The 57,671-nt window shown below is 31.8% G+C and carries 36 protein-coding genes (1 of these 36 cut by a window edge); 9 read left to right on the top strand and 27 right to left on the bottom strand.

Annotated features, from left to right (window positions below; all coding sequences use genetic code 11):
- Positions 1-104 precede the first annotated feature (104 nt).
- Both IU405_RS13840 and IU405_RS13835 read right to left on the bottom strand, forming a co-directional pair.
- On the bottom strand, positions 105-1,400 hold the full coding sequence (locus IU405_RS13840) for an MFS transporter (protein ID WP_197439204.1): 1,296 nt from the start codon (positions 1,398-1,400) through the stop codon (positions 105-107).
- Between the two features lie 80 nt (positions 1,401-1,480).
- Positions 1,481-2,302 carry a M48 family metallopeptidase gene (locus IU405_RS13835; RefSeq protein ID WP_197439203.1) on the bottom strand — a complete coding sequence of 274 codons (822 nt, stop codon included), beginning with the start codon at positions 2,300-2,302 and terminating at the stop codon, positions 1,481-1,483.
- Positions 2,303-2,518: 216 nt separating this feature from the next.
- On the opposite strand from IU405_RS13835, the gene msrB reads away from it, so the two are divergent.
- The 5 genes from msrB to folD all read left to right on the top strand — a co-directional run bounded on the left by msrB (position 2,519) and on the right by folD (position 7,354).
- The gene (msrB, locus tag IU405_RS13830) at positions 2,519-3,004 is read left to right on the top strand and encodes a peptide-methionine (R)-S-oxide reductase MsrB (RefSeq protein ID WP_197439202.1); all 486 of its coding nucleotides are present in this window, start codon (positions 2,519-2,521) and stop codon (positions 3,002-3,004) included.
- A 40-nt stretch (positions 3,005-3,044) separates the two neighbouring features.
- Complete coding sequence (locus IU405_RS13825) at positions 3,045-3,569, top strand: DinB family protein (RefSeq protein ID WP_197439201.1); 525 nt, start codon at positions 3,045-3,047, stop codon at positions 3,567-3,569.
- 115 nt (positions 3,570-3,684) lie between these two features.
- Positions 3,685-5,013, top strand: coding sequence for a signal recognition particle protein (gene ffh / locus IU405_RS13820; protein ID WP_197439200.1), 1,329 nt, complete (start codon positions 3,685-3,687; stop codon positions 5,011-5,013).
- A gap of 140 nt (positions 5,014-5,153) precedes the next feature.
- A complete protein-coding gene (locus IU405_RS13815) occupies positions 5,154-6,482 on the top strand; it encodes a hypothetical protein (protein WP_197439199.1) in 1,329 nt (442 codons plus the stop codon).
- Positions 6,479-7,354: a bifunctional methylenetetrahydrofolate dehydrogenase/methenyltetrahydrofolate cyclohydrolase FolD gene (folD, locus tag IU405_RS13810; RefSeq protein ID WP_197439198.1), complete on the top strand. Its 876-nt coding sequence runs from the start codon at positions 6,479-6,481 to the stop codon at positions 7,352-7,354. Before IU405_RS13815 ends, folD begins: the two co-directional genes overlap by 4 nt.
- A gap of 17 nt (positions 7,355-7,371) precedes the next feature.
- Here the strand turns inward: folD and IU405_RS13805 are convergent, their stop codons facing one another.
- The 3 genes from IU405_RS13805 to IU405_RS13795 all read right to left on the bottom strand — a co-directional run bounded on the left by IU405_RS13805 (position 7,372) and on the right by IU405_RS13795 (position 10,182).
- Complete coding sequence (locus tag IU405_RS13805) at positions 7,372-7,740, bottom strand: cupin domain-containing protein (RefSeq protein ID WP_197439197.1); 369 nt, start codon at positions 7,738-7,740, stop codon at positions 7,372-7,374.
- 278 nt (positions 7,741-8,018) lie between these two features.
- Positions 8,019-8,585, bottom strand: coding sequence for a hypothetical protein (locus IU405_RS13800; protein ID WP_197439196.1), 567 nt, complete (start codon positions 8,583-8,585; stop codon positions 8,019-8,021).
- 46 nt (positions 8,586-8,631) lie between these two features.
- Complete coding sequence (locus IU405_RS13795; protein WP_197439195.1) at positions 8,632-10,182, bottom strand: helicase HerA-like domain-containing protein; 1,551 nt, start codon at positions 10,180-10,182, stop codon at positions 8,632-8,634.
- 479 nt (positions 10,183-10,661) lie between these two features.
- On the opposite strand from IU405_RS13795, the gene IU405_RS13790 reads away from it, so the two are divergent.
- From IU405_RS13790 to IU405_RS13775, 4 genes are all read left to right on the top strand, one after another.
- On the top strand, positions 10,662-13,793 hold the full coding sequence (locus tag IU405_RS13790) for a WD40/YVTN/BNR-like repeat-containing protein (protein WP_197439194.1): 3,132 nt from the start codon (positions 10,662-10,664) through the stop codon (positions 13,791-13,793).
- Between the two features lie 100 nt (positions 13,794-13,893).
- Entirely contained in the window at positions 13,894-14,478 is a 585-nt protein-coding gene (locus IU405_RS13785) for a DUF2490 domain-containing protein (protein ID WP_197439193.1), read from the top strand.
- Complete coding sequence (locus IU405_RS13780) at positions 14,475-15,782, top strand: DUF819 domain-containing protein (RefSeq protein ID WP_197439192.1); 1,308 nt, start codon at positions 14,475-14,477, stop codon at positions 15,780-15,782. Before IU405_RS13785 ends, IU405_RS13780 begins: the two co-directional genes overlap by 4 nt.
- Positions 15,783-15,824: 42 nt before the next feature.
- On the top strand, positions 15,825-16,526 hold the full coding sequence (locus IU405_RS13775) for a DUF4369 domain-containing protein (RefSeq protein WP_197439191.1): 702 nt from the start codon (positions 15,825-15,827) through the stop codon (positions 16,524-16,526).
- A 67-nt stretch (positions 16,527-16,593) separates the two neighbouring features.
- On the opposite strand, the gene IU405_RS13770 is transcribed toward IU405_RS13775, so the two are convergent.
- The 22 genes from IU405_RS13770 to IU405_RS13665 all read right to left on the bottom strand — a co-directional run.
- The gene (locus IU405_RS13770; protein ID WP_197439190.1) at positions 16,594-17,901 is read right to left on the bottom strand and encodes a T9SS type A sorting domain-containing protein; all 1,308 of its coding nucleotides are present in this window, start codon (positions 17,899-17,901) and stop codon (positions 16,594-16,596) included.
- Positions 17,902-18,149: 248 nt separating this feature from the next.
- The gene (locus IU405_RS13765; RefSeq protein WP_197439189.1) at positions 18,150-19,073 is read right to left on the bottom strand and encodes a glycosyl hydrolase family 17 protein; all 924 of its coding nucleotides are present in this window, start codon (positions 19,071-19,073) and stop codon (positions 18,150-18,152) included.
- 24 nt (positions 19,074-19,097) lie between these two features.
- Entirely contained in the window at positions 19,098-20,606 is a 1,509-nt protein-coding gene (locus IU405_RS13760; RefSeq protein ID WP_197439188.1) for an MFS transporter, read from the bottom strand.
- Positions 20,607-20,629: 23 nt separating this feature from the next.
- Positions 20,630-22,093 carry a glycoside hydrolase family 30 protein gene (locus IU405_RS13755; RefSeq protein ID WP_231749748.1) on the bottom strand — a complete coding sequence of 488 codons (1,464 nt, stop codon included), beginning with the start codon at positions 22,091-22,093 and terminating at the stop codon, positions 20,630-20,632.
- Positions 22,094-22,142: 49 nt separating this feature from the next.
- Positions 22,143-23,426 carry a glycosyl hydrolase family 17 gene (locus IU405_RS13750; RefSeq protein ID WP_197439186.1) on the bottom strand — a complete coding sequence of 428 codons (1,284 nt, stop codon included), beginning with the start codon at positions 23,424-23,426 and terminating at the stop codon, positions 22,143-22,145.
- A 53-nt stretch (positions 23,427-23,479) separates the two neighbouring features.
- Entirely contained in the window at positions 23,480-25,213 is a 1,734-nt protein-coding gene (locus IU405_RS13745) for a glycoside hydrolase family 3 protein (RefSeq protein ID WP_197439185.1), read from the bottom strand.
- Positions 25,214-25,286: 73 nt separating this feature from the next.
- On the bottom strand, positions 25,287-28,736 hold the full coding sequence (locus tag IU405_RS13740; RefSeq protein ID WP_197439184.1) for a hypothetical protein: 3,450 nt from the start codon (positions 28,734-28,736) through the stop codon (positions 25,287-25,289).
- A gap of 131 nt (positions 28,737-28,867) precedes the next feature.
- Entirely contained in the window at positions 28,868-29,704 is an 837-nt protein-coding gene (locus IU405_RS13735) for a family 16 glycosylhydrolase (RefSeq protein WP_197439183.1), read from the bottom strand.
- A 26-nt stretch (positions 29,705-29,730) separates the two neighbouring features.
- Complete coding sequence (locus tag IU405_RS13730) at positions 29,731-31,140, bottom strand: Ig-like domain-containing protein (RefSeq protein WP_197439182.1); 1,410 nt, start codon at positions 31,138-31,140, stop codon at positions 29,731-29,733.
- A 12-nt stretch (positions 31,141-31,152) separates the two neighbouring features.
- The gene (locus IU405_RS13725; protein WP_197439181.1) at positions 31,153-34,332 is read right to left on the bottom strand and encodes a glycoside hydrolase family 2 TIM barrel-domain containing protein; all 3,180 of its coding nucleotides are present in this window, start codon (positions 34,330-34,332) and stop codon (positions 31,153-31,155) included.
- A 412-nt stretch (positions 34,333-34,744) separates the two neighbouring features.
- Positions 34,745-35,659 (bottom strand): glucan endo-1,3-beta-D-glucosidase, encoded by a 915-nt coding sequence (locus tag IU405_RS13720; protein ID WP_197439180.1) that lies wholly within the window; start codon positions 35,657-35,659, stop codon positions 34,745-34,747.
- A gap of 33 nt (positions 35,660-35,692) precedes the next feature.
- Entirely contained in the window at positions 35,693-37,681 is a 1,989-nt protein-coding gene (locus IU405_RS13715) for a carbohydrate binding domain-containing protein (RefSeq protein WP_197439179.1), read from the bottom strand.
- A 13-nt stretch (positions 37,682-37,694) separates the two neighbouring features.
- Positions 37,695-39,173: a RagB/SusD family nutrient uptake outer membrane protein gene (locus tag IU405_RS13710; protein ID WP_197439178.1), complete on the bottom strand. Its 1,479-nt coding sequence runs from the start codon at positions 39,171-39,173 to the stop codon at positions 37,695-37,697.
- 10 nt (positions 39,174-39,183) lie between these two features.
- Positions 39,184-42,228, bottom strand: coding sequence for a SusC/RagA family TonB-linked outer membrane protein (locus IU405_RS13705; RefSeq protein ID WP_197439177.1), 3,045 nt, complete (start codon positions 42,226-42,228; stop codon positions 39,184-39,186).
- Between the two features lie 210 nt (positions 42,229-42,438).
- The gene (locus tag IU405_RS13700; protein ID WP_197439176.1) at positions 42,439-45,240 is read right to left on the bottom strand and encodes a triple tyrosine motif-containing protein; all 2,802 of its coding nucleotides are present in this window, start codon (positions 45,238-45,240) and stop codon (positions 42,439-42,441) included.
- A 475-nt stretch (positions 45,241-45,715) separates the two neighbouring features.
- Positions 45,716-47,773, bottom strand: coding sequence for a glycoside hydrolase family 97 protein (locus tag IU405_RS13695; RefSeq protein WP_197439175.1), 2,058 nt, complete (start codon positions 47,771-47,773; stop codon positions 45,716-45,718).
- A 3-nt stretch (positions 47,774-47,776) separates the two neighbouring features.
- Positions 47,777-49,426: an alpha-amylase family glycosyl hydrolase gene (locus tag IU405_RS13690; protein ID WP_197439174.1), complete on the bottom strand. Its 1,650-nt coding sequence runs from the start codon at positions 49,424-49,426 to the stop codon at positions 47,777-47,779.
- Between the two features lie 8 nt (positions 49,427-49,434).
- Positions 49,435-50,808 (bottom strand): alpha-amylase family glycosyl hydrolase, encoded by a 1,374-nt coding sequence (locus IU405_RS13685; RefSeq protein ID WP_197439173.1) that lies wholly within the window; start codon positions 50,806-50,808, stop codon positions 49,435-49,437.
- Positions 50,809-50,817: 9 nt separating this feature from the next.
- Positions 50,818-52,692, bottom strand: a complete 1,875-nt coding sequence (locus IU405_RS13680; RefSeq protein ID WP_197439172.1) for an alpha-amylase family protein — start codon at positions 52,690-52,692, stop codon at positions 50,818-50,820.
- Positions 52,693-52,700: 8 nt separating this feature from the next.
- On the bottom strand, positions 52,701-55,076 hold the full coding sequence (locus IU405_RS13675) for a TIM-barrel domain-containing protein (protein WP_197439171.1): 2,376 nt from the start codon (positions 55,074-55,076) through the stop codon (positions 52,701-52,703).
- Between the two features lie 52 nt (positions 55,077-55,128).
- Positions 55,129-56,082: an alpha/beta hydrolase gene (locus IU405_RS13670; RefSeq protein ID WP_197439170.1), complete on the bottom strand. Its 954-nt coding sequence runs from the start codon at positions 56,080-56,082 to the stop codon at positions 55,129-55,131.
- Between the two features lie 2 nt (positions 56,083-56,084).
- Positions 56,085-57,671 carry the 3' portion of a glycoside hydrolase family 13 protein gene (locus IU405_RS13665; RefSeq protein ID WP_197439169.1) on the bottom strand. The gene runs 342 nt beyond the window's last position, so only the last 1,587 of its 1,929 coding nucleotides appear in the window; its start codon lies beyond the right edge, outside the window; its stop codon occupies positions 56,085-56,087.

Here is a 57,671-nt window from a genome sequence, read left to right as displayed (position 1 = left end):
GCAAAAAAATCTATTTTACTATCCAATAAAATAATTTCAGCCAAAAGGTTCCATTTAATAAGTGAAGTAATCAAAATATTGAATTCGGAATTTTGAATTTTAAACTACTGAACATATTTTGTCTTTTTCATTGTACTCAACACAATAAAAGAAGCTAGGAAAAATAATGCCAAGCACAATACACTCCATTGCATAGAATCTGTAATTGCGAATAATAATCCATACACTAAAGTTCCTAAAACAATAGCGATTTTTTCAGTAACATCATAAAAACTAAAATACGTTGCATGGTCTTGAGTTTCTGGCAATAATTTAGAATATGTTGACCTTGCTAATGATTGAATAGCGCCCAAAACCAATCCCAAAACAGCACCTAAAGAATAGAAATAAATCGCCACATTTGGCAATCCTTTGTGTAATAAAAAAGCACAAAAACACACAATCATCCAAATAAAAATAGTGATTTTCAACGCTAAAATATTTCCTTTTTTCTCAGAAATTTTGGAGAAAATATAAGCTCCAGCAATGGCTACAATTTGAATTAATAACACTGTTATGATCAAATCAATGGCTTTTAATCCCAATTCTGTTGAACCAAAAATAGTCGCTAATAATATAATTGTTTGAACTCCAACACTTAATAAAAAAAACGAAATTAAAAAACGTTTTAACGTTGGAGATTTCATCATTTCTTTGGCAACGATTTTCAATTCCCTAAACCCTTTCCAGATATAATCTTTTTCAGGTTTTTTATGAAATACGTTGCTTGGCAATTTGCGAAATGTGATTTGCGCAAAACCCAACCACCACAAACCTACCATCACAAAAGAAATTCTTGAAGCTGTTCCTGAAGTTAATCCAAATGTTTCTGGCATTTGAATCAATATTAAATTGATAATTAATAAAATAACAGAACCAATATATCCAAAAATAAACCCTTTTGCACTGGCACTGTCTTGCTGTTCTGGATGCGCAATTTCGGGTAAATACGCATTGTAAAAAACCAAACTTGCCCAAAAACCAATACTCGCAAAAATGGTAAAAACAATTCCAACCCATACTGTTTCAACGCTGTCAAAAAAATACAAACTCATCACTGAAATACTTCCTAAAGCACAGAAAAATCGCATGAATTTTTTCTTACTTCCAGTATAATCAGCAATTCCAGATAAAATTGGAGACATAAAAGCAACCACTAAAAATGAAAAAGAAAGTGCATAACTATACAACGTATCAGGATGTTCCCATTCCATCCAAAGGAAAGTTACAATTTCATCTTTGGTAATTGCACTATAATATAAAGGAAAAACCGCAGTTGCAATCACCAAAGAATACACAGAATTTGCCCAATCATAAAATGCCCAACTATTGATTAATTTTTTATCTCCTTTTTGTAACATGAAAGTATTTTATTTAAAATTAAAAACCATTCAAAAATCAACTTTTGAATGGTTCACAATATACTAAATCTTATGATATGTTATTTTTTTAAATTCGCAGTTTGTGTATTGAATTTTTCTGCCAATTTTGTTGCTTCTGGAAGGTAATTTCTCAGGCTTTCAATTCTACTCTCGTTTGATGGATGTGTACTTAAAAACTCAGGTCCTTGCTTTCCTCCTGATAATTTACTCATTCTCACCCAAACCTCAGCAGCTTCTTTGCCATCGTAACCAGCCATAATCATAAAAACCAATCCTAATTTATCAGCCTCATCTTCATGTGTTCTACTAAAAGCCAACATACCCACTTGTGAGCCAACACCATACGCTAAATTCCAAATTTGAGCAGCTTTTGGATCTTTACTGGAAGTTCCAATAGCAACTGCAGCTCCACCTAATTGTTGAATTTGAGCTGAAGACATTCGCTCTTGACCATGTTTTGCAAAAGCATGAGCCACTTCATGACCCATAACAGCTGCAACACCATCTTCATTGGCGCAAATAGGCATAATTCCTGTATAAAAAACGACTTTTCCTCCTGGCATACACCAAGCATTTACGGTTTTATCCTCAACCAAATTAAACTCCCATCTATACGAATCTGCTTCAGCTTTCATTCCATTTGCTCTCATAAATCGATCTACAGCTGCAGAAACATTTTTACCAACTTCTTTTACTTGATTGGTCATTTCGGCATTTGTTGAAAGTTTATTTTTTTCTAAAAAACCTTTGTACTGTGCAAAACTTGTAGGAAGCACCTCTGCATCTTTTACAAAATTCACACGTTTTCTACCAGTAATTGGCACAGTGCTACAATCAACTAAAAGAAATCCAACAAACAGTAAAAGGACTAGTTTTTTCATTTTTATATATTTTTAAAATTATTATGAAGATTTTACAAAAGGAAAACGCTTATTCAACAACTAAATTACAGATTCTTTCTTTTCAAAAAAAATAAAACTGAATTGTTTTAGTTGAAATACGATTTAAAACCTTCATCAACGCAAAATAGTAATTTAAAATTCGAAAAATCAGTATATTTACGACTATTATAAGAAAAACAAAAAAATATATTACTTATGTATAAATTTATGGGGTTATTGGTATTCAGTCTTTTGATGAGTTGTCAAAGCAAAGCGCAAACAAATACTGAACAAAAAAAAACCTACAAAATCGAAAAATCAGACGCAGAATGGAAAAAGATTTTATCGCCAATGGAATATTATGTGTTGCGTGAAGCTGGCACTGAAAGAGCTTTTTCAAGTCCGTTAAATAATAATAAAGAGAAAGGAACATATGTTTGTGCGGCATGTAAAACGCCTTTGTATGAATCCAAATACAAATACGATTCTGGTTCAGGTTGGCCTTCTTTTGATAGAGGAATTACAAAAAATATAGAACTAGATGTGGATTATAAAATTGGTTATGAACGCACTGAGCTCAAATGCAATACTTGTGGCAGTCATTTAGGACATTCTTTTGATGATGGCCCTCAAAAAACCACTGGAAAACGTCATTGTATTAATGGTGTTGCCTTGACATTTATTCCTGACAAAAAAGAATAAAAAAACTGATATTCAATAACTTAATAAACAATTTTGAGTCATGGACAAATTAGCAATTGCCGATTTAATTGAAGAAAAATACCAAGTATTGTTTGATTGGCTCAATCAACAACCTGCTGAAAATTGGGAAACTGGTCCTGAAGGAAAATGGACAACAAGCCAACACATTTTGCATTTGGTAAATAGTTTACAATTATTAAACAATGCCTTGAGTTATCCAAGATTTTTTTTGAAATACAAATTTGGTTTGAGCAACAGACCGTCTAGGAGTTACGAAGAAGTTGTAAAAAAATATCAAGATAAATTAGTCGAAAATTTAGACAAATCCATTGAATTTAATAAAGATTTAAAAAGTCCACTTTTAAAAGACAAACCTCGTCTAATGACAAGACTACAAATCCAACATAAAAAATTGCAGTACAAAACTCGTAAAATAAGTGATGTCAATTTGGATACTCTTGTCATTCCTCATCCTTTAATGGGAAAAATGACTGTCAGAGAATTGATTATGTGGGCAGCATATCATACAGAACATCACACCACAATTCTGAAAAATTTATATTAAAAAATCTATTTTTGGTTGATTTCAAGTAATAATTTCTTGAATAAAAATCAATCATTCCACAAATTGAATCGTCATGAATTGTTATATTTGTGGCTCTTAAAAAAGGAAGTAACCTATGTTTAGTAATTTAAGTGATAAATTAGATAAAGCCTTACACACGCTCAAAGGGCATGGAAAAATAACCGAAATTAACGTAGCAGAAACCCTCAAAGAAGTTCGAAGAGCTTTGCTTGATGCGGATGTTAATTTCAAAATTGCCAAAGAATTTACGAAAAACGTTCAAACCAAAGCTATTGGTCAAAATGTATTGACAACCCTGAATCCAGGGCAGTTGATGGTAAAATTGGTCAAAGATGAATTGACTGCGTTGATGGGTGGTGAAACTGTTGGCGTAAATTTAGGAGGCTCTCCAACCGTTATTTTGATGTCTGGTTTGCAAGGTTCTGGAAAAACTACTTTTTCTGGAAAACTGGCAAATTACTTAAAAACAAAAAAAACAAAACAAGTACTTTTAGTAGGTTGTGATGTGTATAGACCTGCTGCCATCAACCAATTACAAGTGGTTGGAGCACAAGTTGGCGTGGAAGTATATGCTGAAATTGACAATAAAAATCCTGTTGAAATTTCTTTAAATGCCATCAAATACGCGAAAGCAAATGGTAAAAATGTAGTCATCATTGATACTGCTGGACGTTTGGCTGTAGATGAAGCCATGATGACCGAAATTTCGAACATTCATAAAGCTGTAAAACCTCAAGAAACCCTGTTTGTAGTAGATTCTATGACAGGACAAGATGCTGTAAATACGGCAAAAGCATTCAACGATATTCTGAATTTTGACGGAGTTGTATTGACCAAATTAGATGGTGATACCAGAGGTGGAGCTGCGTTGTCAATCAAATCTGTAGTAGATAAGCCTATCAAATTTATTGGTACTGGCGAAAAAATGGATGCGATTGACGTTTTTTATCCAGATAGGATGGCTGATCGTATTTTGGGAATGGGAGATGTTATTTCGTTGGTAGAACGTGCTCAAGACCAATATGATGAAGAAGAAGCTAGAAAACTACAAAAGAAAATTGCCAAAAATCAATTTGGTTTTGATGATTTTTTAACTCAAATTCAGCAAATCAAAAAAATGGGAAGCATGAAAGATTTGATTGGAATGATTCCAGGAGCTGGAAAAGCGATGAAAGACATTGATATTGATGACAATGCTTTCAAAGGAATTGAAGCCATTATCCATTCCATGACTCCATCAGAAAGAAGTACTCCTTCGTTAATTGATGTCAATAGAAAAAAGAGAATTGCAAAAGGTTCAGGAACCACCATTCAAGAAGTAAATCAATTGATGAAACAATTTGAACAAATGAGCAAAATGATGAAAATGATGCAAGGTGGAGGTGGCAAAAAAATGATGCAAATGATGCAAGGAATGAAATAAAGTTTAAGCTGCTATTTTGCAGCTTTTTTTAATTAAAAATGTCAAAAATAATCCACTTTATTTTTAAAACTAGTTTCCACAAAAATCTTTTTTTTGTTTTACTTAGTGTACTTATTTTTATATTGTCCAAAAATTTTGGAATGTTTGATGACGACATTCTTTTTGGGTCTAAAATGGGAAACCATTTATACAACAACTCACTATTGAATTGGTCTATGCCAATTACTTTCGACCCAGGTCATCCTCCTTTTTTAGCCACAATACTAGCTATCTTTTGGCATATTTTTGGACACGAATTATGGGTTAGTCACCTTGCGATGATGCCTTTTACCATTGGTTTTTTTATTCAGTTACATAAATTTATTTCCTATTTTATAAAAGAAACCAAATTACAGTTTTTTGCTTTTTTTTTAGTTTTAGCAGATCCCACTTTAGCTACTTGCTTGGCTTTAGTTTCCATAGAAATTATTACACTTTTCTTCTTTTTTTTAGCTGTAAACTCGCTGTTATTTAATCATAAAAAATTACAGTTCATCGGTTTATTTTTTTTAAGTATTGTTTCTTTTAGAAGTATGATGCTTTTTGCAGGTATTTGTTTATTTGAAGTTTTATACCGTAAATTTTCACAAAAAGAAACCCTAAAAAAAATCATCACACTCAAATTTATTGTTTTTTATGTTATAGCAAGTTTACCTGCTTTTATTTATGTTGGATGGAGGCTCATGCATAAAGGTTGGTTGCAAACACACACAAATTCTCCTTGGAAAAGTTTATGGCATTTTGCAGATTTCAACTATTTTGTTAGAAATAGTGTGGTGTTAATTTGGAGATATTTGGATTTTGGGCGTGTTTTTATCATCCTATTGATCATCATCAGTTTTATTATTTATGGAAAAAAAATAATAGCGAATACAAAAAATAAGTTGCTTTTAATGTTGGCTTTCTCATCAGTACTATTTATTATATCCACCATATTAATAGTAACAAATACTGTGGGCATTCGATATTTTATAACTTCTTATATCTGTTTAAATCTATTCGCATTTTTACTGATTATTCATTTTTATAAACACAAAAAAATAGTGTTTTCTATACTTTTTTTGGGTTTATTCACTGGCAATCTTTGGATATATCCCAAACCAATCTCAACTGCTTTTAGGGCTACCTTGGGGCATGTACCTTATCATTCATTGCGATTAGAAGCTATTGACTATTTGAATACAACTAAAATTGACATAGAAAATGTAGCTAGTTTTTTTCCTAACTACACTACTTTGGATTTGATTGATTTCAGCGAAGACCAAAGATCATTTTTAAAATTTACAGGAGTAGAAAAATATGTTTTCTACTCTAATGTGTATAATTTATCAGAAGAAGAGCTAAAAAGTTTAGAGAACAGCTATACTATTTTAAAAGAATTCAATAATTTTAACATCAATATAAAAATATACATTTTAAAAGAAAGATGATTTTATTAGACGGAAAAAAAACTGCTGCTGACATCAAAGAAGAAATTGCTTTAGAAGTTAACTATTTAAAAGAAATTGGACACAAAACACCTCATTTAGCTGCAATTATTGTGGGAAATGATGGTGCAAGTATTACGTATGTGAATGCAAAAGTGAAGGCTTGTGAACGTGTGGGTTTTGAATCAACTTTGATTCGTTTGCCCGAAGAAACCTCTGAAGAAGATTTATTAAATGAAATTGCGATTTTAAATATCGATAAAGATATTGACGGATTCATAGTGCAATTGCCATTACCTAAACATATTGACGAACAGAAAGTCTTGATGGCAGTCAATCCAAACAAAGATGTGGATGGTTTTCATCCTATGAATGTTGGAAAAATGGCATTGAATTTACCTACCTTTATTTCTGCAACTCCCTTTGGAATACTAGAATTATTAGAGCGATATAATGTGCAAACTTCTGGAAAACATGTTGTTGTTTTAGGAAGAAGTCACATTGTAGGAAGTCCAATGAGTATTTTACTATCTCAAAAAAGAAAAGTAGGCGATGCTACTGTAACCATTTGTCATAGCAGAACTAAAAATTTAAAAGAAATCACGCTTCAAGCGGATATTATTGTTGCTGCCATTGGCATTCCTGAGTTTTTAAAAGCAGACATGATTAAAGAAAATGTAACTGTAATTGACGTTGGCATTACACGTTTGGCAGATTCCAGCAAACAAAATGGTTTTCGTTTGGTAGGTGATGTTGCATTTGATGAAGTTTCTCAAAAATGTGATTTTATCACGCCAGTTCCAGGTGGAGTTGGACCAATGACCATTGCTATGTTATTGAAAAATACGTTGTTGGCTTGTCAAAGGAATGAGTAAAAAAATTATCTAATTATTTACTCCTCTTCCCTATTCACCAAATCCATAGAAAAAGCGGGTGTGCAAATCGCCAAATATTCGCAAGGTTCTTCAAAAGGATTTGAATATTGAACGCGGGTATTTTTTTCAATTTTAATGGACTGTCCTGATTCTAAAACAACCCTTTCGTCCTCAATAATAAATTGCTTTTTTCCTCTGATGATATACGTATATTCATCAAATGCTGGCGTTTGAAAAGGTTCTTTCCAATGAGGTGGTGCTATCATGTGTGCAATACTTATTGCCTGATTTTTATCAGAAGCCAACCCAAAATGTTCTTCAATTAGTTTTCCATCAGTAGTAGGAACTACAAAAGGTGATTTTTGAATCGTGTATTTTTTTTTCATAACGAAATGTGCGAAAGCGATTGGAATAAAATTCAATTTTTATTTTTAAGCCACATAGACACATAGCTTTGGTTTCATTTTGAAAGTCGCTTCGCTTTATTTTAGAATAACAAAGCTATGTGTAACAAAGAATTTGTCTATAAAACTCTTTTTTCTATGTTTCTATGTGGTAAAATAGAATAAACTTTAATTGATTTGACTATTTAAAAAGTTTTATATGTAGATTACAACATAAAAAAAACCATGGAAAGCGCGGTTTTGTTTTTACAAAATTCGCCCTAATCAAACCAAATCACAAATGATTTTATTTTTGCCAAATCAGGAATTTGCTCCAAAGATACTTGTTGAATTGTAAAATCTTTTAACCCTAATTCCTCTTTATCAACAGTCATTGTAGCGTTCAATTCGTCTAAAAATAACGTTACAGAAAGCAAGGTTGATTCTACTCTCAAAGCATAATTGGTATTTACTTCTGAAAAAGTGGATTCTAAATTGATACCATTTTTTGTAGCAAAACGCTTGTCGTGAATTTCAATACTTTTAATGGTTGATAGCGAATCTTGTTGCTCTTTTGGAGTAATTGTTAGTAAAAGAGTTCCTCCTTTTTCGTAGATATAATATTCATCTTCTTCTTGAAAATAATCATCCTCTTCAGTAACTTTTCCACTTAATTTAGAACTAATCGAATCTTTTTTAAAGATTTCTTTCAATTCTTTTACAGTAGTTTCTTTGGTAATTTTACCTACTTTTCCTTTTTCTACAACGAATTTATCTTTGTCACTACAACTGATAAAACTCATAAAAACTATCAATGCAAATGCGGCTAAACTATTTTTTTTTATCATTTTTTGTTTTTTAAATCCCTTTTAAAACGTTTAATTATTCAATTTGTTATTTCATTAATTTAGTTAAAACTCCAAAAACAGCTCTCATAAAAGTGGCACTTGTCAAGACTTTTACGATTGGATCTTGTGCTGTACTTCTTCTGCTTGTTGTTCTGCGAGTTTGTGTTGTTCTTTCTTTTTCAAATTTTTCGCGCTCTTTTTGAATTTCCTCTTCTCTTTTTAATTTTTCGGCTGCTAAATTACTACTTTCTATTTTATTGTTGAGCAACTCGTACGCACTTTCTCTATCAATTTCTTGATTGTATTTGTGATAAATTCTAGAATTTTGAATTACTTCTTGTAACTCACTGTCTGTCAATACATCCATTCTGCTCATTGGCGCGCGCAACATCGTTCTTGCTAATGGTGTTGGAATTCCTTTTTCGTTTAAAACAGATACAAATGCCTCTCCAATTCCTAATTGGGTTAAGACTTCACTGGTATCATAATATTCAGAATTCGGATAATTTTCAGCGGCTAATTTGATCGCTTTTCTATCTTTTGCGGTAAAAGCTCTCAATGAATGTTGGATTTTTAAACCCAATTGCGCCAAAATATCTTCGGGAACATCATTCGGATTTTGAGTTACAAAATACAATCCAATTCCTTTGGAACGTATCAATTTCACCACACTTTCTATTTGATTTAACAATGCTTTTGTGGCTTCTTCAAAAACCAAATGAGCTTCATCGATAAAAATAATCAATTCGGGTCTGTCACTATCTCCTTGTTCAGGAAATGTTTGATACACTTCTGCCAATAATTGCATCATAAATGTTGAAAATAACTTGGGCTTGTCTTGAATATCTGTCAATCTTAACACCGAAATAATTCCTTTGCCATTTTCATCAATTCTGGTTAAATCTTCCACTTCAAAAGATTTTTCTCCAAAAAACAAGTCACCTCCTTGATGTTCAATTTCAATCACTTTTCTCAAAATTGAACCTGTACTTGACGTAGAAATTCGTCCATATTCAGCTTCAATTTCACCTTTTCCTTCATTGGTGATGTATTGTAGCACTTTTTTGAAATCTTTCAAATCCAATAATGGCAATTTATGATCGTCACAATACTTAAAAATAATTGCCATAATGCCTTCTTGAGCTTCAGATAAATCTAAAATTCGGGATAATAAAACAGGGCCAAATTCGGAGATTGTTGCACGAATTCTGGTGCCATTTTGTTGAGAAATTGTCAATATTTCAACAGGAAATTTCTTTGCTTCAAAGGGAAAACCAATCATTTGATGACGTGCATCAATTTTTGGGTGACCCGCATTTGGTTGAGCCAAACCAGATAAATCTCCTTTAACGTCCATTAACAACACCGGAATTCCTTTTTCTGATAGATTTTCCGCCAAAACTTGCAGTGTTTTTGTTTTTCCAGTTCCTGTTGCACCAGCAATTAAACCATGTCTATTCAAGGTTTTTAAAGGAACTTTTACAAACGCATTTGTAATGGTTTCCTCACCCAACATGGCTGCTCCTAAATTTATAAAATCCCCTTTAGTTGCATAACCACTATTGATGTATTCAAAGAATGTGTCTTTTTGGCTCATGATCAATAAATTTTGATAAAAATAATCAAAGTTTAGAGGAATGAAAACAAAATTTTGAAAATCATTCAAACATCTATTTTTTTATACACTAACCTGCCTGCCGCAGGCAAGGTTTCACGAATTGCACAAATCTATGATTATAAAAAAATGATGTTTTATTATTATTTAAAACCCTGTTGGGTGTAAATATTTCATTGGATAAAAAAATAGATTTTTTTGCCACGAATTCACAAATTTCAAAGATTTCATCACAATAATTGTTTTCATCTTTGATGAAAATTCAAATTTATAGGATCCAATGGGTATAAAAATCTGTGAATTCGTGGCAAATTAATTTTAAAATTACACCCAATAGGTTATTTAAATTTATTTGTTCCTGAAATCAGTGTCATCTAAAATCAATACAGAAAAAAAAATTACCCAAACATTTTCATTTTTGTATCTTGTTGCCTTAATTCAAACAAACAAATCAAACAACAATGAAAAAAATATTCATTTTTCTCTTTTTAGTTACTTCTGTAACTTTTTCTCAGGAATTTTCAATGGATTTGGTGAAAAACATGAAACCAAGAAATATTGGGCCTGGAGGAATGTCAGGAAGAGTGACAGCCATTGATGCTGTTGAATCAAATCCCGATATTATATATGCTGGAACTGCTTCTGGCGGAATTTGGAAATCAACTTCTGGAGGCATCAAATGGGAACCCATTTTTGACAAAGAATTGACTGCTTCTATTGGTGCAATTGCAATTCAACAATCAAATCCGAGTGTGGTTTGGGCTGGAACAGGTGAAGGAAATCCAAGAAATAGTTTGAATGGTGGTTTTGGAATTTATAAATCTTTAGATGCTGGAAAAACCTGGAAATTGATGGGATTAGAAAAAACAAGGCACATTCACAGAGTGGTTATAGACCCAGCAAATCCTGATGTTGTGTATGTAGGCGCCATTGGTTCGCCTTGGGGAGAACATCAAGAACGTGGAGTTTATAAAACCTTAGATGGTGGAAAAACGTGGAAACAAATCTTGTTTACCAATAAAAAATCAGGCATTGCAGATTTGATCATGGATCCTACAAATCCAAATAAATTGATTGCAGCCATGTGGGAACACAAACGTGATCCGTGGTTTTTTAAATCTGGTGGAGAAGGAAGTGGTTTGTATATCACTCATGATGGAGGAGAAAATTGGAAAAAAATCACTAAAAAAGAAGGTTTTCCTGAGGGAGAATTAGGCAGAATTGGAGTAGCTATTGCACGTTCAAATCATGATATCGTGTATGCTTTGGTTGAGGCGAAAAAAAATGCTCTTTATAAAAGTGAAGATGGAGGTTTTTCTTGGAAAAAAATAAATGACAAAGCAGATATTGGAAATCGTCCTTTTTATTATTCAGAAATTTATGTAGATCCACAAAATGAAAACAGGGTTTATTCAGTATTTACCTATGTAAATGTTTCAGAAGATGGTGGAAAAAATTTCAAAGAATTGATGCCTGCTTATGGCGTTGACAATGGTGTTCATCCAGATCATCATGCGTGGTGGATTCATCCAAAAAACGGAAAATTCATGATTGATGGAAATGATGGTGGTTTAAATATCACTAGAGATGGAGGAAAATCTTGGCGTTTTATTGGAAATATTCCTGTGGCACAATTTTATCATATCAATGTTGACAACGAATTTCCTTACAATGTTTATGGAGGAATGCAAGATAATGGTTCTTGGAGAGGACCTGCTTATGTTTGGAAAGATCAAGGAATTCGAAATTCTTATTGGCAAGAAATTAGTTTTGGTGATGGTTTTGATGTCATTTCTGACAAAGACGATTCACGCTATGGATGGTCTATGAGTCAGCAAGGAAGTGTAGTTCGTTTTGATTATCTAACAGGAAATAATTATTCTGTAAAACCTACGCATTCTGATGCATCAATTCAATTACGTTTCAATTGGAATGCTGCCATAAACATTGATCCTTTTGATAACAATACGCTTTATTTTGGAAGTCAATTTGTGCATAAATCAACGGATAAAGGGTTGACTTGGTCTGTGATTTCTCCAGATTTAACAACCAACAATCCTGAAAAATTGAAACAAGGAGAAAGTGGTGGATTAACCATGGATGCCACTGGTGCTGAAAATCATTGTACCATTTTAGTGATTGAACCAACCATTTTAGAAAAAGATGTTTTGTGGGTTGCCACAGATGATGGTCAAGTTCAAATCACGAAAGATGGAGGAAAAACTTGGACAAATGTTTCAAAAAATATCAAAGATTTGCCAGAAAATAGTTGGATTACTCAAATAAAAGCATCCAACAAAAATAAAGGAGAAGCTTTGTTAGTTGCCAACGATTACAGACGAGATAACTACAAACCCTATGCTTACAGAACCAAAAATTATGGAAAAACTTGGGAGAGAATTGTGGATGAAAATGATGTAGCGAGTTTTACTTTGAGTATAATTGAAGATTTAGAAAATGAAAATTTACTTTTTTTAGGAACGGATGATGGTTTGTACATTTCTATTGATGCTGGAAAAAAATGGACAAAATGGACAGAAGGATTTCCAACAGTACCTGTAAATGATTTGGTAATTCATCCTAGAGAACATGATTTGATTATTGGGACTTTTGGAAGAGCAGCTTGGGTTTTAGATGATATCAGACCTTTTAGAGCACTTGCGAAAGGAAGTGTATTGAAAGAGAAATTAGCTTTATTTGCACCTCCAACAGCCTATCATGCTGCTTATCAGCAACCTACTGGAAGCAGATTTGGTGCAGATGCCATGTATCAAGGAGAAAACAGAAAAGGAGGAGCCATTATTTCCTATTATCTAAATAAATCAAAAGAGGAAAAAACAGATTCTATCAAATTGGAAATTTTTGATGGAGAACGTTTGATAAGAACCTTAAAATTCAAAACTCCTGAAGAAAATGGTATTCATAAAACTATTTGGAATTTGGATGAAAAAGGAGTGGAAAGAGCCTCAAGAACGATTAGAAATTCCACAAGAGAAACATCAGGAGTAGATGTGAAACCTGGGGTTTACAAACTAAAAATGACTTTTGGTGATGCTGTATCCGAACAAAACATCAAAGTTGAATTTGACCCAAGATTGCAAATTACACAAGAAGCCATCAATCAAAAATATGAGGCTAGTAAAGCTATGGAAAATCATCAGGAAAAAATGGCAGCCATTGTAAAACAGTTGGTTGAAAGTAAAAATACGGCAACAACTATCAAAGAACAATTGTCTAAAGATGACAAAAAGAAATACGATGCTGAAATCAAATCATCTACTGAAATTATCAAAAAAATAGATGATATCATTGCCATTTATTTAGGCAAAGTTGATGAAAGACAAGGGATTACAAGAAATCCTGAAGTTACTGTTAGTCAGCGTTTTGGAACGGCATTTAGTTATATTCGTTCTCGTTTTGGAAATCAAACAGACACTGAAAAGCAATTGGTAAATCAGTTTTTAGAGGCTTTTAAAGAAGCTATTTCAGAGACAAATACATTTTATAATTCGTATTGGATAGACTATAAAAAAGCTACTGATGGAATTATAATTTCACCTTTTAAAGAAATAACAATTTACACTGCAGACTAAAGTAAAACATATTATAATAGGTGTTATTTTATGCTTGAGTTTTTGTGTATTAAAAACTCAAGCACAAAATAATCCAGAAAATCAGCTAGGAACTTGGTATATGTTTGATGCTAATCATTTATTAAGTGAAAATTTTAAACTATTAACTAATGTTCATTTTCGGTATTTTGAGTTGGCAACTGAATTTCAGCAGGAAATTTATAGAATTGGACTAAATTATACTTTTCGAAAAAATATAAATATCACAGCTGGTTTTGTATATTCTGAAACAGATACGTCTTATAAATCAACTTTTCCAAATCTTTATGAATTTCGATTTTATCAAGATTTTAATTTAAAAAATATGTGGAATAAAATGGATATAAATCATCGTATACGTTTAGCACAAAGATTTAAAAGACAAAATTTTGATTCTAAAATAAATCATACAATAAGATATGGTTTATTTTTAGAATATCCGCTTTCAACTAATTTAAAAATATATGCTTTTAATGAGCTTTTTGTAAATTTTACTGATAAAATATTTGATCAAAATAGAATTGGTAGTGGAATTATTAGAAATATTAACAACGATTTAAAATTTAGAATTGGCTATTTTTACACAAAATTTAGCAACTCTGAATTACACAGACTTCAATTGGGCATTATCATAACAACCCATCACTTAAAAAAATCATCATTATGAATATACCCTTTCTTACAAACGACGCTATCGTTTTTGGAATTTTAATGATTTCATTAGGATTCGTTTTTTATACCGAAAATATCAAAAAGGGTTTTTGGTCAAAATTTTACAAAATAGTTCCAGGATTGTTTATGGCTTATTTTGTCCCTGCACTTTTTACCACTTTTGGATTGATTTCTCCAGAATGGGAAACTAAAAATGTAGCGGGTGAAATCATCAAAAATAAATCACAATTGTATTTTGTTTCAAATCAATATTTATTGCCTGCAGCCTTGGTTTTGATGACGTTGAGTATCGATTTAAAAGCGATTTTCAATCTGGGTTCAAAAGCATTGATCATGTTTTTTACAGGAACTGTTGGAATTATTATTGGAGGCCCAATTGCTATTTTACTCATTTCTATTTTTTCTCCTGAAACTGTTGGAGGAGCCAATTTTGATGCAGTTTGGAGAGGACTTTCCACATTGGCAGGAAGTTGGATTGGTGGTGGTGCAAATCAAACTGCGATGCTAGAAATTTATCAATATAATCCCTCAAAATATGGAGGAATGGTGATTGTTGATATTGTGGTAGCCAATATTTGGATGGCCATTTTATTGATTGGAATTGGAAAAAAAGATGCCATTGATAAATGGTTAAAAGCAGATACTTCTGCCATAGAAGATTTAAAACAAAAAGTTACGCTTTTTACAGATAAAGTAAAAAGAAATCCAAGTTTATCCGATTTAATTATTATGTTGGCAATCGCTTTTGGAACTGTAGGTTTTGGGCATTTTACCTCTGTATATTTAAGTTCATTTTTTGGTGATTTGGTTTCGTCAATTTCATCACCCATCATCAGAAATACGTTTTCATTTTTAGATTCTAGCTTTTTTTGGTTGATTAGCATTGCAACCATAGTTGCTATTTTGTTGTCTTTTACAAAAGCTAGAAATTATGAAGGTGCAGGAGCAAGCAAATTAGGAAGCGTTTTTATATACATTTTAGTTGCCACAATTGGTATGAAAATGGATTTGAATCAAGCATTAGAAAATCCAGGATTGATTATAATTGGATTGGTTTGGATGACAATTCATGCAATTCTGATGATTATTGTTGCAAAAATCATCAAAGCACCTTATTTCTTTCTGGCAGTTGGAAGTCAAGCAAATGTAGGTGGAGCAGCCTCTGCTCCTATTGTTGCGCAAGCATTTCATCCATCATTGGCAACTGTAGGAGTTTTATTGGCTGTTTTTGGCTATGCCATTGGAACTATTGGCGCAATTGTTAGTACTATTTTAATGGAATTAGCTTCTTCTCTTTAAATAAAAATCAGCATATTTGCAGACTTAAATTTTAAATTAAAAATGAAAAAAATTATCACAATTTTTATTGCCTCATTCACCATATTCGCATGTTCTAAAAAGGAAGGAAACATGATTGTAGAGGGACAAATTAAAGGATTGAAAAAAGGAACTTTGTATTTACAAAAGATGAAAGATACAGCTTTAGTTTCTGTTGATTCTGTAAAACTTTTGGGAACTGATACTTTTCGATTATCAGATCAAGTAGATTCTCCAGTAATGTATTATTTAACTTTTGACGGAAACACCACTAACAAACGAATTTTGTTTTTTGGGGAAGAAGGTGTCATTACCATCAAAGATCATGTTGAAAAATTTGGAATCAATCCAGTAATTTCAGGTTCAAAAAATCAGGAAGTGATGGATAAATTTAATGTTATCAATAAACAATTTCAATCAGAGAGATTGGATTTTATTAAAATAGATTTTGAAGCAAAAAAATCAAACAATGAAGAATTGATTCAAAAAGTGGAAGATGATTATAAACGAATGGTAAGAAGACGTGTTTTATACACTACGAATTTTGCTATCAACAATGCCGATTTTGAAGCTGCTCCTTACATTGCAATTACAGAAATGTATGATGCAACATTACAAATGTTAGATACTGTAAATAAATCTTTAACACCAAAAGTAAAAAAATCAGTGTATGGAAAAAGTTTACAAAACTATTTGAATCAAATTAAAAAGAGCGAACAAGAATAATTCTTGTATTTTTACAAAACAAAAAACCGAGCAAATTGCTCGGTTTTTTTATGAAATTATTTGAAAATTATTGTTTGATAAACTTTGCAGTTCCAACATTATTTTCGATGTTGTATTTAATCATATACACACCAGAAGCCAAGTTTGAAATATCAATCGACTCACTTGTTTTGTTGATAGTAACATTCATTACTTTTTTACCTAACACATTGTAGATTTCAGCATTTTGAATAGTATTCGCTGCAGAAATATTCAATCTGTTTGAAGCTGGGTTTGGATAAATAGAAACGTTGAATAAGTTGTCTTCAACTCCTGCAGTTCCTGCAACATACATATAAACGTTATCTAAATAATAAACTCCTACTTTTGCTGCGTCTGTAATTAAAAATTGTTTAATTGATTCTCTAGCTCCAGCATTTAAAGGGAAATCTTTTGATTGCCATTTTTTAACCTCATCTTGACTTTCTATAATGTTTGTAATATCGATAGCACTAGTTTCTTTGGTTTTATCTCCTCCATGATTTGATAATTTAGGATTTAAAACTGTACCAGGTGTATGGTCAGTTGAAATCCAATAATCCATGTGTAAGTGAGTCATAGCAGTTGCATCAAGAAAAACATCTAAATCCATTCCAATAAAATTACCTCCTGTAATTTTTAAAACTTTGTTTCCAGCAATAGTTACTTCTTCAAAAACAGAATCATCCCAAGGAACGTTAGATATTGTTGCCGAAGGAGTATAAGCTTCACTATAAAGTGACATTACATTTTGAGCAGCAAAAGTAGGTGGTGTTTGTGGAGCATCAGTAGGTTCTGGGTCTGATGGTGGTGCAGTAGTCTTTTTAACACCTGTGATATTATCAGCATACATAGTTACAGTTACAACAGGTGAATTCCATCCTGAATCGTCTGCTTTTCTATTTGGAAAAAATACTACTTTCGAATATTCTCCATTAGCAGTTGCTGTTCCATCAGATCCTGTGGTAAATGTAAACGTAATCGTTTCCCAACCACTACCACCGTGACTTTGAGTATTTGCAGCAGCTGGTCCTGATCCTTCAAGCTTTGCCATTACAGCGAATGCTGTAGTAGAATAAATATCTACTTTTATTGTTTTATCTGTTGTTAATTCTAAGACAGTCCCAGAAGCTAATACAACTTCAGCTCCTTGCCAACCATTTCCAGTTGAACTTGTTATTAGTTGGAAAGTTTTTCCTCTTGTACCTCCAGAAGCAGGATCATCTACAATTGTTGCACTTCCAAGTCCTTCAAATCCTGCAATTGCAGGTGAACCCTCAAAATCTTCAACAACTACTTGTTGTGAAAACCCAATTGAAGAAATCAATAAGGCAAATAATAATGTAATTTTTTTCATAATAAAAAAGTGTTAAGTATTAATAATAATTGTTCAATAGTACAACTATAATCTCTTAAATACGAATTATTTACCACTACATGAACACTACAACATCAAAAAACATGTTTCACATGTATTTAATTTTAAAAAATTTCCATTAAAACCTAGTCATTATGATATTTTTACATGAATAGTCTTTTGATGAAAAAATTAGAGTAGTGTTTCATTTTGATAAGAAACCCATACAAATTGATTACGTTATTTTGTTAAAATTTTAAATTTTCGTTTTTGTCCCATAATCCCCAATAAGCTCCAACATCACCTTCTGCACCAACTTTCCATGATTCATCAAATGAAGAGAAGTAAAACATCTCTACATTGTCTTTTGCTGACCATGCTTGAGCATTGATAAAATATCTCATTGCATTCTCTGCAGTTGAATGTGCTCCACCCAAACTACTTCCTTGACTTGGCCAACCAGTTTCAGTGATAATTACTTTTTTTCCTTGACCTGCATGAGCTGCTTGACTGAACATTTGTTGCATATGATTCAAAGAATAATCAATATTACAACCTTCCCAATAAGGATAGCAGTTTGATAAAATAACATCACAAACTTCCGTAATTGAAGGTCTATGAGAGAATTCATAATAGGCATCAACATAACCTACTGGAATATTCATTCCTTTTAAAGCTTCTTTTACACGAAGAATATAATCTAAAAGTTGTTGTTCTGTAAGGTCTTTTCTGTATAATACTTCATTTCCTACAGCAGCAATATCAACACAGCCTTCTTTTGCCAATTGAATTAACCCTTCGATTTCTTGCTCGTTTTTTTCCATGTCATCACCCAACCAAGCACCTACTAAATTTTTCATTCCGTGCTTTTTTGCAATTCTTGGAATATTCTCATTTCCTTCAATACATGAAAAAGAACGAATCCATTTTGCATACGGTTTTAAAATTTTGATTCTTCGTTCAACTTGTTTTTCAGTAATAGTATCTCCAGGTTCCTGACCATCTTCATACATACTGAAACAAATTCCATGCATTCCTTTTTGCAAGGTTTCTCTCCAAAGACTTATCAAATCTTCACTGGAATAGTTAGAAAAATCTACTCCTTGTTGTCCTGATTGACTAATATAATTAGCATGACCAGGTTTAAAATAATGTTCTTCTCTATATGACATACTTTAATTGATTTTTAATTTTTTTTATAATTCTCCTCTACGTTCTATTAATTGTTCTTTTATTTTCTTAGCTCTACTTTCACTTAAGCTATAACTCCACATTATTAAAATTGCAATTCCTGCAGTTACGGAAGGAATGATAACATCTGCCAATCGTAAACTGGTCATGGTTTCTGCAGTTTGCTGAACTGCTGCACCATCAAAACCAACAAATTTTAACACTGCACCACCTAAAACCAATGCCAAAGCTTGTCCTAATTTTACCATCCACCAATAAATAGCTCCAAAAGTTCCTTCTTTACGTGGCATTCCATTTTCCAATTCGTCTAAATCACACACATCTGCAGTCATACTCATCATCAAAGTAAACAACCCGCCCAAACCAAAAGCCATAAATGGAATTGGCATAAAAAGTAAATAAGGATTGTCTTTGTCAAAAGCCCACCATTTTAAAATATAACCTACTATTGATAAAGCTGTTGAGATAATGAATGCTTGACGTTTTCCAAATTTATTGGCTAGCAAAGTTACAATAGGAATCACACCAAAAGCGGTTACAATTGCAGTTACTGTTGAAAACCAAGCTGGCCAATTGCCTGCATCAGCATAACTTCCTTCGAACATATAAAAAACAATAATAAAAAAACTAAAAGAAGCTACCATTTGAAAACCATTGAATACTAAGAATGTAGCGCCACATAGTTTTAAAAATGGTTTATTTTTTGAAACTTGAGCAATTCCTTTGAAAAGATCCATCAAGTTAGAGCCTAATGTGCTAAAAGTAATTTTCTTTCTATTTTCCATATTTGCAGAATCTATTCCTTTACAGAAAAATGCAGGTAAAACACCTAAAATCAAACAAGCAATTCCGACAATAATTGATAATTTACGAACTCCATTTGCTTGAACTGCTTCTAGAGTAACTTTTGCTGAATCAACTTCAGAAAGCCCTAATGAGGCAATTCTACTAACATCTTCAGCTGAAATAGGTAACATGTTTGGATCACTAATGATAATCCAAAACCATGGTACAATCATCCAAGCAATTTGCCCTATTGTTTGTGAAAATGCCATTAAACGAGTTCGTTCATTGTAATCAGAAGTCATTTCATATCCCAACCCAACTAAAGGAGTTGCGAACATGGTATTTCCTATTAAGAAAACCATAGACATGATTAAGAAATACCAGAAATTATAATTTTGAGAATCATTTGGGTCCATTTGCCATAAAACTGCAAATAAAATTCCACTTAAAATAGCACCCACAAAAATATATGGTCTCCTTCTACCCCATTTAGAATTGGTATTATCGGAAATAAAACCCATAATTGGATCAGTTAAGGCATCAAAAATTCTAGGCAAACCTCCTAATAAACCTGCCAAAAAAGGATCCATACCAAAAGCTGTCAATAAAAAGAACATAAAAACACCTAAAGCGCCAGGTAATAAATTCAATACTAAATGTCCTGCACCAAATGCTGCTTTTTGTCCTAAAGGAACTCTATCTCTGACTGGAGTTACATAATTTTTCATATTTCTATTTTAGTTAGTGAGTATTAATTTTCCTGTGTCTGAATTACAATTGTTTGAATTGATTGTCCATTCAATTTAATAGTAATATTTTGGTTACCAAGTGATAATTGAATATTTTTTGATTGATTTGTTTCATTAAAAACAACTACTGCAATTGTTCCATCAGGATTTTCTGCTGCAGTAACCATTATTTCTTTATCAGAATTTTCCACTTCAAAAACGGTAGCTTCTGGTCTGATAAATTTACTGAAATGAGACAGTGTATAATACAAAGGAGTAAAATAAATCTCATCTTTTTCAGTATCAACTATTACAGGTGCTACACACCAATTTTTAAACCAATTGGGGCCTCCTTGTGTGTTCAAAACCATGTTCCAATCAATCCAACCATCAACCCAATTATTTAAACAACCAATAATATCTCTGGCATATCTATGAACTGGAGCATATTTTGGATGCATGTGTTTGTCCTTTTCTGGTGCCCAATCCCAACCCCAATCTGTGGCTTCTTTTTTCCAATACCAAGCATCGTCTTTCCATTTTGGAATTTCTGCATCTACACAAGCTTCTGACTGAATTAGATATTTATTTGGCGCTTTTTGATGAGCATATTGTAATTCTTCAGGAAAATAATGAAACGTACTTGCATACCAATGAATGGCTGTTCCATCGAAATATTTTGATGTTTCTTCATTTTTGAATTGTGAATCTACCCATTCTTTTAGGTGTTCACGGTTTTGATCATATCCTAAAATTTTCACTTCAGGATAATCTCCTTTTAGTTTTGGTCCTAAATGATGTTGAACAAAATTGGTCATTTCATCAGGTGTATAATGCATACTTTCCCAGTTACCATCATTTCCAAGTGGTTCATTTTCAACGGTAAAGCCCCAAATATCAATACCTTCTTGTTTATAGGCTTTTACATATTTTGAGAAAAATAATGCCCAAGTATCATAATATTCTGGCAATAATTTTCCTGCTGTCCACCAATTGTTATCTTTCATCCAAGGTGGAGCTGTCCAAGGTGAAGCTAAAATTTTAAATCCGTCTTTTGACACTTTTTTAGCATCCAAAATCATAGGAATCAAATCATTTTTATCTTCATCAATAGTAAAATTTTCTAGATTTTTATCTCCTGCAATTGGCGCATAAGAATAGTGACCTAAAGAAAAATCGCAAGAGTTCATGTGCGTTCTTGTCAATGAATATTTTGCGCCACTTTCTCCAAAATAAGCTTCTATGATGGAATCTCTATTTTTTTTACTGATGTTGTTCAATAAATACGCTGAAGCTTCCGTAAAAGAACCTCCAAAACCAGTAATTTTTTGACGTTTTTTTGATGGAAAAAGATTGATTTTTACCAAACTATCTTGATTTCCTTCAATGGAAAAATCAGTTAACTTTTTTAAATTATTTCCACTTGCAGAGGTTTCATAAACATCTACAATCAATACGTCTTGTTTGATTTCGCAACTTGCTATCATAAATGATATTCCTATATATAGTATGTATTTTGTTACCTTCATTTGTTACTTATCTTGGATACTCTGTGTTTGGAGGAAATACTGTTTTTAATAACGCTTTTTTATCTCCGTTAAAGGTTTTAGTAATGGTTTTTCCATCGCGTTTTAATCCCTTAAAAGTTCCTTTATCTACCAAATCCCAAAGAGGAAATTTGGCTTCTCCTTTCAAATTGATCAATCCAAAATGATTTTCAGAACCGTTTTTGTTTCCTGCATCTTTCCATTGTTCGTCAAATGCTTCAAAATAAAAACAAGAAATTTTTTCTTTTGTTGTCCATTTTCTGAGGTGTTTGTAATACAATCCTTGCTTGTATTCGTCTGTTGCTCTAGAACCATTTATGCCATAATGTCCATCAGAAATGGATGCCCAACCTGTTTCTCCAATATGAATTGTTTTGGTAGAATCAATACTTTTTACATAATCAGAAACATTTTTGTATTGCATTTTTGCAAAATCTAAAGCTCTTTTCATGGCTGAATTCACTTTTTCAAGGTCTGTTAAATTTTGTTCACTTTCAGGAATTTTCCAAAATTCTGGATTGTAATGTGAATTGTGATATGCATACGTGTGCATGGAAACATAATCTACTGCTTTTATTAAATCTTCTAAATCTTTTACACGATAACTTTCTTCACCTCCACCCCAAGAGGCAAAATCATCAGAACTTGTTATCCATAAATCTTTAGGAAGTTTTCCTTCTTTTTTCAGATTCTGAAGGTATTTTACCCATTTCAAAATCACACTAGGTTGCACATAATAGCTTGTTGCCCAGCGAATCATGGCTTCATTGCCTACAGCAATTACTTTTACAATATCAGGATATTTATTTGCTAAAGCTGCTGCTCTTGCAATTTCACCTTCGTTTTGTGGACTTTCAATATCGTGATTTGGTTCTTGATCTGTCCAAGCATTCAAACAATCAATCCAAGCGCCCAACATTACATACATTTCAAAAGTGGGATCTTCTTGTTTTAACTGATGAATTGCCTCTAAAACATTGGATGCATGAGGTAATTTTGGTTGCACATTATAGGTCCTAATTATTCGAATTCCCATAGCGTGCAATAGTTTCATATCTTCTTTTAACTGAGCAATTGTTGGTTGAATTTCTCTCGTTTTTTCTCTGTATCCTCCAAATGAAATTGCTTGATAATTCGGATTTCCTAAAATATCTGCTGCTGTTAGTTCTTTTTTTGTACTCAAAATAGTTTTTTGTTTTGATTCTTTATTTGCGCAAGAAATAATAAGAACAACAAGCAATAGGTGTAAAAAAGTATTAATTATATTTTTCATCATTTGTTTGTTTTTACTAAAATCTGCAATAAATAGTTTACTGATTTTTATTGTTAATATATCAATCCAAAACCAAATTCGTAAAGGGGTTTTAGGGTTTTGTCCCAAAAATTAGGACCGTATTTGTATTCATAATCTTTTACATCTTTTGGCCAAGAATGAGGTAATTTTCCTTTGAAATTAAAATCTCCAAAAAGCACCTCTGCAATTCCATCTCCTTCTGATCCTGGTAACCAAGCAGCTACAAATGCATCTGAACTATTGATTTGTTCAGTAACAATAAGTGGTCTTCCAGAAATTAAAACTACCAATGTTTTCACACCTTTTTCAGTATATGTTTTGATATATTGTTGATGTTCATCTGTCAAAGTCAATTTTAATTGATTGGATTCGTGACCAATATCTCCAAAAAATTCTGCATAGGGAATTTCACCAACCACAATAATCGCTACATCTGCATCAAAATGATTTTCTGTAGCGTTTTTATCATACACAACTTCACCTTTTGAGTGCTTTTTGATTCCATCCAAAATAGTGGTTGCGCCTTTATAATTTTCAAGGTTTCCTTGCCAATTGATACTCCAACCTCCAGATTGTAACCCAGCATTATTTGCATGTTCACCAATAACTACAATCTTTTTAGTTTCTTTAGAAATTGGCAGCACTTGGTTTTTATTTTTCAATAAAACCAACGATTCTCTTACAGCTTGTTTTGCAATTTCTCTATGTTTTTTGATACCAATTTTTGAAACCAAAGTCGTATCAGGAAATGGATTTTCAAATAACCCCAATCTGAATTTTTGACGAAGAATTCTTCTAACTGCGTCATCAATTCTTTCGATAGAAACTTTTTTATCTTCAACCGCTTTTTTCAAACCTTCTTGAAAATCTTCCAAATCACCATCAACTGCCATTACCATATCAATTCCTGCGTTAATTACTTCAATTCCATTGAAACGAGAATATGCTTTCCAATCTGAAACTACAATTCCATCGAATTTCATCCCGATTTTTAATGTATCTGTAATTAATGCTTTGTGATTGTGCATCGAAATTCCGTTAATACTATTAAATGATGCCATAACTGCACCCACTTTTTCTTGTACAGCAACTTTGTAAGGAGGCAATAAATAGGTATGAATTTCTGAATCAGAAAGCGAAGTTTCTCCACCTTCTACTCCAAAATCTGTAGCACCATCACCAATAAAATGTTTGGCAGTAGCCATCACAGTTGTAGCATCAGCCAAATTTCCTTGATGACCTTTTACAGATGCTTTTGTTAGTTTTTCAGTAATTTCAGTACTTTCAGAAAAAGCTTCATACACTCTTCCCCATTTTTCATTGTACGGAATCGCAACACAAGGAGAAAAAACCCAATTAAATCCAGTTGCTTGACTTTCTAAAGCTGTGATTTTTGCAATTTCAAAAACCAACTCTTCATTATTTGCAGCTCCTAAACCAATATTATGAGGAAAAATGGTGGCTCCTTCAAACGTGTTTTGGCCATGAACTGCATCTACTCCAAATAACAATGGAATTCCCAATCGTGTAGAAAGTGCTTTTTTCTGTAATTCAATAAAACGTTTTTGCCATTCTTTGGCTGATTTTCCTGGAGTTGGACCTTGTGTATGAATGATTGAACCAATAAATTTTTCTGAAACATGCGCATCAGCATTTTCTTCAAAATGACGAATTTGCGACATTTGTCCGATTTTTTCTTCCAAAGTCATTTGCTTCAAAAGTGCTGTTACTTTTTGTTCAATAAGAATTTCGTTACTTACTTTCATCTCATTTTTACAGGAAAAACCCATCAATAAAAAACAACAAAACGTGTATGTTATTGGTTTGATTTTCATTTATTTACTTTACTAAACTTACTTTTAAATGATGAATTTCATTCGTTCTATTAAATATTTTAGAACTTGTTTCAGCATCTAATGACAAGCTATCAAAAACAGCTGTTGATTGGTTATTATAAACAACTTCAATCATTTCTTTGTTTGCTAATTGATACACAACAGGCACTTGACAATAGGTAAAACACAGCTGATTTTTATCAATAGAAAGTGTGTGTTTTTCATTTTTCAAGTTGATATATTCAAAAGTTTGTGGAGTTTCTAAAAATTCTGATTTTTTCAATAAACTTGGTTTGAAAAAGATTTTTCCATTTTCAACAAAAACACCCAATTCTCCTATTCTACTTAAAATATCTTCTTTTACTTGACCAGTCATTCCAGGTTGTTGAGCTCCTTTTGTAGCAGGTGTGTGTGAATACGCATCTGTTGGAAATGCACCATACAATTCTGGTGATTTGTGCAATCCAATTCCAGCATTTATTTCGTAATAATGATCTAACAATTTGCCTGTAATTACAGCATCTTCATTAGAATTGATAGCTAATAAACAATTTTCCTGAACTGCCAATAACAGTTTTGAAACCATGTGCCAATAAATAGAACCCAATCCTTCATATCCGAAAAAAGTTCCTGAACGTCCTGTAAATGATTTGTGATCAAAGATTTCTTCAAAAATATCCAAGACAAATTTGCTATCTTTAGCAACTAAATCTCCATAATTTTCAGTCAATTTTTCCAATGCTTTTTGAACACTATTTGCATTGTTAAAAGTTCCATTGAAATGATAATTCCCTAACACATCTTTTTCAATCAACCATTTATTATTGTCTTTTACCAATTGTTGCAACAAATCTGATTGTAAAACTTTTGCTGATGGAATATTATTTTTCTTGGTGAATCTAGGTAATTCTTTGTTTGGATATAAAATATAACTGTATTGATCTGGTCTGAATAATGAACTATTTTTCAAGCCATCTAATAATGACAATGCCTGTTTTGGTGTCAAATATCCAGAGCTCAAAGCAGCGACTTGTCCTTCTAACATTTCCGATAAATAAGAAATAGAAACTTCTTGATCATTTTCAATGGTCATCAAATTGTATGCATGATACATATTATCACCACGCTTATTTGCGCGAATACTTTGATCTAAGTAATTTTTTGTGATGTTGAAAAAATGCAATAATGAAGTTCTATTTACAGCAGTTTTAGTTCCTGAAAATCCGTTTTTGTAAATAAATTCTCTGTAATCACTTGCAGGAATTCCAACTCCATCCAACACTCTTTTTCTATCAGAATTGGTTACTTTTCCTGATAAAATGGTATTATTTGCATCTAAAGTTGATACAATTTTACTGAACAATTCAGCTACTTCTTCTGAAATTTCGAAATTATTTGTATCAGAATTCTCAACCACATTTTCAAAGAAATTAATGAATCTTCTCAGATAATATAAGGTTACCATAGAAACACCATTTCCAACCAACGCATTATTGGCATCATTCCATTCTGGACGCTGAGTGTTCAACCAAATTCCGCCTTCAGGAATAAAGTTTGATACTTTGGCAAGCACAGTAACCAATAATTTTTCAATTAAGTTTACATGGTAAATTTCGTTGTTTTGACTTGTTAATAAAGCACCATCAACTCCAATTTTTACTCTTTTATCTTCAATTATGTGTTGCAATTTGTGATCAAAATCAATCGTATCTTTAGGATTTTTTAAAATATCAGCATATGATTTTATTTTGTAAGGTACGTTTGCATACACAAACACATCTTCATTAAATAAAGATGCTAATTTTGAAGGATAATGATTTTCAATAAACTCTAAAAACTTCAATAAATAAATTATTTGATGATCTCCCCAATAGCCAATATAGGACCAAGGATCATGTTCTTCAATTACTTCCCAATCAAAACCACCTTTGGTAACTCTGTAAGGATTGTACCCTTCAAAAGTTGTTGCGTTCAAAAACTTGTGAATCATATTCTCAATAAATTGAGGATATGAATGCGCTAATGCTTCCCAGTTTTGGAAAATATCACGCCAATTTCCTTCATAATCTAGGATTTTTGAACCATCAATTTCACTTCTAGTATTGATTGAAAATCGGTTCCAAGGACGACTTGGATCACCATGTCTTCTACTAAACTTGAGCGGTAAATATTCTACACAAAGACGTTTAAAATCTTTATCGTTATCATTTTCAGCTATTTGTTTGATAAAATCTACAGTAAATTTATCTGGAAAACTTTTTAATATTTCTTTTTTTGATGCAAACAACGATTTGTTTGCATTTGCCACATAGGCAATAAAATCTTGTTTTTCAATGATATAATTATCATCAAAAATTCCACCTCTCATAATATTGAAAAGTGTGTTTGAAAAATGTCTTGTACTGATTAAAGGGTCATTTGACAATTGCAATGCATCTGAAGCTGCTGCTAAATTGATTAAATTTTTAGTTCCTTTATCAATACTTTTTTGTAATTTATTTTCTAAATCTGCATCATTTTTAATCATTTCGGATATTGCAACCACATCAGCAACTGTTTGATTTACGTTGGCAATTTGCATCCAAGATGATTCGCTTTTTCCTGAAAATTCAATTGTTGTATTTAAAAAATACGCACCTCTTTCTGCTTTAATATCAATTTCTTGGGTTAATTTTATTCCTTTTCTAAAGTGAGAAAGCTGTTGAGAAGACAGTAAATACGTAGGATTTTTTAATCCTAAAGACCAAACTATGTTTGATTTTAATGCTTCACTTGGCTCAGCTTTATCCACAATTACTGCACTTAATGCAAAAATTCCCAATCCAACTTCAGCTTCTAATTCTGATTTTTTATAAGCATCCACCAAATTACTTCTAATACCTTGTAAATCAGCACTCACAGCCGAAGGTAAAATATTTTCTAAACCATCCAAAATTTCAAGATGTATGTTTTCTTGAGAATTATTGGTAAAAGTTGCTTTTTTTACAAATCCAAATTCATCACTTGTATTCCATTCATATTGAAAAGTTACTTGTAAATCATGATTGATTTCTTCAAAAATGAGTTTATTTCCATATTCATTTTTGTACAAGTTTCTTACAATTGTATACAATCCTTCTTGTTTTTCAGAAAAAGGTTCCCACAAAGAAATTGTATGGTTTTTGTGAATTCTGAACAATGATTTGCTTCCAGTAGTTTCTGCTAATTCAGTAATTTTATCATCCGTATAATATGGAAAAAGCGAACTATCTGCATCTTTTCTTCCTGCAGTTAAACCACCATTACTAGAAATAAACATCCAGTGATTAGAATCTGAAACTATGGTCATAAAAAAAGGACGCATCAAATGTGAGTTTGAAATCTTATAAAAAGTTTCGTTATTGATAGTAATCAATTCACCTTTGATATCGTTAGAAGTTGCTGAAATGTCTTGGTTAGAAACAGTTGTATTCATTAAATTTTGGTTAAATTTTTTTTACAAAAATGTGATTCCACATTTTAAATAAATCGTTTTTCGGTTTGATGTAATGATTTAATTGGCATGATACTTCAATAAATTAAAGCATCATGCCAATATATTTTTAATTATTTATATACTCTTACGTAATCTACAATCATTTCTTGAGGAAAAACAGTTTGAGTGTTTGGTGAACCCACAAAAGAACCTCCAACAGCTAAATTTAAAATGATATAAAAATTATTATCATTAAAAACCCATTCTGTTCCTTTAGGCAAATCACTTGGAGTTATTTGGTTGTACAACACATCATCTACGTAGTAATTGATGTAATTTGGACCCCACTCAATCCCAAAAATGTGGAAACCAGTATCAAATCTGTCATTGGGTAATGTGTAGCTTTTGGTAATAGCTTCCCCTGCAGAGTATCCAGGACCATGAATACTTCCATGAGTAATTGTAGGTTGTTGACCTCTATATTCCATAATGTCAATTTCGCCAATTTGTGGCCAAATAACAGTTCCATTAGAATCATCACCTAATAACCAAAAAGCTGGCCATAATCCTTGTCCCCATGGTAATTTGATTTTTGCTTCATAACGACCGTATTTTTGTTCAAAAATACCTTTTGTTGTTATTTTAGCGGACGTATAACTAGAACCTAAATAAGGTTCTTTGACCGCTTTAATATGCAACATTCCATTTTTTACTTCAATATTTTGAAGACGATCTGTATAATATTGTAATTCGTTGTTACCCCAACCATTTTGACCAGTACCAATATCAAAATTCCAATTATTTGTATCTGGTTTTCCATTGATTAAAAATTCATCTGCCCAAACTATTTCATTCATTGTAGTAACTGTTTGTGATTCATTTTCTGAACAACTATAACTGATAAATAACCCTAATAATAAAGAATACTTTGTCAGAGATTTTATACTAAATTGATTTTTAAAATTCATATTTTTAATATTTTAAGTGAGGAAATTTAATTTTTGTAGAAATAGATATTGTCTAAATAAAAATTTCTTAAAAGAGAAAAATTAATATTTTCAAAAATTATTAATCCTACATTACTTCTCGTTGGCATTGCGCTCAAAGAAAATTCTACAGTAATCCATCTATCAGCAACAATACTTGGTGATCTTCTCACAAACAACTGTTGTCTTGTATCATCTGTTCCACCATTCACTCTATCTGGACCAAAATCTACTACAGTAACTAGAAAATCAAAATTTGATGGTACTGAATTAGGTATATACATGTTAAAATGTAAATTTGGTTTATCTGTCAAATTAACTGTAGGATTTGCAAATTGAATTCCGACAAAATTAAAGTTTGTATAATTTAAAAAATTGTCCCCCAAAATACTGAAATCCGCAGATTGAGTTGTTTGATAAGGTTGCCAATATCCATTGAAAAAATCAACAGGAGTGTTTGTATAATGGTCACTAAAAATTGAAACTACATTGTTTGGATCTCTTGTTGGTGTAGGTGCAAAAACAAATGATCCAACAGAATTAATAGTTAAAGAACCTTTAGCTTCTACTCCACCCAAAGTTGCAGTAATAACTGTATTTCCAGCAGATAAAATCTCTACAACTCCTGTTTCACTTACACTAGCAACACTTGGATTTGAAGAACTAAACACAAAATATCCTGGTGCTGAACTTATTGAAATATCTTCTCCTGTTCCTAAATTAAAAGTTTGATTTAAATCAGCAATATTGATATTTACTCCAATAAAAGTATTTACTGAAATATTGTCACCATTTAAAATTGATGGCCTTGGTTGTGCAATTGTTCCTAATTTTTCAAATTTTAACTCATCAATCCAAAAAGAATATCCATCACCATTTTCTGGTCCTTCTGCATACCAAAACATTCCTTTCTCTTGTTTTAATTTTGAAGCATCAGGAATTGGAATTGTATATTTTACCCAATTAGTTGTAAGTCTTAAAGCACGTTTGCTAACTTGAAATTTATTTTGTCCAAAATCTTGTCCAAAACCAATATCATTTATAGTTGCAGCTTTTGAGGCTTTTGCCCAAAAAGTTAAAGCATCATATTTAGATAAATCTCTACCTCCATTATCATCTCTGAAAATTGCTCCTGCATAAGCACCATTTCTATCACCCTCATTTGGCACATCAAATCTCATGGAAGCAGTTCCTTGATATTTTACTTCAGTATCTACTGAAAAAGCTTCAAATTTAGAATCTGCAAAAGGGTAGTATTCCAATCCAGCACTGAATGAATCAGAAAATACTGTTTGGTTCGTCGAAAAGGTTGCTTGAACAGCTTCGTCAGAGATGTCTCTTTCGCAACCTAGATTTACTAAAATTAGTAAAGCTAAAGGTGTTGTTATTTTTGAAAATAATTTTTTTGTTGTTTTCATAATTACTATTTTTTATTTTCCAATGTTAATGTGAATGTATGTTCTAATTTCCCATTCTGAACCGTTTGGAAATCCTACTGGACTAACAATTGGTGCAGTTGCAAATTCAGTTGCAGTAGCATTTGGTGAATATCTTGGCGAATTTTCGTTCAAAGCTCTCCAAGTTCCTCTGATTCCAACTTTTGTGTCTGGTAAAATAAACCAATCAGGTTTGCCCACAGAAGTAGAAAAATCAAGCATTAATTGCACTGGGAATGTTAAGTTGAAATCTCTGTGGTAATCAAATGGACCCCAATCATTTACTTTCACCATTCCTGTGATTTTCATTTTGTTGTAAATCATTCTTAAATCTGCACCAAAACGAGTAATTGTTCTGTCACTGTCACCATTTGCTTGTCCTGTACCATAGTAAATATTTGACACAAATCCGAAATCTGGTCTAATTTTAGAAACAATTCTTGAATGCACTTCCCATAAATCTTGTGCAGGAGCAGATTGTGCAAATGCAAAAAATGTACGATTTGCTAGGAATCCAATTGCAGCATCTTGTGTAGTTGGTAAATGACGGTATACGAATCCTAAATTCATTGCAAATTTTGCATCTTCAGCTCTATCATTATCCCATTCATACATATATGTTCCTGGAGTTGGATCGAAAGTTAATAAGATTTCCCCAGCTGTTGTTTCTCTATTTCCAGCTCTTACTGAAAATGGATCATCCACAAAATTACGTAATCTTCCTGGAGCTCCAACATCATTTGGCATTGGGTCAACCAATGGTTTTTGCCACATAAAGTTTGGTGCTATTTGAAATTTCCCTGAATTGTAAGCAAAACCAGTTAAGAAATTATTCAAGTTTCCACTTCCACTATCTTTCAATTTCCAACCTGTAAAAGTCATTGTTTGGTCAAAACCTCCGTTTGCAACCAATCCCATTACAGAACCTTGTGCATACCAGTTGATATTGCCATTTTGGTAAGTGATTTTGGCTTTTCCTCCAAAATTATCTTTTGCTTGAATTCTATCATTTAGAACTGTATAATTTCCTGAGGTTCCAGTTGTAACTTGATAAGTTCTTCCATTCAAGGGTCTTCCTGCCCAAATTCCACCCAATTGAAATGCAAAATGCTCTCCTTTTTTCTCAATAGCAATGGTCGTTCTTTCTGTTGGTAATGCAGGAATCACACCTGATCTTGCTTGAACAGGATCTAAAATACGATTTCCATCTTCATCAATTCCATTTCCTGCTACAATATCTTTGTGATAGATTGCAGTCACATCAAAATGACCCACTTTTTTTCTATACTTTAATAATACAGCAGGGTTTGCTCCCCACCATAATTGTGGACCAAAAGCAGCTTTTAAACCAGCTAAAGATCCTTTCCCATCAACTTCTAACCCTAAAATTTCACCATTGTAAATATCTAAATTTGGACCGTAGTTTGCTTCTGGATATAAGTTAAATATATCACCTTCATATGCCCAATGATAGTGGCTCGTTCTATAAAAACCTCTCATATCAAAATCTTCAGCCTTCCATTCAAAAGAGGCATTGTAAACTCTTAATCTATTGTTATCTGCAAGTGTTAAATTTCCATTATCAGTATTTACTTGAACTGGTCTTCCAACATTTTCGTAGAAAATATCATCAATAGGATTTCCGGCTACGTTTCCTAAAATATTGAAATTCACTTCAGCCTTCATACTAGCTGTTGGTTGTCCAGCTACACCAATAAAATAAGATTGCATGTGATCAAAACCAAGTCTGTCAGGAAAAGCTTGTCCTGTTCCATCTGAAGTTTGAGGCGTTGTTAACAAAGAACCTCCTGTATTGAAAGTTGTAAATTCTGCTCTTAGATTGCTTAATTTAATTTTTTCATTTCCACCTAAAGCAGCTTTATCTCCTCTTGCTCTTAAAACAGCATCCATTAATTGAATGTTTTTAAAATAAGTGGTTACTGATTCAAGAGTTGTTCCAGCAGCATAAGGATTTAAATTATGAGCTTCTTTCAAAGCATAATATGCAGCTCTTGGATATAAGGTATATAAACCTCTTTCGTTGGTTGGTCCTTTTGCGCAAATTCCAAACCACTCTTCGTTCATGTTATTTTTTCCTGGCGCATAATCTCTCTGATAACCACCATTTGACCAAGAAGCATTGTTATCATGAACATCTGCTCCTTCTCTTTTGTCAAAACCGTATTTCCACCATCCATCGCTAAATTGGAATGTAAAACCTCCAATTGAGTTTTCTGCTTTTCCTAATCCTGCAGCATTTTGGTAAATTTCTTTCCAATTTTCAACCATATAAAATGCTTGAGATAATTGGTCTTCTTGATTGTCAATTGCGTTAAAAGCATCTGCTCCAAATTCCGTAAATAATAAAGGTTTGTTTAGTTTACTTTTTACAACTTGAAAGATATCTGTGAAAGATGCACCTCTATAAGTATTTGTTCCATATATATCAACGTCTTTACATTCTTCAGCCACAATATCAATAAATAATACATCTCCATTACATATTGCAACTGGATGAGAAGTATCAATTGATTTCATTTTTTTAGCAGCTTCATTCATCAAACGATACATAGGTCTACCTCTTTTTTCACCTATGTATTGTTTTTCCTTTTCATCATCTGGAAAATCTTCGGTTTCAGCACCTTGCCAAAACAAACCATAGTTGTTTTCATTTCCTAGTAAATACATTAAAATACCTGGAGTATCTTTGTATTCTTTCACCAAATTATCAATTTCAGACATCAAAAACTTCTGAGTTCTTGCTTCAGAATAATCAGTAATTGGTGTCCAAACACCATCTAAAGTTAATCCATAACGTCCAAAAGAGTGATTTAACATTGTGTAAATTCCATGAACTTCATAAATATATTTAATCCATCTTGCAGGAACTCCTGTATATTGACGAATGGCGTTTACACCCATGTTTTTTAATAACATCATTTCAGCGTCAAGTGCGCTTTTGATAACTTCATCAGATTTGTTCCAAAAATCTGCATTCACAGTATTTGTACCAATAGGAATGTAATCCCAATTCATACCGTTAACAATAAAGTCTTTTCCGTTTACTACTAGTTTTGATCCTTGATTGTTTGTAACAACAGATACTTTATCTGTTTGACCAAAAACATTAAGTGTTAATAAGAAAAGTAACAATCTCAAAAAAATGTTTTTCATAATGTTGTTTTTTTTAAAATAAAATCCGGAGTTTATTTTTTTAGTTAGAGTAGATTTTTACTTTGGATTTGATTTTGTTTGTTAATAATTTCATAAAACTAAACTCTTTCACTTTAAATGACACAAAAAAGACCTCAACAATAAATATACATCAATAAATACAGAACAAACTTCAACAAAACCTGAGTAAATAAGGCTTTTTTATTTTAATTTAGTTTTTAAAAACCATAAAATGTTGTGTTGTTGTATTGGTAGAAATAATGAGATATACATAGCATTATACTTTTTAAAATGTAAAAAAAGATTTGAAATATTGTAAATATAAAAAATAATTAAATACAATATTATTAATAGTGTAAAAAAATAAAAAAAGGTCAGCTTGAACTGACCTTTTTTTTAAATACTTAAATTATTATTCAATTACGATGATAAACCACCAATCAAATTCGCTGGCTGCATCTGTAGTTCTTAAAATTAATTCGTTAGCTACTCCTCTATCAAAAATTTCATACTGATGATTCCCCCCAGTATAATATCCAATAAATGCATTTCCTGATAAATTGATAGTTTCTACACCTGCTGGAGCTGTTAAAAAGAAAGTTTCTGAATAATCAGCAAAGACATAATTCTCAATATCAGCACCATTTACATTTCCAGAAACATTTGGTCCTAAATCATTTACAATATGAGGATTTCTTCCGAAAATATCTCCATTTGTTACGTGTGAAAAAGTTCCATCAGAACTAAAGATGTATCTATCATCATACATACCTAAACCAACTTTTTCATCAGGACCTGCACCATACCATTCAGTAGGAGTTGTTCCTCCAACAGGACCTAATCCAAAATGACCTGGTTTTGCAGCTTGAATTTTCCATGTTCTTGAAGTTACAGCTGTCGGATTTGCTGGGTCAAAGCCAAACAATTTCGCTTTTAAATCATCTGGAGGTGAATAAGTAGCCAATACATCTACTTGAATAGATTTACTTGATGAAACTCCTGCAGTTCCTGAAACTACAACAGTTACTGTATAAGTATTCAAGCCTAGTTTACTAAATATCATAGATGTTTCTCCTGAAAGAGCAACAACTTCTGAACCTTCATTGATAAATTTAAAAGAAACTGCATTATCTGCGGTCGCTTTAAAATTTACGGCTCCACTTCCATCTCCATTTGGATTATTTGCATCAGCTCCAACAATTTCAGCTGTTATCTGAATATTACTTGGCGCGATAATTTCTCCAAATGAATAATCATTTTCCTGACAACCGTAAAAGACAGTTATCAAGGAAAATATTAGTACATAAACGTTTTTTAAATTTCTCATATTATGATTTAATTTTATAGTTATTATCAATTACTAGTTCTTAGATAATGAAACGTTATCAATATTAACAGTTCCTGCTGCAGCACCTAAATCAAACAAAACTCTTGCATTTGCAGCTCCAAAATCTGCTGTAATAGTATAAGTATAAGTAATTCTATTTGTAGTAATATTTACAGTTTCTGTTTTACTAGACCAAGGATCTCCACTTAGACCAATACCTGCAATCATACTTCTATTAACATTTGACCAAGCATCAAAAGTTAAAGTATAAGTTTCACCATTAATGATTTCTAGTTTTTGACTAAGGTTTACATCCCATGGATTTCCTGCATTAGCTACATTTACTGAATAATGATTATTCCCATTTGTTAATATTACTGGTGCTGCTGCATTGTCATCAACCCCAATAATCCAAGGAGAACTTCCATTTTCAAAATTTCCATTCTGAACTAAATTTCCATTTCCTTTGAATAAAGAAACATTATCAATATTTACTTCACCTGCTTGCGCACCCAAATCAAATAAAACTCTTGCATTAGCAGCTCCCCAGCCATTTGCTGAAACCGTAACTGAATAAGTAGTTCTTGATGAATTAATATCTACTGTTTTTACATCATTTGACCATGGATCTCCACTTAAACCTATTCCGGCTATTATAGATCTATTTACGTTAGACCAAGCATCGAAGGTTAGCGTGTATGTTGTTCCATCTAAAATTTCCGTTTTTTGGCTAAGATTTACTTCCCATGCATTTCCTGCATTTGGAACATTCACAGAATAATAAGTGTTACCACTTAATGTAACTACTGGAGCAGGAGCATTGTCATCTACACCAACAATCCAAGAATTACTTCCATTTTGGAAATCACCATTTGTTAGCAAACCATCATCAAAAGTTGAGGCAGCACTTGCTTTATAAAAATAAAAATTATCAATATAAACAACTCCAGCAGTTCCGTCAGAATCTATCAAAATTTGAGTAATTTTTTCTTTATTTGCAAGATTTCCTCCGTCAAATCCTGACATGTCAATATCTATACTTTGCCAAGAACCGCTTACTGTTGCACCAAATGATTCTATGTCTTCACCACCATCAACGGTATTTACAATTTTCACTAATAATTCATTTGAAATACCATCAGGAACCCAATAATCTATGTGTAAAGTTTCCATAGACGAAACATTTATTCCTGTAGTGTAATTTGTAACCATCCCTAAAAAATCTAGGTTTGTCAATTTCCATAAATTATTTCCTCCAATTGTAATCGCTTCAAAATTTGTCGCTGACCAAGTTGTAGGTAACTCGCTCAAAGTTACGTTTGTGTATGCATCACTAAATATAGAAATTACATCTCCAGCACTTCTATTAGGTGGTGTTGGGGCATTTTGAGTTGGTGCTAAAATTTCTGTCACAACAAAGCTTGCTTCATATTTGGTAGTTGCAATAGCACCACCTTTAGCTTCAACTACAATGTTATAGGTACCTGCATTTTGGTAAGTATAAGAGATTGTTGTTCCAATGTTTCCAGAAACAACAGGTTGAGTTACCCCTGTTTCACCTGAACTAAATTCAAAAAAGGTTGCAAAATCTGCATTTGCGGTGATGTTCACTCTTTTTGAAATAGCAGCATCATTTTCAATTACTACCACTAAATTTTGTGGAGCTTTAAATGATACTATCAATTGTTGCGTAACTTCTGTTTTAACTCCAGTTAAATTGATTGCAACAATTTTCACATCAAATGTACCTTCACGATACACATGATAAGCACTTTCTCCTTGAGGAACAATGGCAGGAGCTGTAGTTCCATCTCCAAAGAAAATCTCAAAACTAACAGCACCATCAGCATTTGGTGTGATTGTTACTGAGCCTGTATTGTCTTGTGTGATATTATATACTGCTGCAACGTTTGCTGGGGCAGCAATATCATTTACAAAAGACACATCTCTTAAATCATTTTCTGTACATGCTACTAAAAGCAATAAGAAAAATATTTTTATTATTTTTTGTATGTTTTTCATTCGTATTTATTTTTTAGTAATTTGGATTTTGTGACCAACGATTTCCTGCTAACTGAATTTCAATTGCTGGAATTGGAAAAAGTTCGTGTTTACCAGCAACAAAACCATTGATTTCTTGAGCTGCTTTTCCAGTTCTTACCAAATCAAAAAATCTGTGACCTTCACCTAATAATTCCACTCTTCTTTCATTGAAAATATTTTCAGTTAGAGTAGCTCCTGATGAAGTAATGTTATTTGAAGTATTTCCAAAAGCTCTTGCTCTTACTCTGTTCAAATAAGTTCTTGCTTTTGTATCATCTGGAGAAGATTTTCTGTTGAAAGCCTCAGCTGCCATCAATAAAACATCTGCAAAACGAATCGCTCTGTAATTATTAGGATTCGTTAAGTTTCTATCTCCTTGTGCATTTGTACTTCTTGTTCTAGGAATGTATTTTCTATTGAAATATCCTGTATGTTCATAACCAGTTCCATAAGTTGCTCCTGTTGCTGTTGCCCAAGCTTCAATATCTAAAATAGCAACATCTTTTCTTAAATCACCATTTTCAAAAGCGTCAACAGCTTCTTGAACAGGCACATTGAAACTAAACCCTGGAGTAAAATCAGGACCAACGTAAGCACGAACACCACTAAATCCTACAGCAACATTTCCTTCACTACATTGTAAACAACCAAATCCTGCTCCTTGACCATCAAAATATTGTACTTCAAAAACAGATTCAATATTATTTTCTCCAGCTTCTTCAAAAATTGTATTGTAATTAGATACTAAATCATAAGGACCATTTGCAATTAAATTTTCTAAAACTGTAGCTGCTTCATCAAATTTATTTTGATATAAATATGCTTTTCCTAATAATGCTTGTGCAGCACCTTTTGTAACTCTTCCTGGAACAGATTGTACATAAGGCAAATTATCTGCAGCATACATTAAATCTAATTCAATTTGAGCATAAACCTCTGCTTTTGGAGTTCTATCAATTGTAAATTGTTCTCCAAATTGAATTCTTTTATCAACTGCCATTGGCACATCACCAAACCATTTTACCAATTCAAAATAGTAGTAAGCTCTTAAAAAAGTAGCTTGTGCTAAAATTTCATTTTTACCAGCAAAATCGATTTTATCTTTGAATTCAAGGATATAATTCGCTCTGTTTACTCCTGCGTACATCCAGCTCCAAATGTCTCTTAATTGAGCATTTAATGGAGTGTGAATCATATCATCAACTTCTTGAATACCAATAACGTCAGTGGCACTTTCTCCACCAGCTAATGTATTGTCTGAAGCAATTTCACCTAACATTACGTTTAAATACGTAGATTGCAATAAATCGTAAGCACCAATAAGTGCATTTTGATAATCTTGCTCTGAGTTAAAGAAATCTTCAGAGTTGTCTGATGTTGGTTTTACATCGACAAAATCATCGCTACAAGATTGATTTAATCCAACTATTAGGATTAAAATCATGAATATTTTTATGTTTATTTTTTTCATATTGTTTGTATTAAAAAGTAACATTCATACCGAATAAAAAAGTTTTCGGACTTGGATAAAAACCTTGATCAATTCCACCCCCAATTGGAGCTCCATTTGATGTTGTTGGATCATATCCTCTGTATTTAGTTAATGTAAATAAGTTACTTCCAGTTACATAAAATCTTAATTTACTGAACTTTAATTTCTCTAAAGTTTCTTGACCTACACTATATCCTAACTGTATACTTTGTAAACGCAAGAAAGAACCATCTTCAACATAAAAATCTGAAAATAAAATATTTCCTGTTGCACCAGTAGTGACTCTTGGTGAAGTATTACTTGTTCCAGGACCTGTCCATCTGTCTAAAAAGTAAGTTGGTCTGTTTGTTAATGGTAGGTTTCTTTCGTAATTTCTTACAATTTCATTTCCAATTGATGCAAAAGCATATGCGTTAAAATCAAATCTTTTATAGTTGAAAGATAAATTTAATCCCATTGTGATATCTGCAATTGGATCACCAATATAAGTTCTATCATCAGCATCAATTACACCATCTCCATTAGTATCTACAAAACGTAAATCTCCAGGTGCAGCATTTAATTGAGTAGCATGAGCGTCAACATCAGCTTGAGTTTGAAAAATACCCGCTGTTTTGTATCCATAGAAGTATCCAATAGGGAAACCTGCTTCCATTCTTGATGGTGGTTCTTGTCCTACTCCAAAACTTCCACCTTCAATAATTCCTGTTGCATTTCCTACAAAAGTTACATTGTTTCTTAGTGTAGTAAAATTGTAGTTTACATTAAAATTAAAATCTTCAGAAACTGTTTCTTTGTATCCAATAGAAAACTCTAAACCTTCATTTTCAACAGTCCCTGCATTGATTACAGGTACAGAAGAACCTGGAGCTGCAACACCAATAATACCTGAAGTTTGAGCAGAAACTAATAAGTCTTCTGTTCTTTTCTTAAAATAATCTGCAGTAATATTCACTTTATTGAATAATTCAATATCCAAACCAATGTCTAAAGGAATTTGTTTTTCCCATCTGATTTCAGGGTTTGCAACTGGACCTACAGCAATTCCTTGAACTAATTGATTATTAAATACATACTCAGCTTCTCCATTTAAAATTGATAAAAATCTAAATCCAGGGATTCTATCATTACCAATAATACCATAACTCGCTCTTACTTTTAAGAAGCTAATTACATTAGAGTCTTTTAGGAAATCTTCCTCAGAAGCAACCCAACCTAAAGATGCTGTTGGAAAAAATCCAAATTTATTTTTTGGACCAAAATTAGAGGAACCATCTCTTCTTATCACTGCTGAAAATAAATATTTTCCATCATAAGCATATTGAAATCTTCCAAAATAAGATAATAATCTGCTGTCAAAAGCTAAATTAGAACCGTTGTTATTATTTTTGAAAATTTGCAATCCATCTCCATTTAAAACTGGAGTTCCTAAAACGAAATCATTTAAAGTTGTTCCTGTTGCAGTGCTTGTCAAAATATTTTCAAATCGACCAATAGTTTGGAATACTGATGTACCAACCATTAATTTTACATCATGCTTATCATTAAATATTTTTTCATATTTTAAAAATGCATCAAAAGTGTAGTCAAAAAAGTTTTGTTTGAAATTGGTGAAAGTTGATTGATCTACGTTAAAAACATTATTATTCCCATAAGTATACAATGGGTTGAATGTGTTTGTATTTGCTACTGAATAATTTGCTTGATATCTAGTTTCAGCAGAAAAATCATCATTGATTTTATAATTTAAACCGTAACTTCCAGAAATTTTATTTACTCCAGTTCTGTTTTGGGCATTATCCACTTGAGCTAAAGGATTCGCAACTTCAATACCTGTTCCAGTTGCAGGAGGTCTTGAAAATTCTCCATTTGGCTGAAATACAGGAATTGTTGGAGGCATATTCAATGCATTAAACAACACTGATCCTAAAACATTTTCACTCAAATTTCTTTTGTTTGTATTTGTGAAAATTGTTGATGAAGTGAATTTTAATTTATTTGTTATTTCAGTATCAAAATTAAAACGGATGTTTCTTCTGTTGAAGTTTGATTTATCCAAACCAACAATACCATCTTGATCAATTACAGATAATCCCAATGAATATGTTGATTTTTCAGTTCCTTTATTTAAGGTATAATCAATGCTGTAAATTGGAGCAGATTCAAAAGCTTGTCTTTGCCAATTAGTTCCTTGTCCTAAACCAGCAACAGAAGTAAATGGCAATGGTTCTCCATTTGCTGCAAATGCCTCATTTGCTAATAAAGCATATTCTGTAGCATTTAATAAAGGAATTTCTCTAGTTGTTTGTTGAAAACCAACATACATATTCAAGGTAGAAACAAAAGCAGTATTTTTTCTACCAGATTTTGTAGTAACTAAAATAACACCATTTGCGGCTCTAACTCCATAAATACCAGCTGCAGCATCTTTTAAAATGTTGATAGATTCAATATCTGATGGATTTACAACGCTTAAATCCTCAATTACCCTTCCATCTAACAAAATTAAAGGTCTACTATCTCCATTCGTAGAAACTCCACGAATTCTAATATTAGCAGCAGCACCTGGCGAACCAGAAGATGTTGTGATGTTCACACCCGCAACTTGTCCTTGTAATGCTTGCTCAATTCTTGTCGGTTGTAAATCATCAATAGTCGCACTAGAAATAACGGTTACTGCGCCAGTAACTTCCTTTTTTCTTTGTGTTCCATATCCAATTACAACAATTTCCTCAAGAGCCTCAGCAGCATCCTCTAAAGAAACTGATATTGAAGCACTTGTTACAACTACTTCTTTTGGCTTTTTACCTAAGTAATTAAAAACCAAAGTAGCTCCTTGTTTCACATTTGCGAGATTAAAAACCCCGTCAAAATCTGTTTCTGTACCAATTGTGGTACCTTTAATTACAACACTTACCCCAGGCAATGTTTCCCCTGAGACAGCGTCTTTAACAACTCCTTTGACATTGAGCGTTTGCGAAAAAGCAAACATAGTTGACAATGCAAAGAGTAAAAAAGTGATTTTTTTTCTCATAAAAAAAAGTTTAATGTGTAGTTTTATCAAATTTATAGCTTATTTTTTATTAATTCACTAAAAAAAACACAACAAAAAAACTACATTCAGAAAATAACTTGTTAATCCTTGCTGTTATTGATTTTTTGAGATTAACAAATCTTTAACAGAAAGTAAATAATATGCTTATGTTGTGGAAATGTATAGGTGATTTTGGAGACTGTATGAAATTTATAATTCTATGATGTAGCTCGTTAAGTTAGCATCATGTTCAAGATTCATCTTTTTACGCAATCGATAGCGTTTAACCTCTACACTTCTGGGTGAGATATTTAATAAAGGAGCAATCTCTTTAGAAGATAAATTTAAACGGAGATATGCACACAATCTTAAATCATTTGGAGTCAAATCTGGGTGATTAGATTTTATTTTTTTCAAGAACTTTTTATCTGCATTATTAAAAGCTTCTTGAAACAGTTTCCAATCATCTGTATTGTTTAAATTTTTATCAATAATTTTCACAACCTTATCAAGATTATTTTTTCCGCCAGAAACTAACTCTGTTTTAATAGCATTTAAAAATTCATTTTTCTTAATAATACTCATTGTAGATGTTGCTAATTCCCGATTCTTATTTTCAATGTCTAAACGCAATTTATCATTGTTCAGTTTGATAATTTTTTGAGAATTTTCTAGTTCTTTTAACTCCAATTCTTTTTGAGCATCTGTTAATAATTTTTCACGTTGTCTTCTATAATATCTCTTTGTAACAACATGGATACTGTAAAAAATAAAACAACATAATATGATGTAAATCATCAAAAAAGGTGAACCTAAATACCATGGTTTTTCTATGGAAAATTGATATGATGCTATATTTGAGCTGGGCTTATTATCAATAAAAGCTCTCACTTTAAAAACATAATCTCCTGCAGGTAGATTCTCTAATAATACCGAGTTTGTTTTGGAAACTTGTGTCCAATTTTCTTTTAATCCTTCTAATTGATATTGATATTCAACTGTGGAAGTTTTATTAAAATTAGGAACACTAAATGTGAATTCTAAATTATTTTCTTTATTCGGAAACTCAATATTTCCGGCTAAACTTACTCGTTTTTTTTCAGTATCAATACTGTTTTTATGAACAGCATCTATAGTCACTGAAAAATCTTTAGGTTCTTTAATTTTGTTTAAATCAACAATTAAAAAACCATCTGTTGTTCCTATTAAATATTTTTTTTCTGATAAATTTATGATGTTTTCATAACCAGTTGCCCCTTTATGTAATGATCCTTTAAGTGGAATTATATTCAATTCTGGTTCATTACTTAACTTTCCTGGAGATAAAAACCGAATTTCATTTGTTGAAAATGCCCATAATTTATTGGCTTTCATATCTGGTAAAATTTTACCAGTCAAAAACTTATCCTTAGAAATTAATATACTGTAAGATTTATCAAATTCAAAAGATTTTTTTTCTTTAGAATACTTAAAAATTCCATTTTTTGATGCATAATAAAGAAAATTATTAAAAGTAAATATGCTTGAATGAATTCCCTTTTCGATTGAAGTATCCTTTGTAGACTCGATAATTTTAGTAAAATCTTTATTTACTTTTAATTTAAAAACACCTTTATATTCGTGATTTACAAAAATTGTATTTCCATCAATAATTTCAAAATACTTACTTGAATTGGAAAATCCTTCTAATTTATTTCTTAATTTCCATTCATTATTATCTCTAACTAACACATACAATCCATCATAACTTCCTTGTAAAAGTGTGTTGCTATCAATTTTTTTCACTCCCCAAGTTCCCTCAACATTGGTTACTAATTTTCCTGTTTTATCATTTATAATAAATGTTCCTGAATCGTGACTACAAAACAATGTATTATCAATTTCTTGCAAATCCCAAACTTGACCTTGCGTATTTTTCACAAACTCAAAATCACTATTTGTATTCACATTACGAACAAATAAACCTTGATTTGTTCCTATATATAAATTATTATTAAAAATTTTGGTAGTATAAATAGTTCCCCAAAAATCCTCTTTTTTTATAAAAAATCGGAAAGGAGAACTCATATTTACGTTATTAATTCCATTATCCAATCCTAACCAAATAGTATGTTCAATATCCTCAAAAACAGCTAAAACAGTATTATTACTCAATCCTAAAGACTTGGTAATCTGATATTTAAAATTCCCCTCTTTTGAAAGATAAATCATTCCATTTGAAATACTTCCTAGTACAAAACTTTCATCTGATAACTGAATCGCACTATAAATTGTTTTATTTTCTAAAAATGAATTGGATGAAATTTCCCATTTTTTTAATTCAGTATTATCTAAAAAATAGAATCCTTCTTTTTGAGTTAAGAAATGTAATTTGTTGTTTTTCAAAAAAATATCAACCAATTTATTTTCTTTTACTATTGAATTATCGGAAATCAATTTTGGAGTACCATTTTCAATCATAAATACTCCTTTGTATAATTCTTGAAAGTATATGGTATTTTCTACTTTCGCAATTTTGATAATATTTTTGGAAGTTTTAATTATTTTGATTGATTCTGACTTTAAATCGTACAAATAAATTCTTTGTAATGATTTAAAAATCATAAAATTGTCTAACTCTAAGATTTCCCAAATCTGCTCATCTTCCAACATTTCAATTTTTTTCTTTTCTACAATTGAAGTGTATTCTAAAACACCCAAATTGTTTTTTTTCCAAAAACCAAAATCCCTGTAAAAACCGCTATAAATTTTATCTTGAAAACTTTTTACTGACCTTAAAATAGTTTCATTTGGTGTTGGATACAAACGCCAATTTGTTCCATTATATTCCAATAGCCCTTTATTATTGGCTACATAAATGTATTTATTGGATGCTTGAGTAATAGCCCAATTTTGATTTTCAGCTCCATAATCCTCTGGAGTAAAAACATTAATAGGTGGAACTTCTTGTGAATAAATTGAAAAAACTAAAAAATTAAGAAAAATTATCAGCGATTTTTTTAAGCAATTCATAGTTGTTTGGTTCTTGTTTGGGCACTAATATAAACTAAAAACCTTAAAACAAACAAATTAAGTAAAAACTGTAATTACATTTTAACAATTCGTACTGTTTAAAACTATACATAAATAATTAAAATTGAAATATTTACATTAAATATTTATTAACTTAAAAAAAATTATTTATTTTTATAATCGATTAATAGAAAGAATGAAATTGATAAAAAACTTACAAACTGCTGACATTTTGATGTTAGTTTTATGCCTCTTAATCATTCTGGTTTCAGAATATCTTTTTCTAACAGGAGATAAACTACATGGAATATTTATTGGGCTTTGGGCTCCAACGTTATTAGGAGTGATGATTTATCTTAAATTAATAAAAAATGAACGCAGATAATATCGTTTTTTATTTCTCTATTTTTGTAGGAATTTGCGTAATTATTTGGGCTTATTTTATGATTAGAGAATATGATAGAGTTGGAAAAGATTAATTTTTCTTTATCAAACTAATTGCAAATCCACCACCTGCAGCTAATTGAAATGTTCTTTTTGTGTTTCTATTTACTTCAATAGTTTCAAATTGAATATCCAAAGGATTTGTATTCCAATGTGCATTTTTTCCATCTTTATAAATCTTTGCTTTAAAAGTAGAATTTGAATCTAAAAAACTAAAATCAATCCTAATTTCTCTCGAATTTTCATCAGTAATACTTCCTAGAAACCAATTTCCTGTTTTTCGCTCTTTCCTAGCAATCGTCACAAAATCTCCAACTTCACCATTCAAAACTTTGGTTTTTTCCCAATCAACTCCAACTTCTTTTATAAATTCTAAAGGTGTAGGATTTGCATCATAATGCTCAACCAAATCAGCTGCCATTTGAATTGGACTGTAAATCACAACATATAATGCCAATTGATGCGCAATTGTTGTATTTACTTGTTTTCCCTTTTTATAATCATCCAATTTAATATTGAAAATTCCTGGTGTATAATCAATAGGACCAGCCAACATTCTAGTAAAAGCAATTATTGACAAATGTTCAGGTGGATTGCCTCCTTTTGGATCCCAAACATTGAATTCTTGTCCACGTAAACCTTCTCTTGAAATGGTATTTGGATACGTTCTTCTCAAACCTGTTGGTTTTATAGGTTCGTGTGCGTTAACTGCTATGTTATAAATGGCTGCTTTTTTGACGGTTTCATTGTAATGATTCACCATAAATTGTCCATGATGATATTCCCCTTCAGGAATCAATTTCCCAACATAACCTGTTTTTACAGCATGAATTCCTAATTTTTTCATCAATGAAAATGCGGTATCTTGTTGTTTTGTATACGTTTCCACATTCCCATAAGTTTCATGATGCATGATGATTTCTATTCCTTTTTCTTTTCCATAAGCCACAATTTCATTCAAATCATAATCTGGATAAGGAGTAACAAAATCAAAACCACCCTCATTAGATCCCCAACCTTTGTTCCAACCTTCTACCAAAACGCCTCCAATATTATTTTTAGCAGAAAAATCAATGAATCTTTTCGTGTTTTCAGTGGTTGCTCCATGATTTCCTGATGTCATATCCCAAGAAGATTTTCCTAAATGCATTTCCCACCAAATTCCAGTATATTTCATCGGTTTAAACCAAGAAATATCACTTAATGTATTAGGTTCATTTAAATTCACAATCAAATTTGATTCAATCAATTTTGAGGCATTTTCTGAAATTTGAATGGTTCTCCAAGGTGTGTTAAATGGTAAAGTTCTCTTTACTTTATAGATTGTATTTCTAGAGCCAACTAAATTACTTTTAAATGAAAAATTTACAGTATCTACTTTTAAAGTCATGTCTGCATAATCTACCAAAGCTGCCTCATGAAAACTCAAATGAAGTCCCGATTTTCCAACCAAAGTTACTGGTGTATTTACGGCATTTTCAGGAATGTAAGTCTGTGCAACTGGCTGATTTACATACTGTAAAGCATTAATTTTTGAGAATTTTGTAGTGTTATACAAATGTTCATAAATATCCCAATCTCCAGGAGCCCAAAAGGTTTTATAGTCCTCTGTTAAATTAAATTCCGTGTTTTCGTTTGTGATAAAAGCTTCTTTGAAATTTGCTTGTTCAGGAAATTCATATCGAAATCCAATTCCGTCATCATAAACTCTAAAAACAATGTTTAATTTTCTTTTTAATTGACTGATTTCCTGCAACTCAACTTTCAGTTCATTGTAATGATTTATGACATCCAATTGCTCTCCCCAAGGCATTTGCCAAGTTTCATTGAATTCGCGTACAGAGGTTTTTACAATTTGAAAATTATCAATAAATGGGATTGAATTATCAAAATCAAATCCTAAGTATGAAGTATCAATGACTTTTTCTGATGCTTTTAAAACCAAATAATAAGGCTTTCCATCTTTTTTGAGATTAAAATCAACTTTAATATTTTTTGAAGGCGAAAAAATAGTTGATTCACTATTTTCTTTACATCCTACAATCGCGATTACAAGAATAAAAGCGAGAATATTAAATTTGATTTTCATAATTTATTTTTTTTCTAATAAAAAAATACTAAACTCAGAAATGAAATTTACGTTCCCATTTTTAACAACTACTTCCTGATTTGAATAGGTTTCTTTTAAAACATCTCCTTCATTAAAAATGGAGGAAACATCTATGCTTATAGATTTTTCAAACAAATCAATTCCTATAATAACTTTATCATTTTTATAAATTCGTGAAAAAATCAATCCATTTTTATCAGAAATTACACTATGTTTTCCAGCACCAACTGCAGGATGATTCGCTCTAAATTGCCCTAATTTTTGCCAATGTTCTACTATTTTTTTAGTTTCACCTGTATGATTGATGTCATCCCAATTCATCATGGAGCGCAACGTTGCATCTCCAATTGCACCTTCAATTGTCAAACTTCTTGCTGATTCATCTCCATAATATACTTGCGAAGTTCCTGGAGTTAACAATAACATTGTAGCAGTTTGAAAAGGTTTTGCTCGCTCTTTATCAAAAGGTTGTCCATCATCATGAGAAGTCATGTAATTTAACACACCATATCCTTTTAATTCAGAGTTTAAAAGAGAATCGTACTTTTTAAAAACTGCTTTGGATGTCATTTGTTTTACATTCCATTTGATTTCAAAATTGATCAAACTATTGAATGATTCATCAAAATAATTCACTTTTTTGTCTCCAAAATCAAAAGATTTTCCATGAGAAATGGCATAATTGTATACTTCACCTACTAAATAAAAGTCATTATTGTCCAACACTTTTTCAGGATTGTTTTTCTTGAATTCAGCAAAGCTGAAATCACATTCTTTTTTGAATTCTTGCCACACATATTCTTCTGTATGTTTCACAGTATCAACCCTATAACCATCAATTCCGAATTCAGTAATATAATCTGTTAACCATTTCATGATGTAAAAACGGGGCGCTCTAGGATAGCCTGTCCTTTTAAAAAAAGCATCCAATTCTGCCATTTCTTGTGCCAATCTTCCTTCATTTTTCCACTTTTCAATGAGTTGTGGAGGCAAATCAACTGATGAGTTACTATCAGTTCTAATATCTGGTAAATTTTCTACAAGTGTACATGAAGTGGTATTTTCATAATTGCTGTACTCACATTTTGGGGAAGTTCTCACCCAATCAGAAGGCCAAACAGGGTCTTTTTCGGTAACAGGTCCTGTGTGATTGATAACTGCATCCAACAAAATACGAATCCCATTTTTATGAGCAGTTTCAACCAATTCTTTCAAATCTTCTTTGGTTCCAAAATTTGGGTCAATTGTAGTCCAATCTTTTGCCCAATAACCATGATAAGCATACGTAACTCCTGTTCCTTCATCAGTTGCATCATGAATTTGTTCTACAATTGGTGTCATCCAAATTGCATTAATTCCCAACTTTGTAAAATATCCTTCTTTGATTTTTTGAGTAATTCCCTTCAAATCTCCTCCTTCAAAACCTCTTAATTTCCCTGGAGTTTTTGTTCTGTCAAAATTCAAATCATTGGAAATATCTCCATTGTGAAAACGATCTGTCAATAAAAAATATACGTTTGCAGCTTGCCAAACGAATTCATTTTCTTTCTCTTCTACAATTTTTTCAGAAGGTTTTACTTGACAAGAAAATATGGCAATACATAAAAAACTAACTAAAAATAGGTTTTTCATAATTTGATTTATTTAATAAAAACTTTAAAACCCCAAGGCTCAATTGTTAAATTCTTATTTTGATTTAAAATTACTTTTTCAGAAGTACTAAAATCAGTATAATTTCCCTCAAAAAGAGTCTCTTTAAAAGTGATTTCTTTTTGTTCATTAGAAAAATTAAAAACGGCAAAGATTTTATCTTTTTCATTTTGACGCACAAAACTCAATACTTCACTTTCATAATTATTGGGAACTTTCATCATTGTTGCTCCCCATTTTGCATGCCATAAAGCAGTATTTGATTTTAACAAAGCAAAAAGATTTTTATACAAATCCCCTATATAATGTTTTTTCCATTTGATGGCATCTTTTTCAAAAAATTCTAACCTTTTAGTGTTACCAGCTTCTTGTCCATTGTAAATTAATGGCATTCCTTCTCCTATAACAGATAAAACAATAGCTGCTTCTAAACCATCTCCAAACTGCTCAAACATTGTTCCTTCCCAAGAATTCATATCATGGTTGCTTGTAAATGTCATTCGCATACTGTTTTTTGGAAAAAATTTCTCGTTCCATGAATAGTATACATAAAGTTTATTCACATTCGCTTCACCCATACAAATTTGATGCATTGCCTCATTCCAACTCCAAGCATATGTCATATCAAAAGCCTCAGCATGCATATCTCTTGATTCCCATTCAGCCAACATAAATACAGGTTTGATTTTGTCTAATTCTTGTCTTGCGTTATTCCAAAATTCAAGTGGTACAAAACCTGCAGCATCGCATCTATATCCATCAATATCGGCTTCTTTTACCCAATATTTTAAAGCATCAGTCATATATTTTCTTACTTCGGGCTTACTAAAATCCAAATCAATAATATCGGACCAATCCCACCATGGAGTTGGCATAAAATCACCTTTGTAATCCTTTTTATACCAATCAGGATGGTTTTTAAGTAATACATTATCCCAAGAAGTGTGATTTGCTACCCAATCTATAATAACGTACATCCCTAATTTATGTGCTTCATTTACAAAATTCTTCACATCCTGTAAATTCCCAAATTCTGGGTTTACACTATAGTAATCTTTTACAGCATAAGGACTTCCTAAACTTCCTTTTCTATTTTTTTCTCCAATTGCGTGAATGGGCATTAACCAAATAATATCAACGCCTAATTCTTTTAATCTTGGCAATTGAGTTTGTGCAGCTTTAAAAGTACCTTCTTCAGAAAACTGTCTTGTATTTAATTGATAAATAGCTGCATTTTTACTCCATTCAGGATGCGAAAGATTTACGTATTCTTTTGGTTTATAAGGATCATCAGTTTTAGGTGCTGAATTATTTTTGCAACTTAAAAAAATTCCTAAAAAAATGATTAAAAATAGTTTTTTCATGACCTTAAATTATTGAAGTTTTAGAATAAATGATTCTAATGGGTTTACTAAAATTTTTGCAGAAGCTCCTGTACTAGTTACTTTCAAGTCAAAAGATTTTTTAATGTACAATTTATCTTTCAACAAAAAAGTACCTTCGTTTATATTCCATTTTTTGATGATTTCCAGCGGAATTTTCAACTCAAATTCAAAGGCTTTTTCTGCATCAAAATTTGCAATAATTATTAACTTTTCATTGTTTGAAAAACGAGTAAAAGAGAGCAATTTAGCATTGTAATTCTCTGTATTTTCTCTATTGAATTGATGCAAATCTTGGTATTCTCCCATTAAAGCATCACTTTTAATCGTAAAATTTAACAATCGTTTGTAAAAATCACGCAAATTCAATTCCTCTTTGGTTGATTTTCCTCCATCAAATTTCTTTTCATTTACCCAACGTTGCAAGGCTGGAACACCTATATAATCAAAAATAGAAGTTCTTGAAGGAGCTCCAAAACCCGCATTTTCAGAACCATCTTCGCCCAATTCTTGCGCAAAATACACCATAGTTGGTGACGTAGAAATCGTTGCGGAAACTACCATAGCTGGCTTTCCTTTTTCTGCATTTCCTGCAAATTCAGGACTCGCAATTCGTTGTTCGTCATGATTTTCTAAAAAGTGCAATAGGTGATGCTCTATATCTTTCAAATCTGTTTGAATTGGTGGAATATGATCTGTCAAACCACGACCTTGCATCACGTTTTTAAGCGTATCATACAACTGAACTTTATCATACAAATAATCCATTTTTCCTTTTTTGATATACGCTCTATACAAACTTGGATTATACACTTCAGCTAAAAGAAAAGCAGCTGGATTTTTCATTTTGATATGAGAATTTAAGTAACTCCAAAATTCAACAGGCACCATTTCTGCCATGTCAAAACGAAAACCATCTACTCCTTTTTCTAACCAGTATAAAGCAATATCTCTGAACTTTATCCAAGAATTTGGAACTGTTTTTCCTTGCCAAAATTCAAAATGTTTTTGATAATTTTCATTTTCAAAACCTATTGGCAATTCATCAAAATCTTTTTTTCCTTCAGGAGAAACTCCATAATTGATTTTTACAGTTTCATACCAATCATTTCTATCTGGTTTTGAAAGTCGAGAACCATTTCCTGTCCATTTTGAAGGATTTTCATCAAATTTTCTATCTGATAAAGGATGTTTTTCTCCTCCTAAAGGCAGAAAATCATCCAAAAAATCAGGCACTTGAAAAGCTTCATTGGGATTGTAATAAAAGTTGTTATTTACATGATATACCAAAGAAGTATCATCATCTGCACCAAAATCTTTTACACCTTCAGGATTGGTCAAACTTTGGTAATTTCTTGCAACATGGTTGGGTACAATATCAATAATGACTTTCAATCCGTTTTTGTGAGTTCGTTCAATTAACGCTTCAAATTCTTGCAAACGATTGGCAACATTTACAGCCAAATCAGGATTTACATTGTAATAATCTTTCACTGCATAAGGCGAACCTGCTCTTCCTTTTACTACATCAGGGTCATCATTTGAAATGCCAAATTGCGTATAATCCGTGATTACATCATGATGAGGAACGCCTGTATACCAAATGTGTGTAACTCCCAAATCTTTGATTTCAGATAATGCTTTATCTGTAAAATCATTGAATTTTCCAACACCATTTTCTTCTATAGTTCCCCAAGGTTTATTGGTAGAATTTGTGTTTCCAAATAATCTTGTAAATACCTGATAAACAACAATTTTATTGTTTTTTTGAATCGTATTCATCTTCTTTTCTGAACTTTTTTCTGATGAACAACTCCATAATATCAATACCATTAATACCCTTATTACGCTACTTTGTGTGTTCATTTTCCTTGTTATTTTAGTGAAACTTTGATTTTTAATTCTTTGTTAGGATTCCATTTAAAAGGAATTTTCAATTGATTATTTTGGGGAAATATTTTCTCTCTTTTTCCATTGATGGTCACTTTTTTTGGATTCCAGTTGATGTTGTGAATGATCAACACAATTTCTTTTTCCGAAGAAATCCATTGTTCTCCAAATGTTGCTTCAAAATCAATTTCTAGAAAACGTTTTGAAAGTTCAGCTTCAAATTCTAACAATTCATACTTTCCATTTTCAAAAGCATTTGCCGTAATTCCATCATCATTATACAATTCTCGTTCACTTTCTTGAATTGAATCATCATGATAATAATGAATAATGAATTGATTTCCAGAATAATTATCTGTAGTTTGAACCAAATTTGTCATGGAAATAAAAGCGCCCGCTTTCACATAAGTTGGAATATGTTCTTCAGAAACTGAAACGGTTTTTGTTTGGCCACCAATGATTTTTTCATTTGTATAAAAATCAAACCAATTGCTATTTTTAGGAAAATAAATTTCTTTGGATGTTACACTATCTTTCATGATTGGCGCAATCAAAAAATCATTTCCCCAAAAATAAGAAGAAGCATTTGTCAACAATTCATTTGTAGTTTCTTCGAAGAAAATTGGTCTCATTAAAGGCAATCCTTTTTGATGATTTTCAAATGCCAAATGATAATTATAGGGCAATAATTGATAACGCAGTTCAATAGCTTTTTTAGTTATTTTTTTGGTTTTTTCGCTTCTAAAAACAGGTTCACTTGGGACATCATCTTGGGCATGAGGTCTAAAAACAGGTTGAAAAACTCCATATTGCAACCATCTTGTGTATAAATTATCATCTAAATTTGCGCCTGCAAATCCACCTAAATCTGAGTGCATGTAGCCTAAACCTTGCATTCCCATTTGCAACGCAATTTCTGTTTGAGATTGCAAACCTCCCCAAGTTCTATTGACATCTCCAGACCAAGGAATCATTCCAAAACGCTGTGAGCCTGAATACCCTGCTCGCATTAAAATAAAAGGACGCTCTTTTGGAAACTCTTTTTGATATCCTTCAAAAATCAATTTTGCCCAATCATGTCCATAAATATTATGAATTTCATCTGCTTTTGCACTGTGAAATTGTACCCATTTTGGCAATACTTCAGGTTCTCCTAAATCGCCCCAAAGTCCTTTCACACCCATGCTTAAAATATCTTTATAGATATTCCAAAACCAAGATTTTCCTTCTTTTTTATAAATATCTACTATACCCGTATTTCCAAAATAAAAGTCATATTTTGCTGGATTTCCAACAGAATCTTTTGCTAAAACATCTTTTTCAACAGCATCGTTCCATTTTTTGGAAGTCGTCAAAATAAATGGCTCAGTAATCAATACTGTTTTGACTCCTTTTTCTTTAAAACGTGAAATCATTCCTTTCATATCAGGAAAAGAATCTGTATCTACTTCCAAATTTCCCATAGTTCCCTGAACTGTTTTTCCAAACCAATACAAATCCAGAATTACTGCATCCACAGGGATTTTCTCTTCCTTGAATTTGGCGATAGTTTCTTCAGTTTCTTTTTGAGAATGATACCCAAATCTGCTCGAAAAATTACCTAAAACCCATCTTGGAGGCAAAGGTTGTTTTCCTGTTAATTGTGTGTAATTATCAATCAAATTCTCCCAAGAATCTCCTGCAATGATTTGATATGTTTTTCGTCCAGAAATGGTTTCATAAGTCAACGAATTGTCTTTATTACTGTCTAAATCCAAATAACCAATGGCAGAATTATCAAAATGAATCATATATTTTTTTGATGAAATTGCAATTGGAATTGTAAAATTCATCAATCCTGAACGGGTTTCATACCCATAATGCGCTTTGTTGTACAATCGCAAACGATTACCACGTCTGTTCATTCCTAAAGCTCTTGCACCACCACCATATAAAACCTCATCGTTATCAATTTGAAATTGTATTTTCTCATGAATGGTGTCTTTGTGATACCCTAATTTTTCAGATATCAATTCTTTATTATCAAAAAAATAGGATATTTTAAAAGGAGAATGTTGAACTTTTACAGCAATTCCTTTTGAGAAAAATTCACTCTGAAATTTTGAAATTACAGGAATTATCTCCACTTTTTTTGGTGTCAAAACAACTGCATGAGAGTTTTGAACATTCACTTCATTAGATGGAATAAAAGTAGTTTCAACAATATGTTCATTATAAAATGTAAGGAGATATTTCCCATCATTCACCTCTATATTCAATCCATTTTCAGTTTGCTGTATGCTTTTGAAAATTCGATTTGAATTTTGACTAAATGAAAAAAAAGGAATAGTCAGTAGAAAATATAGAAATATTTTTTTCATTAAAACGTTTTTTTTAGTTCTCGACAACGCTCGAACTGACAGTTATTTTGATTTATTTTTTCAACAAAAATGTCAAAGGAATATGAATTCTATCTTGCCAAGATTTTTCTGAATGATCTGTATTGGGAAAATGAATATTTCTGAAATTTTCAATGGAATACCCTTTATTTGTATACAGTGAATCTACAATAGGTGCATATTTTGGATAATGACGATCCAAGGTTTGATCTCCGTAATCAAAATAGATTTTATGATTTTTTGCATCAGGAATATTCGCAGCAACATAGCCAAAAATGGCGTTTGGAAAAGGGTTATTTTCTTGAGCCATTGCTCCTACCCAATGTGTTGAAACACAAGCTGCTCCTTGAAAAATCGTTGGATATTCAGAAATGGCGTACATAGACATCAAACCTCCCATTGAAGAACCTGCCACAAACGTATTTTCTTTATTTGTATGCACTGAATACGTTGCATCAATATAGGGTTTTAATTCAGTTACTAAAAATTTTAAATAATCATCACCTTTAAATTCCGTTGACATGTTATTTTCTTCCGCCTTTTTTAAGACTTCTTTTTTGGCATCTTTACCCATAAAATCCATGGCTTTCTCAGGAAATAAATCGTGCCAACGAATATCTGGTATATTATGGATACCAACAACAATAAAGTCTTTGGTAATTTTTTGTTCCATTAAATCTGTGGCAGCTTCGTCAATTCTCCATTCTTGTTTGTTCCAAGTGGTGGTTGAATCAAACAACATTTGCCCATCATGCATGTATAAAACTGCATATTTTTGTTTGTCAGAATAGTTTTTTGGCAACCAAACATCTACAGGTCTTGGAGTGATATTTTTTGATGGAAAACTATCAATTCGAATCAATTTTCCTTCCGCTAATTTGGCACTTTCAAGTGTGTAGGATTTTATATGAGAGAACGATTTTTTAGCTGTTTGATCGCAAGAAACGATGATAAAAAAAACAATCCCGTAAAAATATAATTTATTCATAACTAATGCTTTAAAGTAAGAATGAGACTTCCTTTGTTAGAAATTTCAAGGGTTTTATCCCAAATAAAAGTTTCATCTGTTAAGATATTTTTTACCGTTTTTCCTTTCAATCCAACTTCAGAAAATCTTTCTAAATCAATTGTAATTGGTTTTTCATTTTTATTAATGATGTGAACAACTGTCTCTTTTTCATCCATTCTAAATAAAAAATAAGTATTGTTTTCCGGAGCAAAATGAAAGGTTTTTCCTTCGTGAATAGCAGTACTATTTTTTCTAAAATTCAACACTTTTTTAAAAAAAAGTTGCATGTCTTTTTGTTCCACTGAAAGACCTTCACCAGTAAAAGCATTTACGATATCACCATTCCAGCCTCCAGGAAAATCAGTTCGAATCAAACCATGATCTCCAGGTTTTGCAAAATCATTCATCAAAATTTCGGTTCCGTAATACAATTGAGGAATTCTTGGCAACATCAATAAATAACTTATTGCCATTTTTGTGTTGACAATATCGCCTTTTAATTGCGTAAAAATTCGGCTCATATCATGATTATCAGGAAAAATCATGATGTCTTTTGGTGAAGCATAATGAAAATCATTCGCCAAACCTTCATAAATTTTTGTCAATCCAGAATTGTAACTTTCATGTTGATTAAAAGCTTCTACGATATTGTTTTGCATTGCAAAATCCATGGTTGATGTCAAATTTGACTCATAACCATCCTTGTTTTTAGCGCCTTTTTGCCAATAACCAATCAACAATGGATTGTAACTCCATTCTTCACCCACAATTGAAAATTTTGGATATTCGTTCATGATGGCTCCAGCCCAATTGCTCATAAATTGCTTGTCAGGATAAGGATACGTATCCTGTCTGATGCCACCCAAACCTAAAGTTTCTATCCACCAAATACTATTTTGAATGATGTATTTCGCCATGAAAGGATTTCTTTGGTTTAAATCGGGCATAGTATCCACAAACCAACCTTCACTATTTCCTTTTTTATCACTTTCAGCAGCATACAAATCTTGGTTTGTGGTGCGTCTGTGATTAGAAACTTTTACAGTTTGATTGTTCCAATTTTCTTTATTCTCTTCGTAATATTTTTGGTTATTTACCCAATCTTCAAAAGGCAAATCTTTCATCCACCAATGTTCTAAACCACAGTGATTTGCTACTTGATCCATGATGAGTTTCATGCCTTTTTTGTTCAATTCATTCGCCAATTCTTTGTATTCTTCAAGTGTTCCAAAACGAGGATCTACTTGATAAAAATCGGTAATTGCATATCCATGATATGAACCTCTGTGCATGTCATTTGTCAAAACTGGACAAGGCCAAACAGTCGTAAAACCTAAATCAGCAATGTAATCAATATGGTTGGTAATTCCTTTGATATCACCTCCATGACGTGCATAATCATCTTTTCTGTTGATGGTTTTTTCGTTTAAATTTTCATTGACATCATTGGTTTCATCTGCATTTGAAAATCGATCAGGAGTGATTAAATAAATGGCATCTGAACTGTTAAAACCTATATATTCTTCTGAAGATTTTTGTCTATCTTTTAATTCATACGTATGTCTTTT

It is taken from the genome of Polaribacter sp. BAL334 (genome assembly GCF_015767435.1).
In the GTDB taxonomy this organism is placed as follows: Bacteria; Bacteroidota; Bacteroidia; order Flavobacteriales; family Flavobacteriaceae; genus Polaribacter.
The sequence above is the reverse complement of the archived record's forward strand: the minus strand, read 5'-3'. Positions and strand labels throughout refer to the sequence as shown.

Coding starts and splice junctions, on each gene's coding strand:
- IU405_RS13745 (WP_197439185.1), bottom strand. CDS start 25,213: ATGAAAGTAAGTAACGAAATTCTTATTGAACAAAAAGTAACAGCACTT.
- IU405_RS13720 (WP_197439180.1), bottom strand. CDS start 35,659: ATGAGAAATTTAAAAAACGTTTATGTACTAATATTTTCCTTGATAACT.
- IU405_RS13815 (WP_197439199.1), top strand. CDS start 5,154: ATGTTTGATGACGACATTCTTTTTGGGTCTAAAATGGGAAACCATTTA.
- IU405_RS13740 (WP_197439184.1), bottom strand. CDS start 28,736: ATGAATACAACTGTTTCTAACCAAGACATTTCAGCAACTTCTAACGAT.
- IU405_RS13715 (WP_197439179.1), bottom strand. CDS start 37,681: ATGAAAAACATACAAAAAATAATAAAAATATTTTTCTTATTGCTTTTA.
- IU405_RS13675 (WP_197439171.1), bottom strand. CDS start 55,076: ATGAAAAAAATATTTCTATATTTTCTACTGACTATTCCTTTTTTTTCA.
- IU405_RS13780 (WP_197439192.1), top strand. CDS start 14,475: ATGAATATACCCTTTCTTACAAACGACGCTATCGTTTTTGGAATTTTA.
- IU405_RS13760 (WP_197439188.1), bottom strand. CDS start 20,606: ATGAAAAATTATGTAACTCCAGTCAGAGATAGAGTTCCTTTAGGACAA.
- IU405_RS13700 (WP_197439176.1), bottom strand. CDS start 45,240: ATGAATTGCTTAAAAAAATCGCTGATAATTTTTCTTAATTTTTTAGTT.
- IU405_RS13770 (WP_197439190.1), bottom strand. CDS start 17,901: ATGAAAAAAATTACATTATTATTTGCCTTATTGATTTCTTCAATTGGG.
- ffh (WP_197439200.1), top strand. CDS start 3,685: ATGTTTAGTAATTTAAGTGATAAATTAGATAAAGCCTTACACACGCTC.
- folD (WP_197439198.1), top strand. CDS start 6,479: ATGATTTTATTAGACGGAAAAAAAACTGCTGCTGACATCAAAGAAGAA.
- IU405_RS13835 (WP_197439203.1), bottom strand. CDS start 2,302: ATGAAAAAACTAGTCCTTTTACTGTTTGTTGGATTTCTTTTAGTTGAT.
- IU405_RS13805 (WP_197439197.1), bottom strand. CDS start 7,740: ATGAAAAAAAAATACACGATTCAAAAATCACCTTTTGTAGTTCCTACT.
- IU405_RS13685 (WP_197439173.1), bottom strand. CDS start 50,808: ATGAAAAAACTATTTTTAATCATTTTTTTAGGAATTTTTTTAAGTTGC.
- IU405_RS13785 (WP_197439193.1), top strand. CDS start 13,894: ATGTTTGATGCTAATCATTTATTAAGTGAAAATTTTAAACTATTAACT.
- IU405_RS13735 (WP_197439183.1), bottom strand. CDS start 29,704: ATGAATTTTAAAAATCAATTTAGTATAAAATCTCTGACAAAGTATTCT.
- IU405_RS13825 (WP_197439201.1), top strand. CDS start 3,045: ATGGACAAATTAGCAATTGCCGATTTAATTGAAGAAAAATACCAAGTA.
- msrB (WP_197439202.1), top strand. CDS start 2,519: ATGTATAAATTTATGGGGTTATTGGTATTCAGTCTTTTGATGAGTTGT.
- IU405_RS13755 (WP_231749748.1), bottom strand. CDS start 22,093: ATGATAGCAAGTTGCGAAATCAAACAAGACGTATTGATTGTAGATGTT.
- IU405_RS13690 (WP_197439174.1), bottom strand. CDS start 49,426: ATGAAAAACCTATTTTTAGTTAGTTTTTTATGTATTGCCATATTTTCT.
- IU405_RS13725 (WP_197439181.1), bottom strand. CDS start 34,332: ATGAAAAACATTTTTTTGAGATTGTTACTTTTCTTATTAACACTTAAT.
- IU405_RS13710 (WP_197439178.1), bottom strand. CDS start 39,173: ATGAAAAAAATAAACATAAAAATATTCATGATTTTAATCCTAATAGTT.
- IU405_RS13765 (WP_197439189.1), bottom strand. CDS start 19,073: ATGTCATATAGAGAAGAACATTATTTTAAACCTGGTCATGCTAATTAT.
- IU405_RS13670 (WP_197439170.1), bottom strand. CDS start 56,082: ATGAATAAATTATATTTTTACGGGATTGTTTTTTTTATCATCGTTTCT.
- IU405_RS13695 (WP_197439175.1), bottom strand. CDS start 47,773: ATGAAAATCAAATTTAATATTCTCGCTTTTATTCTTGTAATCGCGATT.
- IU405_RS13840 (WP_197439204.1), bottom strand. CDS start 1,400: ATGTTACAAAAAGGAGATAAAAAATTAATCAATAGTTGGGCATTTTAT.
- IU405_RS13775 (WP_197439191.1), top strand. CDS start 15,825: ATGAAAAAAATTATCACAATTTTTATTGCCTCATTCACCATATTCGCA.
- IU405_RS13750 (WP_197439186.1), bottom strand. CDS start 23,426: ATGAAAAATATAATTAATACTTTTTTACACCTATTGCTTGTTGTTCTT.
- IU405_RS13800 (WP_197439196.1), bottom strand. CDS start 8,585: ATGATAAAAAAAAATAGTTTAGCCGCATTTGCATTGATAGTTTTTATG.
- IU405_RS13795 (WP_197439195.1), bottom strand. CDS start 10,182: ATGAGCCAAAAAGACACATTCTTTGAATACATCAATAGTGGTTATGCA.
- IU405_RS13790 (WP_197439194.1), top strand. CDS start 10,662: ATGAAAAAAATATTCATTTTTCTCTTTTTAGTTACTTCTGTAACTTTT.
- IU405_RS13680 (WP_197439172.1), bottom strand. CDS start 52,692: ATGAACACACAAAGTAGCGTAATAAGGGTATTAATGGTATTGATATTA.
- IU405_RS13730 (WP_197439182.1), bottom strand. CDS start 31,140: ATGAAAACAACAAAAAAATTATTTTCAAAAATAACAACACCTTTAGCT.
- IU405_RS13705 (WP_197439177.1), bottom strand. CDS start 42,228: ATGAGAAAAAAAATCACTTTTTTACTCTTTGCATTGTCAACTATGTTT.